The organism is Peribacillus sp. TE19612, from assembly GCF_056279465.1.
Window position 1 is genome coordinate 114,403 of record NZ_JBWCCL010000013.1, and the last position, 53,990, is coordinate 168,392.

Consider the following 53,990-nt stretch of genomic DNA (forward strand, 5'->3'; position numbering starts at 1 on the left):
CAATATGGGATTCCCGACAGGCTTGCCTTCTATTAGGCCTACATCAGGAGTGGCATGGTGGTTCAGTAAATTTACGGTTCTATTCATCCAAGCGACGCTTTCTGCATTAGTGTTGGATGCGATCATGATTTGGGGAATGGATTTACAGGTCGAGAATATGGGGCAATTCATTGGGGTTTCCATCCTGACTTCCCTTACGTTCATGTTCATCGTTACCTTCTTGACCGTAGGATTTGGAAATCCAGGTCGTTTATTGGCGATGATATTCCTTGTATTACAGCTAGGTGCAAGCGGAGGAATGTTCCCTGTGGAACTGACCAATAACTTCTTCAGTCATGTTCACCCGTTCATTCCGATGACATACTCTGTCATGGGCTTCCGCCAGGCGATGAGTACGAGCCTTGGAGCGGATGCATTGACAGCAAGTATAGTGTTCCTTACTGGATGCATCATTGTCTTTAATCTGCTGCTATTGCTAACGATGGTCATCAAGAAGCGAAAAGCACATAATATTGAGATGAATGCATAAACAAAAACCCCCGGTGCAATGTGCCGGGGGTTTTCTCATTATGATGGTTCATTCGTGTCCTTTTCTTTTTCGATGACTTTCAATCCATTTTCCCCTGAATTTTCAATCACATGTTTAAGGATGGATAATTTGTTATCCCAGAATTGATCGTAAAAAGAGAGCCACTGTTTCAATTCCGCTAAAGGTTCCGGCTGAAGCCGAAAGCGTTTCTCTCTTCCTACCTTCCGGCCACTGACCAATTCAGCTTCAGAAAGGATATGAAGATGCTTGGCAATCGCCGTGCGGCTCATGGAAAAGTGAGAAGTGATTTCTGAAATGGGTAAATCCCCTTCAGCAAGCAATTGCAGGACCTTTCGGCGGGTTGGGTCGGCGATAGCCTGGAATACATCATGTTTTTCTGATGCAGACACTTAGCCCTCAACAGCCTTTTTAAGACCTTGATTAACGATTTGTTCCCAGCCATGATTCATTCTATCGCGAATCACTGAGCTTTTTTCGTTCGGTTTCGTAAGAATCGTATCAGGCTCTTTCCAGCCGCCATGAATAAGGGTGAACTCCGTTTTGCCATCCACTTCTTTTAAAAGGAAGGAAATGAACCAACCGTCCGTATCCCAACTGAATGAAAGGCGATGAGGAGCATCTAACTCCGTTACCTTACAAGGAGATGGGCCGAAGGGTGATTGCACATGGAACTCATGTCCCACTTTCGGTTGAAAATCATTTGGCATGAACCATGAAGCTATGCCCTCTGCAGTGGAAACTGTATCCCAAACTTTTTGGATAGGTGCATCAAGAATAACCGTCTTCTTGATATCCTGTAATGTATTTTCCATACTGATTCTCCTTTGTAATTGAGAATATGGAACCAATTGGTTTTGCTTTGCTGATTATATAAAACCTTTTGGTTTCATGTCAATAATTTGTTTCAAGCGATTCCTTTTTATTCATTGCAGGAGGATTAATTTCCCAACTCTTCGATTTGTTTTGCCAATCCCGTTATATTATCGATTGATTTCATTATCTCTGAATCTTCCAATGCCTTAGGATCAATTTCGCCCTTTTCAATATTATTCAGATATAATTCAATTCCATCTGAAAGCTGTTGATTTGAGCTGACGATCTTCTCATGGATGCCTTCAGCGATTTGGGGTGGTTCAGTTGCATTGAATTCTTCAATCTCCGTTTTCATCAATTCCAGTTCTTTTTCAAGATTTGCTCTTGTTTCGGCATTCGTGATGGCGTCCTGTGACATGGCGGGAACCTCATTGGCAAAATCCTGAACGGTATTTACATACTCCGTCGCATCATCTGCATACTCCAATGATGAATTGACTTCTTCTAAAGCTGAGCATCCGCTTAATGTAAGGATGGACAGCAGAGCAATGGTCATTATTTTTTTCATATGTGCCTCCAATGTGATTTTTTTATAGTAAGGATCAGATGGGCAGAAATCTTTTTTTATAAATTGCTGCAATGGAATTCAGTATGAAGCTGGGAATCTTCTTCGGAAAAAACGACTTCGAATAGAAAAGGTGAAAAGCACTTTTCAAGTCGTGCCACTGATTGCAGGATTTTACTTGCTTAAACCTTGCAACGTCAATGATCTTCACCTTTTTTTCAGAAGTGATGAAGATGTTTCGCAAGTGGATATCCGAAGGATTCAATCCCTCTTTCCTTGCCAATTGCAGCGCATGGTCTATCTCCGCAATGTTTTCTTCCGTAATCGGGATCCCCAATGTTAAACATTCAAAAAGAGTGTTGCCTTCAATGTGATCTATAACCAGGTAATTTACCCCCGCATCATAAAGGGTTGGATAGTATTCGATGGATTGGACGGTTTTGTATATTTCAGCTTCAACTTTAGCTGTGTGAGTATGATCCGGGAAAAACACTTTTAGTGCCTTATTGGTGGAATGTATTCGGAAAACATATGCGCTTCGGCCTTTTCCGATCAGTGATAAAGATGGGTCGGCATCGAGCAATACATGCTTTTTATCATCGGAAATCTTAACGCTTTGAGCTAATTTATTATAGTTCTGCATACTTTTCACCTCTATTGTGCAATTTTTCGAATCAAAAAAGACGGTATAACCGATTATTGGTCATACCGTCTTAAATTAAAAGACCTCACCAAATAATCGGCAAGGTCTTGCAAACAACTAAAATCAGTTGCCAATAAAGCCGAGGATTCAATCCTGTACTGACGACTTTATTGTATAGCTACTCCCCTTAACAGAAGGATTGTTATAAGTTATATACAGTAATTATATAGGTTATTGCCTCGATCCGTCAAATATAAGGATCGTGTGCCTACCCTTTATATATATTCGATTTAGGCAGAAAGATGCTCGTCTCATTAGCAATAATTTGAGTGGTAAGTAATTATATCAATATACTTAATAGTCATCATTTGCTTGTCGCATAAGCTTCATTGCAAATGTTTCTATAAAATTACTTAAATGTCTATTATTTTACTATTGTGTTACAATCGCTTTTATCTCCCTATAGATCTAAAGGAATATGTTATATTTTAGACGAATGAGCATATTTGCCTATATTACCATACTAATTTTAACCGATATTTAAATAAATGTTAAAAATATAATTCTTTAGTAGGGAGAATGAGATGAAGAAATTAATTATACCAACTTTCTGTTTTGCAGTGTTGTCTACAGTTGCTTTCGAAGAAAAAATATCTGCAGCTCCACTACATGCCGAACAGGCCAATATTGAAGACGTCATGTTTGTGCAGGTGAATTCCGGATCGCTCAATATGAGAAAAAACGGGGCGGAAGGTGCGAGCATAGTCGCAAAGCTCGCAAATGGCACAAAGGTGACGGTGTATTCGGAATCCAAAGGCTGGGCGAAGATCAAAGCCAATGGAAAAGAAGGATATGTCAGTACCAAGTATTTATCGGCAACGAAGCCAGGGACTTTAACGAAAACTGCAGTGACCATTAAAACGACAACTAAATATGTGAATGTGAGCACAAGTTTACTTAATATGCGAAAAAGCGGGAGTGATAGTGCCAGCATAGTCGCAAAGCTGACAAGGGGCACACAGGTGACGGTGTATTCGGAATCCAAAGGCTGGGCTAAGGTCAAGGTCAATGGAAAAGAAGGATATGTCAGTACCAAGTATCTATCGGCAACGAAGCCTGGAGTGGTAAAAAAGGCTGCGGCGACCGTTAAAACGACAACTAAATATGTGAATGTGAACACAGGTTCACTTAATATGCGAAAAAGCGGGAGTGATAGTGCCAGCTTAGTCGCAAAGCTGACAAGAGGCACACAGGTAACGGTCTATTCGGAATACAAAGGCTGGGCGAAAATCAAAGCCAATGGAAAGGATGGATATGTCAGCACGAAGTATCTATCGGCAACGAAGCCTGGAACAGTGACCAAAGCTGCGGCAACGGGTAAAACGACAACGAAATATGTGAATGTGAGCACGGGATCACTCAATATGCGAAAAAGTGGAAAAGCTACCGCAAGCATAGTTGCCATCCTTTTAAAAGGGACGAAAGTGACGTTGTACTCGGAATCCAATGGCTGGGCGAAAATCAAAGCCAATGGAAAGGATGGATATGTCAACACCAAATATCTGTCTGCTTCTAAGCCGGGATCGGGATCAACGGCAGCCACACCTGTAAAAACGACGACGAAATATGTAACCGTGAGTACGGGATCACTCAATATGCGAAAAAGTGGAAAAGCTACCGCAAGCATAGTCGCCATACTTTCAAAAGGAACGAAAGTGACGGTGTATTCGGAATCCAAAGGCTGGGCGAAAGTCAAAGTCAATGGAAAGGGCGGATATGTCAGCACGAAATATCTATCTGCTACAAAGCCAGGAACGGGATCAATGGCAGTCACGCCTGAAAAAACGACGACGAAATATGTAAACGTGAGCTCTGGAACGCTCAATATGAGAAAAAGCGGATCGGAAAGCGCGAGCTTAGTCGCAAAGCTGTCAAAAGGAACGAAAGTGACGGTGTATTCGGAATCCAAAGGCTGGGCGAAGATCATAGCCAATGGAAAAGACGGCCATGTCAGTACCAAATATCTATCGACAACAAAACCAGGAACGGGATCAGTCACGCCTGAAAAAACGACGACGAAATATGTAAACGTAAGCTCTGGAACGCTCAATATGAGAAAAAGCGGGTCGGAAAGCGCGAGCATAGTCGCAAAGCTGTCAAAAGGAACGGAAGTGACGGTCTATTCGGAATCCAAAGGCTGGGCGAAAATCAAGGCAAATGGGAAGGATGGGTATGTCAGTACTGACTATCTATCGACGATAAAGCCTGGAACGGACTCCAAACCATCCATACCTGAAAAAACGACAACCAAATATGTAAATGTCAGCTCGGGTTCACTGAATATGCGGAATAAGCCGTCGGATAGTGCTTCCGTCATTGTGAAACTGGCAAGGGGTGTAGAGGTAGAAGTCATCTCGGAATCAAATGGCTGGTCAAAAATTAAAGCGTATGGCGGAGAAGGTTATGTCAGTACGAAATATCTATCAGCAACGAAGCCAGGTTCTGTACCGGGACTGAATCCAGATGGAGAAGCAAACACATTAGTTAAGTATGTAAACGTAAGTGATGGCTCGAGTCTAAATATGCGGTCTGCAGCATCGGCTTCCGCTTCAATTATAGCCAAGCTTGTAAATAATACGGCCGTAACGGTGTATTCAGAGTCTAATGGCTGGTCAAGAGTCACGGCCAATGGAAAAACCGGATATGTCAGTACGCAATATTTAACGGCCAAAGCACCGGAAGGTCCGGGAAGCTCGAATGGATCGATAATCAGGATCGATAAAGAGTATAATCTTACGATGGAAAAGATGGTTGAAATTCAAATGGCCGTAAACGGTCAGACGGATAAGAAGTATAAAACCTACATACGTGAAGATGGATTAACTTTAATCAATTCAACAAAAGGTACCGTTAAAGGAACCGGATGGCGTGTCAGGGGCGGAGCTGGATTGAATTATTGGGCAGTCGGTCCTGTAAGCAATAATCAATCATTGACTATTAAATCAAAAGTAAGGGGCTCTGACGGATACTATTGGTATGAGGTGGACTATAACAAGACATGGGTAAATGCCAGTCCGGAAGATATAGAATATAATCTTAACCCAAATAATTTCGTGAATGATCCAGTCCGTTCATTCCAATTCGTCAAGCTCTCCCAAGTCACTAATATGAACGTTTCTGAAGTGAATAATAGAATCCTTTCAGGCAAAGGGATACTGCAAGGCAAAGCGGCAACCTTCACTGCGGCAGGGGAAAAATACGGGGTCAATGAAATCTACCTGATTTCACATGCTTTGCTGGAGACCGGGAATGGCACTTCACCATTAGCGACTGGCGTAAAGGTGAACGGGAAAACGGTCTATAATATGTATGGAGTCGGGGCGTTTGACGGAACGGCGCTAAGCAGCGGCGCTCAATACGCCTATAATGCAGGCTGGTTCACCCCGGAAGCGGCCATCATAGGCGGTGCTGAATTCATCGCCAAAGGATATATCTCTGCTGGACAGGACACGCTTTATAAAATGAGGTGGAACCCTACAGCTGCAGAGAAATATGGATATGCATCACACCAGTATGCGACTGATATTGGCTGGGCAACAAAACAAGTGAAACAGATTTATAATTTATATAGTTTATTAGATTCGTATAAATTGACGATTGAGGTTCCTAAGTATAAATAAAGGAACAAGAAAAAACACATGAGTCCGGCTCATGTGTTTTTTTTTGCTACTCAGTTTTATCCTTTTCCAGAATCCCCTTGACGACATCCTCGATCGTCACCACTCCCAACGCCTTTTCCAAGGCAAGTTCAGCAACGGAAAAGATGGGTTCTATTGTATCTTGTATATTTCTTCCAACAGTGCATGCTGGATTAGGATTTTCATGAATTCCAAATAATTCTTTATCGGAGACAATGTTGACAGCGTGATAAACATCGAGCAAAGTGATATCCGACAATTCCTTGGCCAATGTCGCTCCGGCGATACCCGGCCGAACATTCACTAAACCTGCATTCTTCAGCATGCCAGTGATTTTTCTGATTAAGGCTGGGTTGGTGTTTACACTTTTTGCAATAAAATCGGAAGTGTTAACGCCTTCTTTGTTTATTTCTAAAAGAGATAATATATGGATTCCTACGGAAAAGCGGGTACTGATGGACATCTCTTTTTTCTCTCCTTTAAAATCTCTATTCCTATATAGTATAAATTATTTAACATGTAATTCAAGTGGTTACAAGTTATAATGACCTGCAAGAATAATATTTATCCATTAACCGTTTCCTTGTCAAGTCACGCCGTTGCTGCAAAGGCAAAAATAAAAGGTATGTGTAATTGACAAACAAGCATGGTGAAACTTATATTATAACGTGTAAATGAATCAGTTACAGGTGAAAGGTGCAGGAAAGGGGGAACTGAAATCGGCCGCCATGGCTGGATAAGAAATATCGACACAACTACAAGTGATGGAGGTATATGATGGCTAATAAAAAAAAGGGTAATCAAAAACAATCTTCAGCATTCACGTTTTGGATCATCGGGTTAATCGCTGTAATCATTATTGGCTTTATATTTTTAGCAAATGGGAAAAAAGACGAAGATACAGCCGTTAATGAAATCGATTATAAATCACAACCTTATTTGGGAGAAAAATCGGCTCCTGTCCAAATAGTGGAATTTGGGGATTATAAATGTCCAGTCTGTAAGACATTCGAGGAGCAATTCTTCCCTTCTATACAAAGTGAATTGATTGATACAGGAAAAGCGCAATTTTATTTCATGAATTATTCGTTCATTAACGTCGATTCAACCAGATCCGCTAAATTCGCGGAAAGTGTTTATCAGGAATTAGGCAATGAGACCTTTTGGGAATTTCATGAGCTTTTGTTCGATAAGCAGCCAGCTGACCTGAAATATGAAAAGCAAGATGTCTTTACGGACAAATTCTTAGAAGAAACTTTGAAAGAAATCGCAAATGACAAAGATGTGAAAAAGGTCGTTACCTCGTTTAAATCCAAAAAGTCCGAGGACCAATGGAACAAGGATATGGAGTTGGCCGACGAATTGGGCGTTACTGGAACACCTTCCTTATTTGTCAATGGCAAGAAGTTTGAAGGAAATACAATCGATGATTTAGTGAAAATGGTTGATGATGCAGCGAAGGAGAAATAGTGATGAACAAGCCACTATTACTTTCTTGGATCCTGTCCATCATCGCCACTGCCGGAAGTCTCTACTTTAGTGAGATTCTCCATTATGTACCCTGCACCTTTTGTTGGTACCAAAGGATCCTGATGTACCCGCTCGTCATCTTATTGGGCCGGGCCTTTTATGAACAGGACCTGAAAATCTATCGATACATCCTCCCATTATCGATTTTGGGGATGGCGGTGTCAGGGTATCACTATAGTCTGCAAAAAATTCCAGCACTACAGCATTTCGAAATGTGCCAAAGTGGGGTTCCCTGCTCAGGTGAGTATATAAATTGGCTAGGATTCATCACGATCCCGTTTTTGTCCTTCATCGCCTTTACGCTCATCACAATCTGCATGGCACTGCTAATGAAAAAGAAAATCAGCATGTAATCAAGCGCACCATTCTAAAAGGAATGGTGCGTTTTTATATATATCGGATGAAAAATCAGGATATATCAGCGAAACTGCAGATATATCATCAAAAATCGGACTATATCGTCGAAAAACAGGATATATCATCGAAAATCCGGTATATCGACGGAAAACAGCAATATATCGACGAAAATCAGGATATATCATCGAAAATTGCAATATATCGACGAAAGGCCGGATATATCTCCGAAACACCTCTAAATAATAAAGTTGACAAAATGTTAACTTGTAACTTATATTATTACATGTAAGCAATTTAGTTACAATTAATGTTTCAAAAACAATATATAGGAGGAATGTAAAATGAAAATCGGTATTATTGGTGCGAGCGGAAAAGCTGGAAGTCTGATTTTAAAGGAAGCATTGACTAGGGGACATGAAGTTACGGCCATTGTCAGGGATGAAGCTAAAGTCCAAATTCAAGGAGCTTCCGTACTGGAAAAAGACGTATTCGATCTGAAAGCAGAAGATATTAAAGAATTCGAAGTTGTAGTGAATGCGTTTGGCGCTGCTCCGGGGAAAGAACATCTGCATGTGGATGCAGGAAAAATCTTGATTGAAGCAATGAAAGGGGCTCCACAAACGAAACTGATCGTTGTTGGCGGAGCTGGAAGTCTTTTTGTTGACGAAGCAAAAACGATCCGTGTCCTGGATACGCCGGAGTTTCCTAAAGAATACTTTGCAACAGCGTATAATCAATCCAAGAACCTTGGAGATCTGCAAAACGCCACTGACATCCAATGGACGTTCATCAGTCCTTCCGCCTTCTTTGATCCGGAAGGAAATAGAACAGGTGGGTATAAACTGGGTAAAGACAACCTTCTTGTAAACTCAAAGGGCGAAAGCTATGTAAGTTATGCCGATTTTGCCCTTGCAGTACTTGATGAAATTGAAAATTCGCAGCACATCAACCAGCGCTTTACCGTTGTTGCCGAAGCTGAATAATTTAGTGACGTCTCTCCTCTGGGGTGACGTTTTTTTTACGATAGAAACTTCTGAATCGGCGCAGGCTCGCCAAGGAAGACCGTTGATGTATATTTCATCGCTGATGAGGATCAAAGAGCCGACGGTGGGCACCGATAGAGAAGAAGCCGAGTAATAGAAATTGAAGCAGGTGAGATGATCAATAATTGATAAGTCTTTAGATCTATGAGCTGTAAGTAAGAAAATAAGGCCTTTTCCTTAAGAATCGGGGAAAGGCCTTAAATATTTTGGTTGCGTTTACAAATGAAGGAATTTTTTCTGTTAATATATTTACAAAAAACGAGTCTATGTTACTATAAAAAGGATGATTCAGAAAAATTTGGGGAGTTTTGTTGATTTATCCTAATATGAAGGAGTTACAAAGAATGAAAAAAGTTAAAAAGGCCATTATACCTGCAGCGGGATTGGGAACCAGATTCTTGCCCGCAACGAAGGCTATGCCTAAAGAAATGCTGCCAATAGTCGATAAACCAACTATACAATATATTATAGAAGAAGCCGTGAAAGCGGGAATTGAAGATATAATCATTGTCACAGGAAAGAATAAACGAGCGATAGAGGATCATTTTGATAATGCGTACGAACTAGAGAATAACTTAAGTGAAAAAGGGAAATTCGATTTATTGGAGAAGGTGCGATACCCATCCAATTTGGCTAATATCCATTACATTAGGCAAAAAGAACCGAGAGGCCTCGGACATGCTGTTTGGTGTGCACGTAACTTTATTGGTGATGAGCCATTTGCCGTCCTTTTAGGCGATGATATCGTGGAAAGCGATGTGCCCTCCCTGCGTCAATTGATCAACGAATATGATGCGACAGGTTCATCCATCATTGGTGTGCAGCCGGTGAATGAGAGCGAAACACATAGATATGGCATCATCGACCCGCTTACGCAAGAGGGCAGGAGATACGAAGTGAACCGTTTCGTCGAAAAACCAAAACAAGGAACGGCTCCATCCAACTTAGCCATCATGGGAAGATACATACTGACTCCGGAAATATTCGACTTCCTGGCCAAGCAGGAAACAGGAGCTGGCGGTGAAATCCAGTTAACGGATGCCATCCAAAAACTGAATGAAATCCAAAGTGTCTTCGCTTATGATTTTGAAGGAAAACGCTATGATGTCGGAGTTGTCGATGGCTTTGTGAAAACGACAATTGAATTTGCCCTGCAACGTCCCGATTTAAGAGACGACATTTTAAAAGTAATGGAAAATATCCTCGAAATGCACAAGGCAGTGGATAAGTGATCTTTTAATTTAATAGAGTAATTATTTTAGAAAAAATCTCCAACTATTGATCATTCATAGTTGTTATTTTTGGTTACTGAAATGCAAACATAATTTTGAATGGGGAATATAAATCCATAAAAGGGGATGCCTATTTAGTGAATAAGAAGGTAATAAAAAGAAAAGTCGATTTCCTTAAACAGCCTATCGTTAATTTCCTATTAAAGGAAAATCATCAGCGTGTAAATAGATATGCAAAGTATTATGAGAAATTAAGCATTCAAAAAAACACCATTCTATATGAGAGCCGTGATGGAAACAGTATGACCGACAGTCCATACGCCATGTTTAAATATATGCTGGGAAATCCTGACTACCAAGATTTTATGCACATTTGGTCCATCCAGGATTTCAGTGTCCTCTCAGGTGTAATGGCGAAGTATAAGGATATGCCGAATGTTCAATTTGTTCAACGTAATTCAAAGGAATATTTAAAGTGGTTGGCAACAAGTGAGTATTTAATCAATAATTCCACATTCCAGTCTTTCTTCATCCCTAAAAGCGATCAGATTTACATCAATACCTGGCATGGAACGCCCCTTAAGAATATGGGCTTTGATATACCCGGTAACCCTTCGGCCTCTCAAAACGTTGTCAGGAACTTCTTGAGTGCAGATTTCATTTTGAGCCCTAATGCCCATACTACCAACATATTTACACATAGCTATAAGTTAAATGGATTGTATAAAGGTGAAATAATAGAAGAAGGATATCCGAGGATCGATTTGACGCTGAATACGAATCCGGGGGAGTATAAGGATTATTTAAGGACCCTGGGGTTGAAAATCAGTGATGCTAAGGAAAATATTTTATATGCCCCGACTTGGAAGGGGACGAATCTGGCCAAGGTGGATAATGATCTTCTTCAAATCATTGCAGATATTCATTATTTACAAAGTCAAATCGGTGAACAATATAACCTATTAATTAAGGTACATCCATTTCTATATAAAGAAGCGGCCAAGCATTCGGAAATCAAGGATCGGCTAATACCAGACCATGTGGATACAAATGAATTGCTTGCTGCAGTCGATTTGCTTATCACGGATTATTCCAGCATTTTCTTTGATTACCTTGTTACGGATAAGCCCATTCTATTTTACACTTGGGATACGGACGTTTATGCAGAGCAAAGGGGACAATATCTCCAAAATGACGAACTTCCGGGACCCATGCTTTTTAACTCAAAAGAATTGGCGCTAGCCATTAAAGATATTAAAGATGTGGAATTGAGATATTCCGATAAATATAAAAAAATGCAGGAAAAGTTCACGAACCATGAGGATGGAAAAGTAACGGAGAGAATAGTGAAAAATATATTCAATAAGTCTACGAAACAACTAAACACAATTACCGGGCTGGATACGGCAAAGGAAAAAATATTAATTTATCCGGGCGGTTTGAGGGATAACGGGATTACATCTTCTTTCCTTAACTTAATGAATAATATTGATTATGATAAATATGATGTCAGCTGTTTCACGGCCACTCCTCACTCATACGAGGTTTTGAAAAATATGGGCAAGGTTAATAAGAATGTGCGTTTTCTATTCAAACCTGGCTTGCCTGTTTATAACATATTGGAAGTCTATAAAGATAAATTCATCCATAACAGAGGGGAAAGAGGTTTCTTAGGGAAGAAGCTTTACCCGGAAAATGCCTATATTAGAGAGCATGCACGTTTATTCGGCAAAACAAAGTTTGATTTTGTTATCGATTTTAGCGGTTATAGCCATTATTGGGCTAAATATCTGCTGGCGGCGGATGCAAAAAAGAAAGTTTGTTATATGCATAATGATTTGCTTTCTGATAGTGAACGCATCATTAACGGAAAGAGACCTCACCGGATTAATCTAAGAGGGATTTTTTCGGTATACAATCGATTTGATAAACTGGTAAGCGTGTCTGAGGGAACGATGGAATTAAACCGAAAGAATCTATTGGAGTATGCAGACTTCGATAAATTTGATTATGTAATGAATTCCATCAACCCAGATAAAATCCTTCAAATCGAGTCAAATGAGCCTGAAGGTAGTGAAAATGATGAAAAGGCGATGATCACAGAAAACTTCAAAGCGAGGGCGATTTTAAGGGATGTCAAGGATAATCCTGTTTGGAATACCCTTCCGGGAATTTCGAATGCCGCTCAATTTCCATTGGAAGAACGATTTGAAGGTGCTGAAATCGTGATTTCGAGGAAAACCTATGCTGATCAAAAGACTTTTTATAAATTCAGTCATGACAATCAAATAATAGGCTGGATTAGTGACGAAGCTGTGGAGCTTCTGCCAGACAGCATTATTTATGAAAAAGAAGTGGATAAAATTGCAAGGTTAGTAAGACCTCGATCGAACTATATTTGGTCCTTGCCGTATAAAGTTGAAGGAACGTACAAAGTTTCCGGCAGTCATGATTTTAAAGGGATCATTGTAAAAGTCGATAGGGAAGCAAAAACCCAGCATTCGATTTATAGCAGAATATCAGTAAAAGACAAGATCATAGGCTGGATAGATAATTCTGCTTTATCCGTGCTTGAACATTGTACAATCAATGAAGACATGAGCTATAATGACAAGCTGCAAATCATGATGAAAAGAAAATATATAATATCGAGAAACTATAAAAACAATAAAAAGTTCATCGATAAGATCGAGAATAGAACGCTGAAGGAAATAAACACCGGTAATCAGAAGTACGGTAAAATAACCAACCCGGAAGATCATACAATCTGGACGAAGGCATATCCGAACTACAAGGCTAAAAGAGTGAGCAAGGCAATCGATTTTGAAGGGCAAATCGTCAGAATCATCAAGTATAATAGAACCAACAAAGGCGGCTATTACCTTTTCGAAATCGATAATAAGAAAATAGGCTGGTTAAATACGGGGGCATTCGAAATCATAGAAGAGCCAATCCTGTTAAAAGAACGGGAAGTGCGCGGCACTGCCGAAATTAACTTAGGCGATTATCATATATGGGATAAGCCTTATGGGCTGCAAGATGCCATGGTCTTGGAAAATGGGCCAACCTTTAATGGCCGGATCGTTGAATTCGATAAAGAAGCGGTTACTCAACTTGGTACGTATGCCCATATATCATTGGATGGGGTATCTATAGGTTGGATCGATAAACAGGCGTTAATCGTACAAGAGGTCCATGGGTTGGAAGTGAATGATCAATTCGTTCCATATCCTGATAAAAATGATTTTAACTTTGTCAATATGGGAAGGTTATCCCCTGAAAAAGGGCAAGATAATTTGATTCGTGCATTCGCAGGCTTTCATGGGAAACACAAAAATAGTAAACTGTATATTTTAGGACAAGGACCTTTAAAGGAAGATTTGCAGGCAATCATTGATGAGCTGGACTTAAATCATTCCATTCATCTTTTGGGTCAGCTTGAAAATCCATTTTCGTTCATGGAAAAATGTGACTGCTTCGTTCTTTCCTCACATTATGAAGGCCAGCCTATGGTATTATTGGAGGCAATGACCTTAGGAATGAAAATCATGGCTACTGATATAGTGGCTAACCGGACCGTTTTGGAAAACGGTAAATATGGTTTGCTTGTCGAAAATAGCATAGATGGACTGGAAAAGGGCTTAGCTACCATGGTTAGTGATGATAATCCTAAACTAGCGAAGTTTGATTATACCCAATATAATGGATTGGCCATGGAAACCTTCAATAAATGCTTATAAAACGAGGGAGGTCCTTATAATCAGACCTCCCACTAATGACATATGCGAGATTTAAAGATTCATTCAAGCTTAAAGTAAAAGGGGTAATACTATATGATTTTGGTCGTTGGCGGTGCAGGATATATTGGAAGTCATCTTGTAAAAGAGTTAGTGAAAACTGAAGAGGTTGTCATTCTGGATAATCTCTCAACTGGATTTCGTTCGCTGGTTGATTCGAAGGCCACCTTGGTGGAAGGGAATTTAGGGGACGAAGCGGTCTTGGATGAAATTTTCATTAAGTATCCGATTAAAGCGGTCATGCACTTTGCCGCTAATAGCTTGGTCGGGGAGTCTGTTCAAGATCCTTATAAATACTATGATAATAATGTAGGTGCAACTCTTACATTATTGAATACCATGCTCAAGCATGATGTTAAGAATTTCATTTTTTCATCAACGGCAGCTACGTACGGGATACCAAATGTGGATATGATTGATGAAGATCAGCCAACGAATCCGATTAACCCATATGGCCGCTCGAAATTGATGGTGGAACAGATCTTAGGGGACTTTGCAAAGGCATATGGACTTCATTATGTCGTCTTGCGTTACTTCAATGCGGCCGGAGCACATGCGTCAGCAGAAATCGGTGAAAGCCATGATCCGGAAACACACCTGATTCCAATCATTTTACAGCATTTATTAGGTCAACGTGAGAAGATTTCCGTGTTTGGTACGGACTATGACACAGAAGATGGCACATGCATTCGCGATTATATCCATGTAACGGATTTAGCCCAAGCTCATATAATCGCCCTTCAAGCCCTATTATCCGGGAAAAAGGATACGGCCACCTACAATCTTGGGAATGGAAAAGGATTTTCGGTTAAGGATGTAATCGACACTTGTGAAAAAGTCACAGGAGTGAAACCGACCATAGAGTATGCAGACCGTCGTCCTGGAGATCCAGCCCGTCTGGTTGCTTCGGCCAATAAGATATATGAAGAGCTTGGATGGAAAGCATCGATAGATTTGGAAGAAATCATTGAAAGTGCGTGGAAATGGCATAAATCTCAAATGAACTAATGGTCACTTGGGACTCGATAGTCGTTTCAGACTGTAGACAAACTCGAAGAAATATGAGTTTGCCTGCAGTTTTTTTATTTAAAGAACGTTGCAGGTGATTTCAGAAATCTGCTCCCTTTTTGATTCTATATTTGTTTAATTAATTAGCGATATTAAACAGACAAGTTTAGCATAAGTATTAATATCTATATAACTTTGTAAGCTCACAAATGTTTTTTAGGGGGGATAGCTTGTCTTTTTTGAGTGATTGGATATCGCAACTTATAATAATAATATTGCTAATTACAATTATTTACATGATGTTACCGAATAATGGTTATCGTAAATCTATAAGATTAGTATTCTCTATGGTCATTATAGTTGTTTTAATAAGCCCAATTTTAAATTTATTTAAGATTGACCCTCAAGATATTTTTAACCCAATTAAAGCGTAAGGACTCATTATTAAATTCAATTAAGGAAAAAGAAGAGGTAATTAATAAGGGGAAAGTAGAATCTATTCCTGAAATTCTCTCTGCTGAAATGAAAAATCTTGTTGAAACACGCATGGAAAAAAACATCCGTTTTTTCTCGATTTAGAGCAGGCATCGAGCCTGCTTGACGGTTGCTTGATACAACCTCTAAAACTTACAGTAGCGCCTTCGGGTAGAAGGTTCCTGAGCATAGGGGATAAGACTGCCTTCCAGCCGTTTCAATGCTTCACTTCAGCAAGTCAAAAACCCTAAAACCAGTCAAGCATAATTAGCTAAACGGAGGTTAGGCATTACCACTACATAATCTTATATATCTTTGGCTCATTAAGTTTAACTATAGCATTGAACGCGACTTTAAATAGCATGTATCAAATGTTTCCCCACTTTTAACCCCAGAAATATGATCTAGGAACAGCACATAGAATAGTATAGAAATACTGCAGCTAATACTGGACATGGAGGGGATGTATTTATATGAGTACCAGAATAATCCGGCAGCTGATAAGGTCAAGGCAACAGGAATTAGTCGAACTTGCTGCTTCATTTATTCGAATTCCAACTGAAAATCCATCGCCCGAGTTTATGAAGCAGTCAGCAGAAATGGGACGCCATATTAGCCGATACCTAGCAGCAAAAGGGTTCTTGATTACCGAGCATCGCCGTAGCGAAAATGCGCTGGTTACCGTGGTCTGTGATGCTCCCTTAACCAGGGTACCTGGTACACGGCTCCTATTTTGTGGACATACAGATGTCGTACCTGCAGGCGATTGTTCACATTGGACCTTCGATCCTTTCTCAGGAGAAGTCAGAGCAGGTATGCTTTTGGGTAGGGGAGCCTCCGATATGAAAGGAGGCTTGGCATCACTGATTTTTGTGGCTGGACTACTTCAGGAGTTCGCCCCCACTCTTAATTTGAAAGGTAGCCTAGGAGTTATTGCCTCTCCGGATGAAGAGACTGGCGGCATTGAGGTGGCCTCGCTCCTGGATCAAGGATTGATTAAGGGTGATGCTTGTCTGATTGGTGAACCAACGGACCCCCACCATCCGAATGCCGGTGAAAAGGGCAAGGCATGGATGCAGGTGATCATACCAGGTCAGGCAGATCATGGCAGCCTACAACCGCTTTATGGAATCTCCGCCGTACGAAGAGGGGCAGCCGCGGTCGAAGCACTAACCAAGCTATGTGAGCTCAAGGCAACGCCTCCGGCAGAGCCTTGTCAACTTTTGTACAATACTGAGTGGCTCCTATCTCAGCGTCTAGGAAATCCCTTACTGTCACAGTTACTTTATCGTCCCTCTTACAATCCAGGTGTAATTCAGGGCGGAACAAATGTGAACGTCGTCGCAGACAAGTGTATCATTAAAGTGGATACCCGGGTTCCATTCGGTATGAAGCCCGAGTTTGTACTTGATGTCGCTAGGAATCTTGTTAGTGCTGTAGCGCCAGGTGCGGTTGTAGAGCCAATGGTACCCTGTACTAACCCGAACTGGACCTTAGAGAATCGTCCAATTGTGAGGGCCATAGAACTGGGAATCCAGAGTGTCCTTGGAATGGAGGAACCCGTCTTCAGCGTACTTTTGCTTGGTTCAAGTGATGCCAGTCACTTCCGGCGCCATGGTATTGATACCGTCCTTTACGGTCCTGGGCTGGAACACACTATCCATGGGTACGATGAGCGGGTTTCAGTGGAGAACTTAGTAGAATCTGCCGAGATATATGCTGAGACGGCAGTCAAATATCTTAGGTCATTTTAAATCTATTTTCATTAAACTTTATGCAGGTTAATGATGCAGGGTATACTGCACGTGCTACTGTTAAGGTTCTCTTTCAAGGTGTATATGGTGGTGGTTATTGGTGGGAATATTTATATACTCGTTGGTATTAATTCTTTAGTTCAATGCTAAATCTAAATATATTTATAGCGTGTTTTGATCAAACTTTGTTTCAAATTTACATGAAGACCAAAAGCTAAAAAAAGAGCCTGGAGCAGAAAAACCGCTTCAGGCTTTTTTCTTTTTGGGAAAAGTGGGAATTCCTTTTTTCTCGATTTTCCTCTAGACGATATTACAAAGTTTGATATACTAACCGAATTCCTAAAAGGAGATAGTTAAATGAAAATTGAATTAAAGTATTTAGTATTAATTATATGGTTAATCATATTCATTCGCTATTTTACTGAGTATATGCCACATAATGTTTATATATATTTGTTAATCATACCGGTTTATATAATAAGTCACACAATAGTTAATAAAATATTCGCAAACAGTAAACGGCCAAAAATATAAATTAAAAAGGAGTCGTTTTTCTAAATGACGGCTAAAAAGAAGGGATCGCAAACCTCACCAGCGATTCATAAAATCGGAGCTTGCAAGTGAGATTCTTATTTGTCCATAAATAAAGTGGTGAAAGTTTAATCCCAAAACTTCCACCACTTTTTATTTTCTTCTTTGTCTTCTGCTATTTCCATATTTTTTCTGCTAACTTTTTTCCGCCGTTGACGCAGTTATTCGACCTACCTTGCACTTTATACTAAGCCTGAAGTGCTTTCATTAAGGATTTTTTCATGGCTTTTACAAAATTTTGGCGTGTTTCTTCGGGTAATTCCAACAGGGAAAGGTACGGATTTAAATCTTCCAGTTCTACTAATAAAAGTTCACCTTGCTCATTCCGACAGGCATCTACTCGTTGGATGCCCCAATCAAGATTGTTCCATTCAATAAATCGTTTAGCAAAAGCCAGGTCTGCTTCAGTAGGGGCATATTCTTTTAATTCCCATCTTTTCTCTATATCAGGCGCATAAAGGGCGTACTGAAATTCTTTATCGATAAAATAAAAAGAGACTTCATACTCAAAGTTGATAAATGGCTGTACCAATGTGTTCTTTGATTCTGCATCCATTTTATCTCCCAATTCTTCTTTCGCGGCAAATTCCAAACCGATGGAATCCGCGCCATCTTTCGGCTTCACTATATACGTTTCCACATTGGGAAGTTTATTTAAAGATTCAAGTGTATCGATGGTCGGAATGACATGGAATTGGGCATTCGTCAGTTCAATTAAGTATTCCTTATCGTTCATATCAGCCTTTCCAACAAATGAGTTGTATGTTTTCAAATAACCAGCAGCCACTCTATTACGGAATGCTAGATACTTGTCTTTAAAATTGGATACTGGACCGGCATTTCGAAAGACGATCAAGTCAAAATCCTTTTCAAACGTTTCAATGTCTTCAGGATGGCAAAGTACTAACTGAAAATCCTCTCTAAGCTTCGAGGTAAGAAACAAATCCTCCTCATAATAATTTCTTCCTTTTGCCTCATAGTATAAATCCGTTACGAATAATAGTGTCTGCATGACTCCTGCACCCGCTTTCCCGATATTTTCATTGATTGGTTTACATACAAAAAATCCCGTCTCATTAAGAGACGAGATTTGAACTCGCGGTACCACTCTTGTTTAATGACAAACGCACATGAATGCGTTTTCCCATTTAACGGGGGGAAACCGGTAAAGCTTACTGAAGCTTCGGCTTTACTTCTCGGGGATGATCTTCGGTCAGATTCTGGACACTGGCTTTCAGCAAAGCACCAGCTCTCTTTGGAACAGAAAGATAACGTACTCCTTCCCTTCATGGAATTTTACATTTGATGAATTTGAGTAATTGTATAATAGTCAGAAAATAAAATCAATGGTTGTTTCACTTACTATAGGACGAAAAAGGGATATGGATAGAGATATAGAATTACTATTAAATAGAAGCACCATTCAATTAATAGGAGATGTTAGATTTGAAAACGGTAAGGGTCTTTCATTACGATGCGTTCAGCAGTAAACCGAATAAAGGAAATCCGGCAGGTGTGGTTTTAGATGCGGATGGACTGACCGAAATGGAAATGCAGGATATAGCGATGAAGGTGGGGTTCAATGAAACCTCTTTTCCGATGGAATCAGATATTGCCGATCTTAGAATCCGTTATTTTACACCGGGACACGAAATGAATCTTTGCGGACACGCGACAATGGCTACCATCCATGCACTGAAGACCAGGGGAATATTGGATAAAGATGAGCTGATGATTGAAACAGGAGCGGGAATATTGCCAATCAAGATCCATGCGACGCCGAATCAAGATATATATATTACGATGAAGCAGGCCGCGCCGCAGTTTGAAGCGTTTAACGGAGATAAAGGTGGCTTAGCCAATTCCCTCGGCCTTGATATAGAAGAGCTTGAAAGTGAATTACCTATTGTTTATGGAAGTACAGGTTTATGGACTTTACTGGTTCCGGTAAAAGAAAGAAGTTCATTTAAAAGGATGAAGGCCAACAATAGCCTGTTTCCGCAATTATTAAAGGAAATGCCAAGAGCTTCCGTTCATCCCTTTTGCCTGGAAACGTACGATAGTGATGCCCATATGCATGCCCGGCATTTTTCCTCGCCCTATTCAGGTACGCTTGAAGACCCGGTTACAGGAACGGCTTCAGGTGTAATGGGCGCTTATTATGCAAAATACATAAAGGATGATCTTGAAGATGAGGTGCATCTGTTAATCGAACAGGGGCATGAAATCGGAAAGGATGGCAGAGTTAGCGTTACAGCTACCAAGAACGATGGCACATACGATATTGAAATCACCGGCAATGCTGTCTACGTTAAAGAATTTGAAGTGGAAGTTTAAAGACATAATGAGATACAAGCCTGAAAAAGTATATGGAAAAAACCCTGTGCTAAGACGTTACGTGTCTTAGCACAGGGTTCTTGTAAATCGGAAACGCAGGGTGGAAGCGACAATCGCTGTCCTTTAGATGAGGGTCACGCCGCTAAGATCAACCTTTGCTCCATGTAAAAAGTTGTAAGTGAGTTTATCCATCGAAGCTCCAGTAAAGTCGATTTTCTTTAAATCGGACATCCGAAATTGAACATTGATGAGGGTGGCATCGCGAAATGATGCCTTTCTCAATGAAGAGCCTTCGAAAATGGTTTGTTTGAAAGTTTCCCCATCGAATATAAGACCAGATAGATTACAGCTTTTAAAATGGGTTTTATTATAAATGCTGTTCTTGAAAGTTACGCCTTTTAAATTTGCACTTTTAAATAAGGTGCCAGTTAAATTGGCGTTTTCAAAGATGCAATGATCTAAGTTACTGTTTTTAAATGTGCTGTTCGTCAGGTCGGAATGGCTGAAGTCAGAACGGCTTAAATCGCAGGAATTGAACTTCCCATCATGGACCGAAACCGAGCGGAAGTCGGAATCCAATAAGCGATGCCTGGAGTAGTCCATGCTTATCGCCTGCTCAAGCACATTGTATTGTAGGTTGAGGGATTCCATGAGCTCTGATACCTCCCCAATCGAATCAACAGTCAGCTTGAACGCTTCCTGTTCACTGGCACCATTCCTTCTATGGTCATCGTATTTTTCCAGTAAGTTTTGCAGCAGTTCTTCTTCCAATTCCGTTGCTGTTTTTGCACGGGGCAAAAATGCCATGAACATGTGCATTCAGTTTTTCAATCAAATTTCATCTTCCCTTCTTAGAGAAGGCGCTCAAGTATTCGCTTGGCCTGCTCCCAGTCATTTTTATTTTGGATATATGTGTTTTCCCCGATTATGGTGATTTTGTAATATTTCCTTCTTCCGCCTTGTGTGGCATCTCCCCAATAAGAGATGATGCATCCATCCTTTTCCAGCCGTTTCAGGCTGGAATACATCGTCGCTTCCTTAATTTCATATTGCTCATTGGAATTCGTATATATCAGTTTGCTGATTTCATAACCATATTTATCGCCACTTTGCAGGAGTTTTAGAATCATCGTATCTACATGTCCGCGAAGCAAGTCAGAGGATAGTTGTCGTTGAACCAAATCCTCACCTCCTTTGGTATATCTTATAGTATATTACTATGACAGTCAATGTAGTTTGGTTACTATGGATCATACAGATTTGGAGGGTTTATGAAAAGAAACATGCCGATTTTAGTGAATCACTGCATCGCATATACTTTTTAATTGTACTAATTTTCCAGAGATAATATCCGTTTGGAAGGGATTTATGATGTTTCATGGAAGATGTATGTAAGGGGGTGGGGATGTTGAATAATTCGTGGAATAAAGTGATTTATAAATTTTGGTCGCCGGTTTATGACAAAGTCTTCAACTCTTATCTCTTTTTAGATGCCAGGAAAAAAATGTTTGAAGAGCTGGATTTTCATGATCATGCAAAGGTCCTGTTTGTGGGAGTAGGTACGGGGGCCGATTTGGAGTTGATCAAAAACCTTGACCTTGAGATAACGGCAATAGACCTGTCGGCGGATATGCTAAAAAAAGCGATGGGGAAATTTGATGATGCATCGATCAGTTTCCTCGAGATGGATGCACAGCATATGGAATTCGCTAATGAATCGTTTGACTATGTAGTGGGAAGTTTGGTTCTTTCCGTCGTACCTGATGCCAATGAATGTCTTCGGGAAATGATTAGGGTTGTAAAAGGCGAGGGGAAAATAATACTATTCGATAAGTTTATTTCTAAAGATGAACGGCTTTCAGTGCCCAAAAAGCTTCTGAGGCCGATCATTCGATTTTTAGGAACGGATATTGGCTTGAGGTTTGAAGACTTGTTCAGTGGACATGAGAAGAATATGGAAATTGAAGAAGATCGGCCGATCATGCTGAATGGAATGTATAGAAAGATAATCATCAGTAAACGGTTGTGAGGACATCAGGATACCACATAGAGCTGAGTTTTGTTTTTTTGAAGCTAAACCGGATACGCTGTAAAGAACATGTAATATTTGACATGCATGTATAAAACCCATGTCTTCCCTAACATGGTTAATGAGCTGATCATCCGGTTATTGAGTAAGAAATGATCATATCATCAGAAGGCAGTTTGCATGCATCATTGATACCTTTAAATTCCAGTGAGCATTATATAACAACAAGGTCCACTGGTGTCTGAACGTCATATGTAACGCATTTTTGATGCGGCTGTTACAGAGCCACTGGGCGAAATGAGTATAATTAAATGGTGGGATAAAATGGAAGAGGTGATGGTTTTGTCGGAGGCGATTACAACCTATGAAGATCTGTTGAACATGCTGGACTCATTATTGCGTGAACCAACTGGATTCTGGAATGGTTTTTATGAAGATCGCACAAAAGGGGTTCCCTTTTTCGAAAATTTCCCTGATGAGAATTTGGTTTCATATTTTGATGGTGGGTTAATTGGGCCAGGGAAGGTTCTTGAGCTTGGATGCGGACCTGGCAGAAATGCCATTTACCTTGCTCAAAAGGGCTGTTCCGTTGATGCGGTGGACCTTTCGAAGGAAGCCCTTGAATGGGGAAAAGAACGGGCAGGAGATAAAAAAGTCCAAGTGAACTTCATTCAAGGGAATATATTTGATTTGGATATTGCAAAAGGACAATATGACTTCGTATATGATTCAGGTTGTTTTCACCATATTGCTCCACATCGAAGGATGAATTATTTGGAGATGGTGAAAAAGGCGTTAAGGCCTAAGGGGTTGTATTCGATCACTTGTTTTGTCGAAGGCGGCATATTGGGTGGTTCCGATATTTCAGATTGGGAAGTATATAGGCAAAGAAGCCTTAAAGGCGGTTTAGGTTTTACCGAAGAAAAACTCAGAATGATCTTCAAGGAATTCGAAGTGGTGGAAATACGGAAAATGAGGAAAATGGAACAATCGGATGAAACCTTTGGGGTGCAAGGTTTATGGACGGCTTTATTTAGGAAATGAGAAGGCGAAATGGTTTTAAACGGAGGATCTGGGATCAGGTCCTTTTTTGTGTGGGAATTGTTAACAAAAAATAAAAATGGTAAACTATTAAAACACTATGAAGTTTTGGGAACGCAGATTTACCAGAATGATAGATGAAGGCTTTTGCTGATCTTTTTTTAAAAAACATGGTTTCAAAAACAGCTGGGAAGGTATATGGAAAGAGGGGGCCATCAGGTATCAGAGAGCATAAGGTTTTAAGTATGGAAGAAGTTGTCTTCAATGCTTGCTTTGTTGATAAATTAGATTTATCGATTGCTTTTTATAAAAACTAAATAGGAGGAGTTTATGCACGTAAATAAAGAATTATATTCCTTTTTATTGGGTGTGGCTGCACAATTGACTGAGGAATGGTACGCATCATTGAATAAATGTGATAGTGCGGGTGTTTATAGCTCATCCGATCCCAAAGTGATTAAAAAACTTAAGCAGCAAAATAATGAATTCCATTTACGTTTCTTTCAGGTTTTTGATACAGAGGAGAGGGAATTCTTTAAGAGGCTTGGTGATTGGATTGAAGAAATCGGTCAGGATGAGCAGCATTTAAACACACCCATCTATTTTATATTGAGGGAGTTTTTCCGTACACAAGAGCAATATCTGGATTATATTGACCGGTTTGTGAAATTGCATGGAGATCAATATACACAGGAGGAAATAAACTCCTGGTATCGGATAGTGGTGAAGGTGTTCAGTGAAGTGATGGAGCGGTTTACGGAAGCGAATCACAGGTATGCCAATAAAATCATGAAAGCCCAACAGGCAACGATCGATGAATTGAGCACACCCATCATTTCCCTTAAAGATAACACGGCATTGCTTCCCCTGATAGGCGATATTGACACGACGAGAGGCATGTCCTTGCTTGAAAACACCTTACAAAAGTGCGCTGAAAAAAATGTCTCCAGACTTTTCATTGACCTATCTGGCGTTCATGCAATTGATAGCGGATCCGCACACCAGCTGTCTCAATTGATTGAATCCTTGCATTTGATCGGAATTCAAACAACCCTTTCAGGACTTCGGCCGGAAATAGCCATGACTGCCGTTAAGCTTCAACTTCCTTTTGATAAAGTGACGATAAAGTCCACTCTTGCCCAAGCGATCAGTACGATAAAATAATACATACATATCCAGGGCACGGGCATGTTCGTTATAAATTTCATCGAGAAGACCTCCATATGGCGGTCTTCTCGTATGTATTAGCCTTCAAAATAGGAGCAAGAGCCGGAACGATTATTCAATATTGGCAAAGACGGCCAGATCTTCTTTATTGCCAACCACTAAAAGCATATCTTTTTCATGGATATCCTGATCCGGTGACGGTGCTATGATAATTTCTCCATTACTCACGATGGCAATGACACTGATATTATATTTTGCCCGTAAATCAAGCTCCCTGAGGCTTTTTCCCTTCATGCTCATGGGGAGGATGATTTCCTCGATATTGTATTCTTTAGAAAGCTCTATATAGTTCAGCATATTAGGGGAAAGGAGCTGATTCGCGACCCGTTCCCCCATATCCCTCTCAGGATAGATGACCCAGTCGGCACCGACTTTTGTGAGCACCTGACCGTGATTTTTATTAAGTGCTTTGGCAATGACCTTTTTGATTCCAAGCTCTTTTAAAAGCAAGGTAGTTAAAATGCTCGATTGCATGTCATTTCCGATGGCTACGATGACACAATCGAAATTACGGATTCCGATTGCTTTCAATGTCTCTTCTTCGGTCGTATCCGCCATGACTGCATGGGTAACGTTCAGTTCCGCATTCTCGACTCTTTCCTCGTTCACATCAATACCTAAGACCTCTTGGCCTGCCGTATATAATCTATGGGCCACACTGGTTCCAAATCTGCCTAAACCTATCACGGCGTATTGTCGTTTTCCCATCTTTTACACTCCTTCATTCATTATTAACCAATCATGATTTTCCCTTTTGGACGTCGGAACGGATCTGGCTTGCGCCTCATGGCGATAGCAAAGGCAAAAGTCAAAGGACCAACACGGCCTGCAAACATCGTGAAAATGATGAGCAGCCGGCCAACCGGTGATAATTCTGGGGTCAAACCCATTGAAAGTCCCACGGTGGCAAATGCTGAAGTGGCTTCAAACAAAATCATCAAGAAATCAGTTCCGCTTTCAGTGATGGTCAGCAGAATGGAGATGATGGAAACCACGAATACACCAATGAACGTAACGGATAATGCTTTAAAGATCGTTTCACTCACGATGCGGTGGCGGAACAAAACCACATCACCCTTTCCCTTGATCTGTGACCAAACCGTTCCGACAAGCGTGGCCAATGTAGTCGTTTTAATCCCGCCGCCAGTCGATCCGGGTGAAGCCCCAACGAACATCAAGAAGATGATGAGCAGTAATGCAGGCTGAGTTAAATCAGGGATATTCAGCGTGTTGGAGCCTGCCGTCCGTGGTGATACCGATTGAAATAAAGACGACAGCATTTTACCCATGAAAGATAAAGGCTGCAATGTCTTGGCGTTACCGAACTCGAATAAAAAGATTAAAATTGCACCTGTGATTGTAAGGATCAAGCTAGTCATCAGAACCACCTTCGTATGTACGGATAAACGATGGGTGTCACGATATTCGTATAGTTCATTCATCACGATAAAGCCTATCCCGCCAAACGTGATGAGGAAGATGACGGTAAGGGTTACGAAGGGATCGGATACATATGGGGTCAAACTCCTGAATTCACCCATTAAATCAAAGCCGGCATTATTGAAATTCGAGATGGAATGAAAAACCCCGTAATAGATCGCTTTGCCGGTTGGCATGTCAAAAGAAAAGCGAATCGATAAGATAAGGGCACCCACACCTTCAATGATGGCCGTGAAAATTAAAAGCCGTTTCACTAATCTGACTACACCCGCCATGGATAGATTATTTAAGGACTCCTGCAAGAGTAACCTGCCTTTTAAGGAAATCTTTTTGCCTAGAAGGAAAAAGAAAAACGTCGCAAATGACATGAACCCTAATCCGCCTATCTGAATCAGTGTTAAGATGACCAGCTCACCAAAAGTGGTGAAAGTCGATCCCGTATCCACTACGACAAGCCCTGTTACACAAGTAGCGGATGTTGCGGTGAATAAAGCATCCAGAAAAGAAAGACCATTCCCACTTTCAGTGGAAATCGGCAGGGTCAATAAATAGGACCCGATAAGTATCAGGATGGCGAAGCCGAGTACAAGTATTTTTGGCGGATCTAACAAATTTTTTGCTTTTATCAAATTGATCATCCCTACCTATAAAAATGAAATGTGAAAAACTGTATGAATATCTTAACCATCAATCCTCATTCCGAATCTTTTTAAAAGGCATAATAAAAAGACCTGCGAAAACATCGAATAGCTGTATTGCCACAAAAAGCGTGCAAAAAAAGCTCCCGAAATAGGCGGTCTTATGACCTCCTTCGCTTTAGCCGACGAAGTTAGCTGACGGGTAGGATGGCGAAAGAGCTGATCTCATCCCTTCTGCAAGGCAGAATTAACCCCAAATGATTGGGTCCTCCGTACTCATTTACCATGAGTTTTGGCCGAAATGTATTAAATTGATAAACGTATTCTACTCCCATCATTTAGCAGTTGTAAACCCCTAAATCGCAAAAAAATATTTCTTTAATAAAACTGAAAATTTACGTTTTATTTACATTAAAAAAACGTATTGACAAATATTAGTTAGCACATTATGATAGGTTCGATTAATCCAATTATGATAACCGGCATCGATGTACTTTATTCAATAATTTCAAGCAGAACATGCTATTGCCAATCGAAATTTGTAATAGATATATTATGTTTCTTTTGTAAAAGATAAAGGAAAAAGCAGTACATTATTATTTAAATTCAATACATTTTATTAAAAAGGCGGGCAATTATGGAGAAGACGTTCAATAGATATGTTATTAATGCTACAGGCAAGGGTGGCCAAACATATTTAACACAATGCCAGGATAAAGATGCACTAAGGAAATGGATAGCCGATCATGAGGATCAAATCATCATGAATGAATTAAGGATAACGGATAAGAAAAAGAATCCGTTTTTAAAATTGTTTTCCCCAAGGTAAATCAACTGATTCCAACATTCATTTGCGGTATTCAATTATTGTAATTCCCTGTGTTCTATCCAGGAACGCTGAGCGAAAAATCCATATCTTGTTTTGCTTTTAAACTCATTTATTTTGAATGAGTTTTTTTGCGTTATATACAATTTTGGACCAATAATGTTAAAATTTAGTAATAATTAATGTGGACGTAAAGAAAAGTAAAATGAAATGACCACTTTCCGAGAACAGCCGAGGATTGTTGGGGATGTATGGTGACACATGAAGGTGGCATCGCAAATTGATCCGTCCCGAGACGGATTGCTTGGGTACGGGGTTGTATATTGTACGTTCAAAGGGGGAGAAGCGATGACATTAAGAAATGCATTGGTATCCTGGAAATACCCTTCCATTCTTTTGTGCGGAATAGGTATCTCCAACTTTGGTTCTTGGGTTTATTTCATTGCCCTTAATTTAATCGTTCTGGATATGACTGATTCAGCCTTGGCGGTAGCTGGACTTTATATCGTTAAACCGATGGCTGCCATATTTACGAATGTGTGGGCAGGGAGCGTGATTGACCGGATAAATAAGCGGAATCTAATGGCGGCACTTGACCTATTTCGCACGGTATTCATAGCCTTGCTGCCTTTGACTTCTTCTATTTGGGTCATGTATTCCCTTGTCTTCGTGATCAATATGGCAGGGGCCATGTTCGGCACAACATCTAGGTCGTATATAACAAAATTAATACCCGTTGAACAGAGGAAACGATTTAATTCATTACGAAGCTTAATGGATTCTGGAGCTTTTTTGATTGGACCGGCGCTAGCGGGTATCCTTTTCTTGATCGGTACGCCCGTTTTAGCGATTTATATTAACGCGGCTGCCTTATTATTATCCGGAATCATCACTCTATTCATGCCTAATCTTGAAAAGGATCATCGCCTTGAACAATCCAATCATTACCTGTCTTGGACCATCATGAAAAAGGATTGGGGCATCGTCCTGGACTTCAGCCGGAAATCTTCTTATATCATGCTCATTTATTTCTTATTCAGCTGCATGGTGGTGATGGAAACGGCCATCGATTCCCAAGAAGCTGCGTTTGCCAAGGCCGTGCTCCTTTTGTCGGACAGCGATTACGGATTCCTTGTAAGCGTCGCCGGGGCAGGCATCATTGCTGGTGCCATAGTCAATGCCGTATTCATCAGTAAAGTGAAAATCTCGCACATGATTGGACTTGGATCTTTATTTGTCTCGATAGGTTATATGATCTTTGCCTTTTCGAATTCCTTTTCACTGGCCGCCATCGGATTTTTCATCATTGCCTTTTCATTGGCTTTTGCCAACACTGGCTTTCAAACCTTTTATCAAAATAATATTCCTGTGGAAATCATGGGCAGGGTCGGAAGTGTTTTTGGCTTGTTAGAAGCTTTATTGATCATCATTACTACCGCAATCGTTGGTGTTTCAGCCCATTTCATTTCGATTCGGTTCGTGGTGATTTCAGGTTCCATGATCATGTTCGCTTTATCCATATGGTTGTCGATGCTTAGTATGAAGACCTCCAAGAGCAGGTATTATGCCGTTGGTGATGTAGAGATAGAAGCGAAGGAAAAGATGTAATCCGATTTAAAGGCATGTTGATGGCACATGCCTTTAATGAATCGTTCATTGGATGAATGTGCGCAATTGGCTGATGAAGTTCAAGATTTGAAAATGGATTTTCGCCATTTCTTCCGCCGTTTGTTCTTCACAGTTCTCCAGCCACTCAGTAATCACCCCTAAAATCGCCGATGTCAGGAAGGCGTGCATATACATGCGGAATGCTTCATCTTTAGCTGCTGGATGAAGGCTGATCAAACGCTCCAACAGTACTTCCCCGAAAACCCGTTTTATTTTTTTCGCAAAAGAAGGGTCGCCCTGATCACCAAGAATGGCCCTTAATGCGTGAGCATGTTCACTGATGAATTGAAAAATCGCTATGAAAGGCGGATAAAGTTGCTGTTGATTAAGAGCCAAAAAAGCCTCTTTAGGCAAAATGGCAGTAATGCGAGTTTGAAGTTCATGTAACAATTCCTGCTGTAAGTGATCCATCAATTCATATTTATCTGTGTAATGCAAATAGAATGTGCCCCGATTAATATTGGCACGCTCTGCAATTTTCTTCACGGATACATGTGAGAACCCCTCTGCTTCAATAAGTGCAATAAAATGATGTTGTATCTGCTTTTTCGTCTTTTGTACCATATCCTCATGAATCGATGCCATGGAATGTCTCCTTCACTAAACATTTTTCCAAATGTGTTGATTGTATTAGACCGAATGCTACCTTAGAATGATGATACACTCAACACCGTGTTAATTAAAGAGGGAGGATGTGTGTGCAATGAAAAATGCGATTTCCATTGATGGAATTGCTAAGGGTTTTCAGCAGAAGAAGGTCATTCAGCCATTGAGCCTGAATATTGAAAAAAGCGGAATTTTTGGCTTGTTAGGTCCATCCGGATGCGGAAAGACGACCTTGATTAAAATGATTGTCGGATTGATTAAGCCCGATGCGGGTAAAGTCACGGTTCTGAATCATGAAGTGCCAAATGAAGCCCTGTTAATGGATGTCGGCTATATGGCACAGTCCGATGCTTTATATACAGAACTGACGGGAGCTGAAAACCTCGAATTTTTTGCGAAGCTATACCGTTTTTCGAAAAAGGAACGAAGGGAACGCATTCAATATGCAGCTGAAATCGTACAGCTGACGAATGATTTAAACGTTCGGGTTGCCCATTATTCAGGGGGAATGAAACGCCGTCTTTCACTTGCGGTTGCACTCATCCAAAATCCGGAGATTCTCATTTTGGATGAACCGACAGTAGGAATAGACCCTTTGCTGAAACAATCGATTTGGGAGGAACTTGAGCGTTTAAGGAATGAAGATGATAAGACGATCATCATCACGACGCATGTGATGGATGAAGCGGAGCGATGCGATAAACTGGCGATGCTGCGTGAAGGTGAAATCATCGCGGCAGGAACCCCTGCAGCTTTAAAAACTCAATTTGCCGCGGAAACGCTTGATGATGTTTTTTTAAGGATTGGAGGCAGCCTAAAATGAGAATTGCCTCTCTTGTTACTCGTATTACCCAGCAGATGCGCCGGGATCGAAGGACGCTCGCTTTATTTTTCCTGGCTCCATTGCTCATTTTAACGCTCATGTATTTTATTTTCGATACAGAGGCAAGTGATATGAAAATCGTTGTTACAGGCAGTGATGAAACGATCGTTAAAGCATTGAAAAAAGCGGATTTTCAAGTGACGGCTGCTGAGGAATTCTCACAGGAAAAGATGATTGAAAAGGATACGGATGGCTGGCTGCATGTTGAAAATGGCAAAATGAAACTCACACTTTTGAACGACGAACCGACCCGGGCAAAGGCCGTTCAAATGCAAATGATGCAAGGCTTGCAAGGGAATGAAAAAAACACTCCTTCAATTGAGGAGAAATTTGTTTACGGAGATGCCAACACAAAGGGTTTTGATACCTTCAGTCCGATGCTCGTCAGCTTTTTCGTTTTCTTCTTTGTATTTTTAATAGCGGGGATTGCGCTTTTGAAGGAGCGTACAAGTGGTACGTTGGAACGGCTGCTTGCCACCCCGATTAAAAGACACGAAATCGTAGCGGGCTATGTGATCGGATATGGCTTATTTGCTCTCGTTCAAACCATAATTGTCGTGCTATATGCTGTCAATGTATTGGATATCGTCCTTGTTGGCTCCATTTGGCTCGTTTTACTGACGAATATACTGGTTGCGCTCGTTGCATTATCGCTTGGTACATTACTATCGAGTTTCGCGACATCTGAATTCCAAATGGTACAATTCATTCCGTTGGTCATCGTGCCGCAAGTCTTCTTTACAGGGATTTTCCCATTGGATGGCATGTCAGACTGGCTCCAAAAAATCGGCAAGGTCATGCCTCTCTATTACGCATCGGATGCCATGAACGGCATTATGTACAAAGGTTTCACGTTCAATGAGGTCTTACTGGATCTGCTCATTCTCCTGGCCTTTGCCATCGTTTTTATCACCATCAATATCATTAGCTTAAAAAAATACCGTGCGCTATGAAATCAACAACTTAACAAAAGAAGCCGGATTCCTGGAAAGTGAGGAAGCGGCTTTTTTTACTGACATACTTTTAGTTGAAAGGGATCTAGATACTTACACCTTTTTGACCATGAGCTTTTCGTTCTTATAATCTGATTCGCCATTGAATGCAAAGCCGAATTTCCTATACAAATGAAGGGCAGCCTGATTATCTTCAACTATGCTTAAATAGATTTCAGGACAATCATATTCTTCTATTATTCTTTTTATTAAAGCCTCCAACATGATACTTCCAAGCCCGAAACCCTGATGTGCAGCGTCAATGAAAAAGCGGTCTAACCACGCTCTGCCATTTTCGCCTTCCCCAGGGAAAAATCCATACATCGCAAAGCCGACCAAGATATCATCATAATAGAGCCCAACTGGCCTGTAATATTTACATTCCTTAGCGTCTTTTAAACATTGTTCAGTCGTTTCGATGTAAGCCTTTTGCTTTTCGTTTATTCGCAATTTCAAAATATCCGTTACATTTTCTTTCGAGACTTCATTTATTGTGGTCTTCATCAGTTATTTTCCTTCCTCATTTCGCACTTGGTTATCCGCTTTGTTATCATGATATATAAATACCCTAAGGTATATGGTTTCGCACGTTTTTGAGGATTAGTAAATCTGATCGTTGATTTCCACTCCAGGCACTCGCTTTCCGCGGGCGGTCCGCCCTCGGCGTCGCCTGCGGGGTCTCCCATGGCCACGCTTTTCCCGCAGGAGTCTCGTACCTTACGTTCCAATCAACTGGAACGTTTTTTAAAATAAAAACTGCAGGCTGATCTCATCCCGAATTATGTTTAAGACTAGTTTATCCTTTAAGTTTTTCACCTGTAATCCTTATTGGATGGAAGAAATATGCGACACTCCTGGCGAAAAACTGGCTAGCCGAGACCCCACAGGCGCTCGCTTTGATGCGGCTTGGCAGACAGTCGGCGGAAAGGGAGTGGATTTCTGGAATCAGCTGGAATGGTAAATAAAAAAACTGAGACAAATTTGGTTTCGTCTGCAGTCTGAAAGAAACAGAGGATTCTTTACAATCGTTATAAAATAAACTATTGTAAAGAAAACCTATCATTCAGTCTAAATTATTGTTCTTAATCATTATGTATAGAGGAAGGTATATGGAAAAATGGGTGTAAAGTATAGAATGGTCGTAGAACAAATGGAAAAAGAAATAGTAGATGGAAAATATACATTAAATACTAAGTTACCTACTGAAGAAGAGTTGATGAAGAAGTTCGATGTCAGCAGGAACACCATTAGAAAAGCAATCAACATATTGGTTGAGCAGGGGTATATCTATCAAGTTCAAGGAAGCGGCATATTTCTTAGGGAATTTACCAGACCGGGCTGCATTTCGATGAGGGATATGGGTGGCTTAACCAAAGTGTTTCCAAATGATGAAATGAAAAGTAAAGTGTTGAAGTTAGAATTAATAGAAGCCGATGAAAAATTGGCCAAACAAATGAAATGCCAGGTAAAAACCAAAATCTATAACCTCAAAAGGGTTAGATACTTAAATGGTGAACCCATTGTAATAGAAGAGTCCTTTTTCAATAAAGATATCATCCCCATCATAAATAAAGAAATCGCAAATGGTTCCATTTATGAATATATAGTCGAGGATTTGAAGTTGAATATCGGTTTTGCGGATAAAATCATTTCGTGTGAAAAACTTAACGACGATGATGCCAGGCTTTTGGACTTGCAGCCAGGTGATCCGACATTAATCGTTGAAAGTACGGTCTTTTTAAAAGCGGGAGCCGTTTTTGATTTATCAATCGAGAAATATAATTACACTTCAGCCAAATTATTAACATTGACTTAAAGAGTGCAGGAAATTCCTAAATAAGATTTTACGGTGTGAATGGGAAATATCGATTCACACCGTTTTTTCTTAAATCATTTCTCTTTTTCCCCAACGATCCCATAAAACAAAATCTTCATAATATCCTCAGTCAAAGGCAGGATGCTTTGATAAACCTCTTCCCGTTGGATATATTCATTCATTGCTTTTATATAAAATAAAATCGCTTCATTAGATAAGTTCGGATCAACATATCCTTGTTCCTTCCCCTGGTTAAACAGATCGATAAAGCGGGGCAGGGCCTTTTCTGTATATATTTTTTCCATATAATTGATTCCGGAAGTATATTCCTTCATTAAATATTGATAAAAATCTTCATGAATTTGTTTGGCTGTTTCATTCTTCGTGAACATGAGCTGCTTTATTTTTTCAGGGAAGGCCATGTTGCTGGCCAGTATTTGTTCAAATTCATCCAATGCCTTATCTGTATAATAAACAAAAACCTCATGAATTAGATTATGTTTGCTTTCGAAGTAATTATATATCGTTACTTGAGATACATTTGCTTTTTTTGCTATTTCCCCAATCGAAATCTTTTGGACACCATACTCCATGAATAAAGCCAAGGCAGCCTCTAATATATTCAATTTTTTTTGTTCCCTGCGGCGTTGAAATCCGTCCATTTGTTTCACCTCAACTTTAGTTTAATTAAAAATATGTAATAGAACAATTAAATTAGTTCATAAACTATTGTCAGGAATTCTTCTTTTGTATATTATGAACTAAATCAGTTAAGATATTTCATATTTTTTCAATGAGGAAGAGGTGGATGAGGAATGTCAGTATTGAAAACAACGGATTTAACGAAAAAGTTTGGAAAGTTCACTGCTTTAAATGGTGTGAACATTGAAGTGAATAAAGGGGAGGTATTTGGGTTCATCGGTCCCAATGGTGCTGGAAAATCAACAACGATCCGTGTGATGCTCGGGATTTTAAAAGCGACGGATGGGGAAGCGAAGATTTTTGGCAAGGATGCATGGAAAGATGCGGTTGAAATTCACAAGCGAATCGCGTATGTACCGGGAGATGTGAACCTATGGCCCAACTTAACAGGCGGGGAAGTTATTGATCTATTTGTTGAATTACGCGGGGCGAACAATAAAAGCAGACGCGAAGAACTAATAAAAAAATTCGATTTGGATCCTTCCAAGAAATGTGGAACCTATTCAAAGGGAAACAGGCAAAAGGTTGCTTTGATTGCTGCTTTCTCATCTGATGCCGACCTTTATATATTGGATGAACCAACATCAGGTCTAGATCCATTGATGGAAAGGGTTTTCCAGGAATGTGTGATGAACGCGAAAAATGAAGGAAAAAGCATATTGCTTTCCAGTCACATTCTTTCTGAAGTGGAAAGGTTATGCGATAAAGTGGGAATCATTCGGCAAGGGCAAATAATTGAAACGGGAACATTGGATGAGTTACGACATTTAACGAGAACGAGCTTGCTTGTCGAAACGAAGCAGCCTATTCCTGCTTTAGGGAATGTAAACGGTGTTCGGGATATCGTGATGAAAGACCAGGCACTTTCATTCCAAGTGGATACAGATGAGTTGGATAATGTCATGAAGTATATAAGCCAGTTTGGAATTGTGAAATTGGAAAGCGCGCCGCCTACATTGGAAGATTTATTCATGAGCCATTATGAAGGTGTAAGGAAGACTTCAGCTTCTGGGGCGGGAGGTGCGTTATAATGGCGAACCAGTCCTATCATAATACAGGAAGACTTTCCCGATTCATCGTAAGGCAAGATCGGGTCCGGATCCTTGTTTGGATAATTTCCTTATCCGTCCTTTCCTTTATGGTTGCGATGGCATTCACCGATCTGTACCCGACTGGGCTAGAAAGGCAAACCATTGCAGAAACGATGAAGAACCCTGCAATGACAGCGATGGTGGGGAAAGGTTACGGCCTGGATGACTATACAAACGGAGCGATGATGGCGCATCAAATGTTACTGTTAACCGCTATGGCCGTGGGGATAATGAGTATTTTACTTGTTACACGCCATACACGCGCAGATGAAGAGGACGGACGTATCGAAATGATCCGTTCTTTGCCGGCTGGACGATTGGCTAATTTATATGCAACCATTTCGGTATCGTTTGGAACAAATGCGTTGATCGCGATAATAATGGGTTTCGGGTTGTATGCTCTGGGAATAGAAAGCATGGATTTGGAAGGTTCCCTTATGTATGGAGCTGCTTTAGGGGCAACCGGTATTTTCTTCTCGGCAATAACGGCATTATTTGCCCAGCTTACCGAGAGTGCTCGAGGTACGATTGGTTACTCCATCACTGTATTGCTTCTCTCCTATCTTATTAGGGCGATAGGGGATGTCAGCAATGAAACACTTTCCTGGTTTTCACCATTGGGTTGGGTTTTAAGTTCAGAAGTATATGTGAATAATTATTGGTGGCCAATCATCCTTACGATCGGTGCGGCAATCATTTTGGTTGCCTTATCTCTATATTTGAATGCCATCCGTGATTTGGAAGCTGGATTCATTCCGGCTAAGCCCGGCCGGAAATATGCTTCATCGTTTTTAAAAAGTCCGCTTGGTCTCGCGCTAAGGCTTCAGCGTACAGGATTGATCGCCTGGGCAGCCGGGATGTTCATTTTGGGAGCATCTTACGGTTCCGTTTTAGGTGATTTGGAATCCTTTTTTACAAAAAATGAAATGATGGCCGAACTATTGACGCCAGTTGAAGGCTATTCACTGACAGAACAATTCTTGACAATGTTGATGTCAGTCATCGCCATGATATGCACCATCCCGCCTTTAATGGCGATGTTAAAACTTAAAGGGGAAGAAAAAAAGAACCATACTGAACATTTACTGAGCCGCGCTGTATCCCGTACAAGGCTTATGGGCAGCTATCTTATCATCTCCGTTATTGGAGGTTTTCTCATGATTGCGCATGCTGACATCGGTCTTTGGGCAGTCGGGAATTCAGTGATGGATGAAGGGGTTGCTTTCGGCACTATATTTAGTGCAGCGATGGTCTACCTGCCTGCGATGTGGATCATGATTGGTATCGCCGTGCTGATTATTGGCTTTGCACCAAAATTATCCGGCTTGACTTGGCTTTACTTGACATACTCAATCTTAGTCGTTTATTTAGGGGGAATGCTTCAATTTCCGGAATGGATGGGGAAACTAACACCATTTGGCCATATTCCGAAACTTCCTGTTGAAGATATGGACTTCATGAAAGTATCCATGCTTATAATCATAGCTATCTTATTACTGGCTGCAGGCTTTATAGGATATAACAAACGGGATATCCGCGGTTGATGGTTCGACTATGATTCTATTATTGTTGTAAATTGTCTTCAGACTAAAGCCTGATTTCTTTGTTTAGAAATCAGGCTTTTATTGGTTATCAGTCATGGGGAATCAATAATAGTACACCTAGCGCAATGATGATAAAGAATAAATAACTTTCGAATTTCTTCGCGGGAATTCGCTTATTCATGAACATTCCGAGACCTGTCGCAAGTAATATAGCTGGAATGGAATAAGTGTAAAGAATAAGTGAATCGGTTGTCCAAAGTCCGCCTAGCGCATGACCTGTCACGACCAGAATTCCGGATATCAGGAAATGGGCTTGCAATGTTCCGCGGAATCGATCTGGATTCCACCTTCGCAAAGTTCCATAGACGACGACCGGTACTCCGTTAAAGTTATAGGCGCTGCCAAGGGCTCCCGACGCAAAACCGAACGGCCATACCCAGCCCTTCGAGTTAAGTAATGGTTTATCCACAGCCTGAAAAAGTCTTTGCTTTAGAAGAGAATAACCCCCATATGCAATCAAAAAAACACCCAGTGCAGAAGTAATGATCATAGAAGGTGCGTAATGGAGCAAAGCCAGGCCAGCTGGTATGCCGATCACCGTTGAAGCCGCCAGCCTGATTAATACCGAGCGTTCGATATGCCGCCATCCGCTAACGACGGTTAGTGAAGCGACGGTAAGACCGGCCAATCCAATTAAGGAAACCGAAGTATTAAGCGGAATGTGAAGTAAGGCAAGCAAAGGCATGCTGACAATCGCTTCACCGAACCCGAACATCGTCCGCATCAAGGCGCCGATAAAGACTGCCGCCACCACCAATATGATGCTGCTGATCGTCATTCTTTCACCTCCTAAAAGCACAATAACCCTTCTAATAATTATACCATACCAATCCAGTTTTAGACCGAGGTAACCGAACTTGAAAACGGGTTATTTAAGGCGTTTTACACTCTTTGTGAAGTGTTTGAAATGATATTTAATAGAGAGGTACACACCCTTTATTTTTGTTGCTTATGAGTCAAAAATAAGGCAGGGGAAGCGGGTGTATATCTTGAAGTGTTAATTCAAATGAATCCTTTCCTTCTAAATAATAGTTCTCTTCTGGATTACTTCGGCTTCAAAATCCCCTCTAAAAATCGTATTATCATGCCTGTAGTTTCTTTTAAAATACATGGACAAGCCCTCGATACATTCCCTGGAATTGATAGCTGCCATTATTATTTTTTCCCCTATATCCTTCACAGGCTTATGAACACATTCATTTAATGAGTGTTGAACGCAAAAAAACATATTAGGGCTATCCAGGGAATAAAATGAAAGGAATATTTTGAAGGAAAGCGGGGCTGTGCATGTGAAAATCCATGTGGTGAATAGGGGGGATTCTTTGTGGGGAATTTCCCAGCAATATGGTGTCAGTATCAACCGGATTGTTCGGATCAATGGACTTGAAAATCCAGATAAGCTGGTGATTGGCCTAGCTCTTTTGATTCCTGAACCTTATTTTCAGTACAGGGTTCAGCAAGGGGATACTCTAAATAATATCGCAAATCAGTTTGGAATTACGGTACAGGAAATCATGCAATCGAATCGCATCACAAATCCTTCCGCTATCTATCCAGGACAGAGACTAACCATCCCGGTTATTTATCATACCGTAAGGGAACGAGATACTCTTTATGATATAGCAAGACGTTATGGAACGACAATTCAGGCCATTATGCAGATGAATAGGATTACAGATCCGTCCAATATCCATATCGGACGGATAATAAGGATTCCCCAGAAACCAAAACCCATCATTGAAGTAAATGGTTTTACAAACGTTTACGGGCAAGCCGGTGCGGAGCAAGTACGTGAAGTAGCCTACGATCTGACCTACGTAAGTCCATTTGGTTATAGAATGAGGCAAGATGGCAGCTTAGAAGTCATTGATGACATCCCGACGATACGGGCGGCACAGTCGACTGGCGTCATACCCATGATGTGCATAACGAATTTTTCCGCGACGGAAGCGGGAACTCAGCTTGCCCATACGATACTTTCTGATTTAAATTTAGTGGAAACATTATTAACCAACGTCATAAAAACGATGAAAGATAAAGGGTACCGTGGATTGAATATCGATTTTGAAAGTGTAGCACCAGAGGACCGTGATTTCTATAATCGCTTTCTCCAAAGAGCAGTGGATCGGTTGCATCCTGAAGGCTACTTTGTGTCATCCTCCCTTGCCCCAAAAACTAGCGCCAATCAAAAGGGACCATTAGTTGAGGCACATGATTATCCAGTTCACGGACGGCTGCTCGACTTCGTGGTGCTGATGACATATGAATGGGGTTACCGAAAGGGGCCGCCGCAGGCAATCTCCCCCATTAATGAAATAAAACGTGTCCTTGACTATGCCGTAACGGTGATACCAACAAATAAAATCTTCATAGGATTTCAAATTTATGCACGGGACTGGCTTATTCCTCATGAAGAGGGGCAGGAAGCAGAGACTTTCGACATGCAGGAAGCCATCAGACGCGCCGTCCAATATAATGCAGAAATAAAATATGACGAGACAGCCCAATCACCTTATTACAGGTACAAAGATAATCAGGGACACACACATGAAGTTTGGTTTGAGGACGCACGCAGTGCTAAAGCCAAATTCGATCTGGTGAAGATTTACAGGTCAAGAGGTCTCAGTTATTGGGTACTTGGTTATCCGTTCCCCCAGAATTGGGAACTGCTTGGGGATACATTCATTGTACGGAAACTGTAGGGTGTTTTGTTACAGCAAGGTTGATCACATAATTAATATAGTGATGGGCAGCTTTTTTATAAAGCTGTCTATTTTAGTGATTTCGAAATGCACTACAAGAATTACCGGTTTTTTATGACAACGTTAAAAATCGTTTGGAATTTGAGTCGATAAAGGGACTTAATCGAGGGCAATTTTTCATTTAATGATATAAAGAGGACTCTTTAAAAACAAGGGAATGGTCATTTAAAAAAGGAAAAGGGTTTCTCTTTGTGGAATTAGGAGACTAGAATATTACTTACCGGAGGCACATTTAATGGAATTAACCATCATAAATACGTTTACAGATCAACCTTTTAAAGGAAACCCTGCTGCAGTCTGCCTTCTTACCGGGGAAAGTGACAGCGAGTGGATGCAGAGAATAGCTAAAGAGATTAATATGCCTGTTACCGCTTTTATTCAACCTCATAATGGTGAATGGAAACTGCGATGGTTCACACCCTCCATTGAAATCCCGATTTGTGGACATGGGACGCTGGCAAGCTCTTTCTTTTTATGGGATAAAGGATACGTGCCAAGGGATCAGCCGATTGCCTATCAGACGAAATTCGGGCTTCTCACTGCAAAATTCGTTGATGGGATGGTTCAGTTGGAATTTCCGTCATTAAGGGAGAAGGAGACCACTGCCCCTGATTTACTGATAAAAGCTTTAGGAGTTGTGCCTGCGTATGTTGGGCAAAACAAATGGGATCTTCTAGTCGAAGTTCAATCAGAGGAAATCGTAAGGAATTTAAAGCCGGATATAGACTCCATTGCCCAATTGCCGGTTCGGGGCGTCATTGTAACGAGTCAATCGGATAGCAGTGAATATGATTTCGTTTCACGTTTCTTCTCCCCTGCCCAAGGCCTTGACGAAGATCAAGTAACGGGCTCGGCCCATTGCTGTCTGGGACCATATTGGAAAAGAAAGCTGGACAAAAGTATTTTTATAGCCCATCAGGCATCGGAAAGAGGAGGTCAATTGAAGGTTGAAGTAACGGAAGACACAGTTAACCTTTCCGGACATGCCATCACAATATTCGAAGGGAACTTAACCATTTAATGCAGGACTTGGTTTGAGGGGGTTCAATCTAAATATTAAAACAAAGTTGATTGGAGCGGAGTTACGAGACTCCTGCGGGAAAGGCGCGTCCAAAGGGGTTCCCACAGGCGCATAGGCGCCGCGGATGCTCCTGGATCGCCCGCGGAAAGCGAGAGCCTGGAGTGGAAATGAACGTTCGAAATTTACAACTAGCAATCCTTCTTAATGAAGGTTTGTGCCCTTTACCTTTTTTTAGTGTGCAAGAATCGAAATGGCACTATACACTAATAACAAAGCCATGATTACATTAAACTGTCTTCTATACTTTGATAAAAACGTTTGAAAAACAGAACCGAACATACTCCAGCAGAACGTACTCATAAAACCAACGAAAGCAAGAAATAATGAAAAGAATAGTAAGCTGAAATTTGAAGAGTGATAAGGTAGGATGAAGGTCGATATTGCCGTGATGCCATATAAGATTCCTTTTGGATTTATGAATTGTAAAAGCATGCCTGCTATAAAACTATTGTTCTTGTCATCATTATCGTCCTTCGCTTTAGTTGAACTGGAAATGATTTTTATGGCCAGATACAGCATGTAAATTGCCCCAAGGATCGTCATGATAAATTCAATCTTTGGTATGAAATTTTCAAGCAAAACATTAAAATAACTGCACAATAGCATGATTACAAAAAAACCGGCACCTACTCCGAAACAAAATTTAATCGTCTTTTTTAACCCGTACTTGTTCGCAAATAACATGGCCATGATGTTATTTGGACCCGGAGTGAAACTTGTAACAAAAACAAATAGCAAAAAAGATAGTAATGGCATGGTTGACTCCCCTTTGTATGCTATAATGACCAAAATTGACATTATAACGATTTCCTTTTTATTGTACAATGCCGACGTTATATTGTAAATAAGGAGCATTTTTATGGAAGAAATAAATTTTATTATTGCTAACAATTTAAAAGCCATCAGGGAAAGTAAGAAATTAAGTCTTGAAAAGGTTGCAGAATTGACTGGGGTAAGCAAAACGATGATCGGACAAATAGAAAGGGGAGGATCGAGCCCTACGATTACGACAATTTGGAAAATAGCCAATGGGTTAAAGATTTCATTTTCTTCATTGATAAATAGTCCGCAGCCGGATACAAAAATTGTTTTAAAAAGTGAAATTCAATCATTATCTGAAGATAACGGCAAATATCGAGTTTATCCCCACTTTCCCTTTGAGGATGAGAAGCGCTTTGAAGTATATTCAGTCGAGATAGAAAAAGGTGGATTCCTAAGTTCCGATTCGCATAGGGAAGGGACGGAAGAGTACATAACTGTTTTTGAAGGGGAAGTGACTGTACGTGTAAATAACGAAGAATTTACAATAAGGAATGGTGATTCTATCAGGTTCAAGGCTGACAGAACGCATGCCTACCATAATTCAGGGGATACATTAACTCGATTAAGCATGATCTTATATTATCCAACTTAAAAAATGGATTAATGTAGTTCTGTTAATATATCTTAGCAAAGTGAATATCCCCTATGGATTGACTGTTGGTATGGTCTGCCTGTTGGGGATACTGCTTCAAGCCGATTTTCTGGTTTTCTTACAGAATCGGCTTTTTTTATTTAGTCTCCATTACTTGAAGTACAATATTCACAATGTCTATATACTATATTTAACCTTCCCCTACTAATTTAGAAATGTACCTACTTATCCTCTGTAAGAAACCCTTGGAGGATACGTCCATACTGCAGCAAGGCGTCTCTTGATTCTCGCAATACGTCAATTTCCTATAACCCTCATTGGATGGAATAAATTTGCGACACTCCTGCCGAATAACTGGCTAGCCGAGACCCCACAGACGCTTGAGTCGAGGAGGCTTGGCAGCCAGTCGGCGGAAAGGGAGCGGATTGCTGGAATCAGCTGGAAGTTATAAATAAAAACTGCAGTTTCTGAGAGAGAGTTAACTTTCTCTTTTGTTTGATTTAGGTATAAAGACCAAGGGTGGTTATGGAGTGGTGTAATTCTATTTTACCATTAAATCATTTTATTGATATATCATCTATCTGTTACTAGGTATTTTAGGGTGATTATAATGATAATATTCTGTTAATATTCGATGTAGTATTGTAAATTTGTTTTAAAATTGGATTATTTTGTTGTAATATAGGAGATACACGGATCTTTAGAGGAAAAAAGTAGGGTGGATTTGTGTATGGGTAAGTAAATTTGTCGGAATTCATTTTTTGGGAAAAGTGTGTCATTTATATGTATAAGTTATCAGAATGTTATGCCAGTATAGAACTAATGGGGGGATTACGATAATGGGGAAAAAGAAAATCGTAAAAATTGCATCAGCTACCATAATGGCTGCGACAACGATCGTAGCAGTAGCACCGGCACCATCGGATGCTGCGACTAGCCTTAATAGTAAAATCAAAACGGCCAAGGCCGCCATCAAAAAACCATTCGATACCTATTTCTACACTTCTAAACTCGCTTCAGTGTCCACTGTTGAAAAACAAATCAAGTCTGCAAAACAAGCAAAAAAAGACATCAACTCTACCATTAAAAAATCAATGTTAAGCAAAAAAGAAAAAGATGCCAAATACAAAGAAATTGAAGCTTATGATAAGTACATCACTCGTTCAGAAGGTTATGTAAAAGGATATAAAGCGGCTGAGAAAGCAAAAGCTGCACATGGCAAATCGATTGGCAACCTTACGAATTCAATACTTGCCAAGAAATCCATTGATATCAGGAATCAATACGAGGCATTGGATAAAGCCGTGAAAAAGGCAGATAAAGATATTAAAGATACGGTTTACGGTGCGAAAATCGAAAAGCTCCTATACGATAAATTCACTAAAGCGACCAAAACAGCTTTGAACGGTGACCTGAAAGTTCCATACTACTATGAAAAAGCTGCTTACTGGGTGAAGAAAGGTGATTTAAAGACCGCGGACAAACGGATGCAAACCGTTTCTTCGCAATTGAAGAAGGTCAGCAAAACATCCAAGCTCGGAAAAGCCATACACGCCTATGTTAAAGAAGTGAAAGGTAAGTATGATGATGCGGTATATGCAGAAAAGAAAAAAGAAGTGGCAAAGCAGGTCAATGCCTATGTAGCCCTTGCCAATGGGGAACTTAAAACGAAAGAACAGATAAAAGCGGCTAAAAAGGCCAGAGCCGACATCCATTTAAATGGGATCAAGGAGTCGGACCGAAAGGAATTCGAAACGAAAATAGCATTGGCGGATAAGAAAGTAGCAGCTGCTAAAGAAGCTTTGAAAAATCCAGCGCAGGCAATCACGCTTTCCTTGATGCATACGAATGACACGCATGCCCACTTGGACAATGTGGCCAAAAGGGTGACAGCTGTTAAGGAAGTGCGTAAGAGTAAACCGCAAGCTCTTTTGGTGGATGCAGGTGACGTATTCTCGGGTACCCTCTATTTTAATGAATTCAAAGGGCAAGCGGATCTTCGCTTCATGAACTTAATGAAATATGACGTCATGACATTCGGGAATCATGAGTTTGACTTGGGTTCAAGCGCCGAAGGGCATCAAGCTTTGGCTGACTTCGTTGAAGGGGCACAGTTCCCATTTGTCAGTTCGAATGTGGACTTCTCCAAAGATGATAAATTTAAGGGACTTTTCTCGGACTTGATTTCAAGTAAGCCAGAGCAAGGGAAAATATACAATGGCATCGTAAAACAAGTGGATGGCCAGAAGGTAGGTTTCTTCGGGCTTACGACTGAAGAAACGAAAGATATTTCAAGCCCTGGAAGTATAGTATTCGAAAACTATCTTGAAGAAGCCGAAAAAGCGGTCAAGGCGTTCAAAGGCATGGGTGTCAATAAAATCGTTGCCGTATCCCATATTGGTTACGATGATAATGCGGCCTATGACAATGATTTAACATTAGCTGCCAAGGTCAAGGGCATCGACGTGATCGTTGGCGGACATAGCCATACGCAGTTAAACGCCCCCGTTGTTATTGATAAGGATGATAAGGGGAAAACGAAAGATCCGACAGTCATCGTTCAAGGGTATCAGTATAGCGACTTTTTAGGCACGATCGATGTGGAATTCGATAAGAAAGGCAAGATTGTCGGACAAGCCGGTCAGCTGATTAAGCTTTCTGAAAAACAGGATGATGCTGAAGCGGCAAAAGTGCTTGAAACATACTCCTCGAAGATTAAGGAGCTGAAGGAAACGAAGACGGGTGCAACAGCTGTAAAGGCCTTGGAAACCCCTCGTGATTCAGGTGATGAAACGAAACCGAGCGTCCGCAAAAATGAAACGGAACTGGGTAATTTAATTACGGACGGAATGCTTAGTAAAGCAAAGGAATTCAATAAGGATACGGAAATCGCATTCCAAAATGGCGGGGGAATCCGCGCTGGCATCGATCAAGGTGAGATCACTTTAGGGGAAATCCTCACCGTTTTACCGTTTGGGAATACGTTAGCGACGATGAAGCTTACGGGTGCAGAAATCAATGAAGCATTAGAGCATAGTGTAAGCCTCGCCCCTAAGGAAAATGGCGGCTTCCTGCATGTTTCCGGAATGAAATTCACCTACGACAGTTCGAAGGAAGCAGGCAATCGTGTGACAAAGGCAGAAGTCCTTGGACAAGATGGAACCTATTCCGAATTGGATCCAGCGAAGGAATATACTGTGGCGACCAATGCTTTTACAGCCAAGGGCGGAGATGGATTCACCGTTTTCAAGAAGGCTTATGAAGAAGGAAGAGTGACGGATATAGGCCTCGCTGATTGGGAGAATTTACGTGATTATGTAAGCGGGCTGAAAACTATCGATCCAAGCATCGAAGGACGCATCAAGGATGTGGCCGGAAATGATACAGACCCGACTGTGGTATTGGCTAAAGACTTTGGCGGAACGGCTGATGCGCCAAAAACACATGAAGGCAATGTAGTTGTGGATATCACGGATATTGCTTCATTGGAACATGCAGTGGTTAAAGGGAATCTTACATTAACGGGAACTCCTCCGGATGATTTTACTTTTTCAGAGGTTACAGTAGAGGGTGATTTGGATTTATCGGGACTTAACGGTAAGACCGTAAGCCTAAGCGGTGTCACGGTGAATGGCGAAACCATTCTTTAAACGGTTTTCAATTGATTGCTGAGCCTATGGAAAAAAGTTGGAGGGGTTGAGATCTTGAAGAAGAACGGGATAAGCAAGCTTTTCTTTGCCATACTGATCGTACTGTCAACGGTTCTGCCAAATGCAGCCGCAGCAAATGCCGAAGCGACAATATCGGTCATGGAAGCGATTAATAATAATAGCGGAACGGCGACGGTGAAGGGATATATCGTCGGTACAGCTAAAAGCGGTACAAGCTATCAACAAACATCGCCTTTTACTGAAAGTACGAACATAGGCATTGCCGATAGTCCGGATGAAACGGATGTTAAGAAAATCATGCCTGTTCAGCTTCCAGCCGGAAGTATCCGAACGGCCTTGAATTTGGTCGAACATCCGGAATTACTTAAAGCGCAGGTGACGATTACGGGGAAGCTGGAAAAGTACTTTTCAGTACCCGGCCTGAAATCCGCAACGGATTTCACGATCATCACTGATGGGGGAACAACACCTGAACAGCCTGATGTGAAGGTTCTGGATTCCATTGCCGAGGCGCGCACGAATACGGAAGATGTCGTGCAGGTCGATGGGGTGGTCACGACGGGACTTGGTTATTGGGGAGGAAAAGGTTTTTATATCCAAGATGAAACGGCAGGGCTATATGTTTATGGTTCTTCGTGGCCTGTGGAAGTAAAGCAAGGGGATAAGGTTAGATTAATCGGACAAGTATCCGCTTATAATAAGGAATTACAAATCCAACCAACTTCCCTTGAAGTCGTATCTTCTGATAATGAACTTCCTGAAATCCAAACGATTGATGCTTCAGGGATCAATGAGGATACACAAGGTGAGCTGGTCACCATCGATAAGGCGACCATTACAGAATTGGCGGCATCGGGCACATACGGAACTTTCGAATTCAAAGCGGAAGATTCTGAAGGGAAATCCGTCATCGTTCGCCATGATAACCGGACCGGTTCGAGCTATGAAGATTTCGTGAAAAGCTTTAAAGCAGGGGATGTCATTTCCGTAACCGGAATCGGATCGAGGTTCAATGACACGTACCAGTTGAAGCCCCGTGGTATTGAAGATTATGAACTGGTGAACAAACCAGCCGTTTACACGGATATTTTCCCTGGTACGGTTAGTGAAAATACAAAGATATCACTTGAATCTGGTTGGGAAGAAGCGAAAATCCATTATACGCTGGATGGATCCGCACCAACGTCTTCGAGTGCTGTGTACACAGAACCCATCATTTTAACGAAAGATACGGTCATCAAGGCAATTGCTGTCAACGACAGGACATCGGAAGTTTTCACATTTGCCTATACCGTTAACAAAACCACTGAAGTGAAGATTCGTGACATTCAGGGGATGAATCATTTTTCATCTTATGAAACCCAACTCGTCTCAGGTGTGGAAGGTGTCGTCACTTATGTAAAAGATGCGAATAACTTTTACATGCAAGATCCCAACCCGGATAAGGACTTAACGACTTCCGAGGGAATACTTGTGTACAACAAAGCGCATGGCCTAAAAGCGGGTGATCATGTCAAAGTGGCAGGTAAAGTCGCCGAATGGTATATCGAAGGATACGCTGAAATGAAAACGACGGATCTGCCGACAACTGAATTGACCAATACGACGATTGAAAAGCTTGGCACTGCATCGATGCCAGAACCGATCGTCATCGGAAAAGATGTCATTCCGCCGTCTGAGAACATCGATGATGATAGATTGACAGATTTTAATCCGGGTGAAGACGGCATTGATTTCTACGAGAGTCTGGAAGGAATGCTTGTGCAAGTATATAACCCGAAAGTGGTTGCTCCTCAAGACTATGGTGAATTGGTCGTGATTCCAGGGAATATGGAAACGACGACTGCAGTTGGCGGCGTCAAAATAACGGAAACGGATTTCAACCCTGAAAGAATTACCCTGGATATAAATGATGAATCATTTGCAGCGAAATCGGGTGATTTCTTTGAAAGCTCGGTTACCGGTGTAATCAGCTATGGATACAGCAACTATAGGGTAGTGACGGATAAAGCTCAGCTGCCGGCGTTAAAGGATGGCGGTACGGCTCGGGAAGTGACATCTTTAGAGAAGGATGCTGATGAGCTATCGATCGCTTCCTATAATATAGAGAATTTCTCCACTCAAACCGCTAATTCGAAAGTTGAAACGATCGCAACATCCATCATTACCAATCTTAAACAACCCGATATCATCGGGGTAACGGAAATGCAGGATAACGATGGGGAAACAGATAGCGGGACAACGGATTCTGCTCAAAGTGCCAAGAAGTTAACCGACAAAATAAAAGAGCTGGGCGGACCGCAATATCAATACATCGATATCGCTCCAGGAAATAAACTTGATGGCGGTGCACCTGGCGGGAATATCCGTGTAGGCTTTTTATATAATGCCGACCGTGTCAAATTGACTGAAGGAACGAAAGGGACAGCAACACAGTCCGTGGCTTTCAAAGATGGAAAACTTACCTTGAACCCTGGACGAATCGAGCCTGCCGATCCCGCCTTCAATTCAAGCAGGAAGCCTTTAGCGGCTCAATTCGAATTTAAAGGCGAAAGCGTAGTGGTGGTGGCCAATCATTTCAATTCCAAGGGCGGTGACCAGCCGTTATTCGGCAAAAACCAGCCACCTGTCCTTTCAAGTGAAACGCAAAGGCTTCAAATTGCCTCCATCGTCAATCGGTTTGTCAGTGATATCAAGTCACAGGATGCCAAAGCGAATATCGTCTTGCTTGGAGACTTTAATGACTTTGAATTCTCGGCTCCGCTTAAAACATTGAAGGGCAAAGATTTAACCAATATGATTGAGAAAGTCCCTTTTGAGAAACGTTATTCTTACACCTATCAAGGCAATTCACAAGTACTGGACCATATCCTGGTATCGAATAATATGGCCGCGGCCACAAAAGTCGATATTGTCCATATTAATTCATCCTTCATGGAAGTTCACGGAAGGGCTAGCGATCATGACCCTGTATTGATTTCAACCACTTTATCTGAATCAGGCGGAGTTGAAACTCCTGCTCCAGAAAAAACATATAATCTGACAAACGTTAAAACGAAAAAACTTACGATTGCTTCACCTAGTGCTTTGATCGATCTTGATGAAGCATCCAGCATCGAAGAAGGTATCTGGTTAAAAGGCTCATATGCTGTACTCAAAGGCCTCGGGCTGAAGAATGCTGCTGTGACGATAAAACCGGATAAGGATGGTGCAATCATTGATTTTAGCGGCATGGCGGTGAAGGAAGTCATCATTGATAATGCCAATGTAAAAGAAATCAGAGGCGCTGAAAATGTTCAGAAATGGTCGGTGACAGAAGGTGTTGACACATCGAATATCAAGTTTGTCGATTCCAAGGGGGAAGCAATTGCTTCCCCTTTCGACCCTAAAGAAAACCATGCGCCCGTCGTAACGAAAAAACTGGAAAATCTTGAAGTGAAAGCCGGTTCAAAGGTCACCATCGATTTGAGTGAGCACTTCTCAGATCCTGATGGAGATAAGCTGACCTTTTTATCCACTATCGGTACAGTCACTGGCCAGACATTAACGCTTCCTGCAAATGAAGCTGGAACATACCTTGTCGCAGTCAAGGCCGAGGACCAGCAATCGGAAGCGGTTGCCCGTTTCACGTTGACCGTATCGAATGATAAGCCGCTTGAAGCTTATTACGAAACGGCGGCAGGAAAAACGGGAACGGAACTGAAATCGGTTCTGCACTCGATAATTAAGGGCCATACGATGTTATCTTATGATCAAGTGTGGAATGCCCTTAAAGAAACGGATGAAGATCCGGTGAACAAACAGAATGTCATCTTGCTTTACTCTGGAAAATCCATCTCGGAGAACGCGAATGGGGGCAATGCCGGACAATGGAACCGCGAACATGTTTGGGCAAAGTCCCACGGTGATTTTGGGACAAGCAAAGGTCCCGGGACAGACCTTCATCACCTTCGTCCCGCTGATGTGACAGTCAATGGCAAGCGGGGCCACCTTGATTTCGACGAGGGAGGTCAAACATATAGTGGATGTGAATGTAAGTTTGATTCAGATTCATGGGAGCCGCCAGACCATGTTAAAGGTGATATAGCACGGATGCTATTTTACATGGCCGTCAGATATGAAGGAAACGGCGAGTTGGATCTTGAATTATCCGATACAGTCAATACGTATCCGAAGCCGCTTCATGGAAAGCTATCGACACTTTTAAAATGGAATGAACTCGATCCAGTCGACGATTTCGAGAGCCATCGCAATGATGTCATTCAGGACTGGCAAAATAACCGCAATCCATTCATCGACCATCCGGAATGGGCATCCGAAATTTGGGGTGCCGCTGAATCCAGAGATGAAAAAAAGGCGAGTTAAATCGGAGATCGAAGGGGAAGCAGCCTGATGGCTGCTTTTTTTAGTTTGATTACACAGGTAATTAGAAAGTGCCTCACCCCGAACATGATTTTAAAAGAAAGCGGCATGTAAGTGAATGGGTTAATTATCTTAAAATACTGAAAAATCAAATATTACTTCTAAGTTAAATAATAAAAAATTTTGGTAGGTATGTTATGTAATATATGTTAATATGGGATATGCAATGAAAGGGTTTTCATTGCAAGAATGATAAAAATATTTTAATATAGTAATAATGCCGCTTTTTGATCTTCATTCACTTTAAAAGACGGTTAAAAAATTTATTGCCAGAAATGGGGCATTACACGATGAAATACAGATCTGCATTCGATATAATCGGTCCCGTCATGATTGGACCTTCAAGTTCACATACAGCAGGAGCTGCCAGAATTGGCAGAGTAGCACGGACATTATTTGGAAAGCAACCGAAGAAAGCGATTATTTCTTTATATGGTTCTTTTGCAAAAACATACAGGGGGCACGGTACGGATGTTGCTGTCGTAGGCGGGATCTTGGATTTCGATACGGATGATGAACGAATCCCTGCCTCTTTAACGATAGCGGAAGAAGCCGGTATGGACGTTTCCTTTACAATTGAGGATACTGTGATGGATCATCCTAATACAGTCAAGATCAGACTGTTCGACGAAGATAAGGAATTGGAACTGGTTGGGATCTCCATTGGCGGCGGAACGATAGAAATAACGGAGCTGAATACATTCAAGCTAAAATTGTCAGGGGAAAACCCAGCCATTTTAGTCGTGCATAACGATGTGTTTGGAATCATATCTTCCGTTTCGACCGTATTGGCGAATCACGAAATTAACATTGGTCATATGGAAGTTTCACGAAAAGAAAAAGGTCAAATGGCCCTCATGGTGATTGAAGTCGATCAGAAAATCCAGAGCGATGTCATGAAGGAAATTGAAGGATTGGAAAACGTGTCGCAAGTCATAAGGATGGTTGAATGATCATCATTAAAAGTGCTGGCATAGATATGGAGGTAAAAACATGTTCCGAAATGTAGCAGAGTTGGTTGAACTTGCTGAAAGTAAACAGGTAAAAATCGCGGAAATCATGATTTTACAAGAAATGGAGTTCTCAGGCCTGTCGAGAGAACAGATCATCGATAAGATGGACAGGAATTTGACAGTGATGGAACAAGCGGTGGAAAGAGGTCTGAAAGGTGTGCAATCCGTGACAGGCCTAACGGGCGGAGATGCCGTTCTTTTGCAAAATTATATCAAGTCGGGCAAGGCACTGGCAGGTAATTTATTATTGGATGCCGTCAGTAAAGCTGTTGCGACGAACGAAGTGAACGCAGCAATGGGAATGATTTGTGCCACTCCGACTGCAGGTTCTGCGGGCGTTGTGCCCGGTACATTATTTGCCGTGAAAGAAAAATTAAACCCGACCCGGGCAGAGATGATTGAATTTCTTTTCACTTCCGCAGCCTTCGGATTCGTGGTTGCAAACAATGCTTCCATTTCTGGAGCGGCTGGCGGCTGCCAAGCAGAAGTGGGCTCGGCAAGTGGAATGGCCGCAGCTGCGATAGTGGAACTTGCCGGCGGTACACCAAGCCAAGCGGCAGAAGCGATGGCGATCACTTTGAAGAACATGCTTGGATTGGTTTGTGACCCAGTGGCTGGATTGGTTGAAGTTCCTTGCGTGAAACGTAACGCAATGGGTGCATCCAACGCAATAACGGCAGCTGACATGGCACTTGCGGGCATTACGAGCCGCATTCCATGTGACGAAGTGATCGATGCCATGTATAAAATAGGATTGACCATGCCGGTTGCACTTCGTGAAACGGCAGAAGGCGGCCTGGCTGCGACTCCTACTGGGCGAAAATTGGCAAAGGAAATTTTCGGTTCATATAAATAAACATTCAGTCCCATTAACAAGAGGTTTGTTAATGGGATTTTTAATTGGTCTTAAAAATAAATGAGGCTATTTTTGTGAATGAAAAAAGGAAATTAGAGGAAGACCGAGGGATTTGGCGTTTTTGGACACGGAGATGGAAACAGTCGTTAAAAAATCTGAATTATCAGTGAATATGGAGCCATAGCAACTTTGTGAGTTATCCCTTTCAATGATAAGATGAGTACGAAATTCACTATGGGAAGGATTGATTCTTCATTAATTTTCTCGAACTAACGTACACGTCGGCAATGGAAAAAGCGATGTTTCAGGCTCATGGAATCGGCTATGCACAATATGCTCAAAAACTGGAGCAACGCATGATGGTTGAACAAGAACGGGAACAGGATTATCTACAGGGCAGGCGTATATCAGAGGAGATGAGAGCCAATCTTTTTTTAGGGAGCTAATTTCGATCTGCGATATCGATAACATAAACGAAAAAATACAAAAGGAGCAATCGAAAAGATTGCTCTTTTTGTCCGGCCATAAAGGGTATTTTTCCATTAAAAGAAGGAAACAGCACTTTTAAATAGAATGTACGTTCATGAAGAGGAGGAGGATCTTGTTGGAGAGAAAAGCATTGCTTGTATCAGCATTACCGGGATATGAAGAGGAAATTGGGCGGTGGCTATGGTGTTTAGAAGATGTTCGCCGTACGCTTATATCGGAATTGACTGGAATCAGCCAAAATATACTCGATTCAAAAATCGATGAAAGGCAAACGATAGGCTCGATGTTATATCACATAGCGCTGATAGAGGCAGATTGGTTATTCGAAGAGGTCCTTGTTACGGAATGGGATTCGGAAGTATCCGCGTTGTTTCCAGTAGGGTGCCGTGCTGAAGATGGCTCCCTAAATCATATTGAAGGACAAACATTAGACGAACATTTCTACCGACTCAATAAGGTGCGTGAGGTATTTCTTTCAAACTTTCGCACAATGGACCTGACGGATTGGCGTAAACCGAGGGTACTTGAAAAATATGATGTCACACCTGAATGGGTCGTTTACCATTTGATTGAACATGAATCACATCATCGAGGTCAGATATTCCAATTGCTGAAGAAATTACGGAATGAATGTGAAGTTAAAGAAATGTGATGTTTTAATCCCTGCTATCAACATCAGATTATGGAGGTCTCACCCGGAACCATGATTTTAAAATAGGACTAGATTATCTTTAGTGTTTTTTACTGTTATCCACAGGAATGTTTAATAAATAAAGAACCTGAAGGCAAACTTGCTTTTCTTTCAGTCTGGAGCTGCCTTTATGGCAGCTTTTTGTATGTCGAGATACTTGGTTGTTGGGTATTTATGGTGAATTACCCATAATAAGTTGCAGTTTTTGGTATATTGGTTAATGTCAATACGTCAACATGGTCCGGTGTGCTTACGTTTTTATTTGTCTTTAAATTAAAGAATAGATCCAAGCCTTCACGAATGAAAGCAGTGAGGTTTCCGATCTTTATGAGGTTATAGCGGTCAGTGCTATAAAAGACGGTGACGCCATCGTAAATTGAAATTATGAAAACAAGACTTGGTTATGGTTTTCCGTATGGGATTTTAAACCATCAGAGACGTTTTTTAATAAAAAAAACTGTAGGCAAACTTGAACTGCCCCGTAAATGTTAGACACCAAACTAACATTTACGGGGTGTTTTTTATGGCTAATTTTTCTGCTGAACAGAAAATATTCATTGTACGACTTTACCTTGAAGGAAAGCACAGCTATATGGATCTTCAGAAAATATTTGAAGTTTCGTATCAAATGATTCA

The 53,990-nt window shown here is 41.1% G+C and carries 46 protein-coding genes, 1 riboswitch and 1 other annotated feature (1 of these 48 running past the window's edge); of the genes, 31 read left to right on the forward strand and 15 right to left on the reverse strand.

The window, feature by feature from the left end:
- Positions 1 to 529: the 3' end of a YhgE/Pip family protein gene (locus tag ACZ9AO_RS21220; RefSeq protein ID WP_476110316.1), read on the forward strand. Its footprint begins 2,321 nt before the window's first position; only the last 529 of its 2,850 coding nucleotides appear in the window; the start codon falls outside the window, past its left edge; the stop codon is at positions 527 to 529.
- 38 nt (positions 530 to 567) lie between these two features.
- Here ACZ9AO_RS21220 and ACZ9AO_RS21225 read toward each other — a convergent pair whose 3' ends face one another.
- The 4 genes from ACZ9AO_RS21225 to ACZ9AO_RS21240 all read right to left on the reverse strand — a co-directional run bounded on the left by ACZ9AO_RS21225 (position 568) and on the right by ACZ9AO_RS21240 (position 2,571).
- On the reverse strand, positions 568 to 939 hold the full coding sequence (locus ACZ9AO_RS21225) for an ArsR/SmtB family transcription factor (RefSeq protein ID WP_048686677.1): 372 nt from the start codon (positions 937 to 939) through the stop codon (positions 568 to 570).
- Entirely contained in the window at positions 940 to 1,368 is a 429-nt protein-coding gene (locus tag ACZ9AO_RS21230; RefSeq protein ID WP_476110318.1) for an SRPBCC family protein, read from the reverse strand. It lies immediately after the preceding gene.
- Between the two features lie 119 nt (positions 1,369 to 1,487).
- Complete coding sequence (locus ACZ9AO_RS21235) at positions 1,488 to 1,931, reverse strand: DUF6376 family protein (RefSeq protein WP_063595995.1); 444 nt, start codon at positions 1,929 to 1,931, stop codon at positions 1,488 to 1,490.
- A 34-nt stretch (positions 1,932 to 1,965) separates the two neighbouring features.
- Positions 1,966 to 2,571 (reverse strand): protein kinase family protein, encoded by a 606-nt coding sequence (locus ACZ9AO_RS21240; RefSeq protein WP_476110255.1) that lies wholly within the window; start codon positions 2,569 to 2,571, stop codon positions 1,966 to 1,968.
- Between the two features lie 584 nt (positions 2,572 to 3,155).
- Between ACZ9AO_RS21240 and ACZ9AO_RS21245 the strand changes: the two genes are divergently transcribed.
- Entirely contained in the window at positions 3,156 to 6,251 is a 3,096-nt protein-coding gene (locus ACZ9AO_RS21245; RefSeq protein ID WP_476110256.1) for an SH3 domain-containing protein, read from the forward strand.
- A gap of 46 nt (positions 6,252 to 6,297) precedes the next feature.
- On the opposite strand, the gene ACZ9AO_RS21250 is transcribed toward ACZ9AO_RS21245, so the two are convergent.
- Positions 6,298 to 6,732, reverse strand: a complete 435-nt coding sequence (locus tag ACZ9AO_RS21250) for an Rrf2 family transcriptional regulator (RefSeq protein WP_034310751.1) — start codon at positions 6,730 to 6,732, stop codon at positions 6,298 to 6,300.
- A gap of 314 nt (positions 6,733 to 7,046) precedes the next feature.
- Between ACZ9AO_RS21250 and ACZ9AO_RS21255 the strand changes: the two genes are divergently transcribed.
- The 8 genes from ACZ9AO_RS21255 to ACZ9AO_RS21290 all read left to right on the forward strand — a co-directional run bounded on the left by ACZ9AO_RS21255 (position 7,047) and on the right by ACZ9AO_RS21290 (position 17,464).
- Positions 7,047 to 7,739 (forward strand): DsbA family protein, encoded by a 693-nt coding sequence (locus ACZ9AO_RS21255; RefSeq protein ID WP_476110258.1) that lies wholly within the window; start codon positions 7,047 to 7,049, stop codon positions 7,737 to 7,739.
- Positions 7,740 to 7,741: 2 nt separating this feature from the next.
- The gene (locus ACZ9AO_RS21260) at positions 7,742 to 8,152 is read left to right on the forward strand and encodes a disulfide oxidoreductase (protein WP_048690108.1); all 411 of its coding nucleotides are present in this window, start codon (positions 7,742 to 7,744) and stop codon (positions 8,150 to 8,152) included.
- Between the two features lie 345 nt (positions 8,153 to 8,497).
- Positions 8,498 to 9,139 carry an NAD(P)-dependent oxidoreductase gene (locus ACZ9AO_RS21265; protein WP_476110261.1) on the forward strand — a complete coding sequence of 214 codons (642 nt, stop codon included), beginning with the start codon at positions 8,498 to 8,500 and terminating at the stop codon, positions 9,137 to 9,139.
- Between the two features lie 404 nt (positions 9,140 to 9,543).
- Positions 9,544 to 10,431 carry a UTP--glucose-1-phosphate uridylyltransferase GalU gene (gene galU, locus ACZ9AO_RS21270; RefSeq protein ID WP_063596001.1) on the forward strand — a complete coding sequence of 296 codons (888 nt, stop codon included), beginning with the start codon at positions 9,544 to 9,546 and terminating at the stop codon, positions 10,429 to 10,431.
- Between the two features lie 137 nt (positions 10,432 to 10,568).
- Positions 10,569 to 14,171 carry a CDP-glycerol glycerophosphotransferase family protein gene (locus ACZ9AO_RS21275; protein WP_476110262.1) on the forward strand — a complete coding sequence of 1,201 codons (3,603 nt, stop codon included), beginning with the start codon at positions 10,569 to 10,571 and terminating at the stop codon, positions 14,169 to 14,171.
- Between the two features lie 93 nt (positions 14,172 to 14,264).
- On the forward strand, positions 14,265 to 15,236 hold the full coding sequence (galE, locus tag ACZ9AO_RS21280) for a UDP-glucose 4-epimerase GalE (RefSeq protein ID WP_476110264.1): 972 nt from the start codon (positions 14,265 to 14,267) through the stop codon (positions 15,234 to 15,236).
- Positions 15,237 to 15,445: 209 nt separating this feature from the next.
- Positions 15,446 to 15,670 (forward strand): stage III sporulation protein AF, encoded by a 225-nt coding sequence (locus tag ACZ9AO_RS21285; RefSeq protein ID WP_476110266.1) that lies wholly within the window; start codon positions 15,446 to 15,448, stop codon positions 15,668 to 15,670.
- 513 nt (positions 15,671 to 16,183) lie between these two features.
- Positions 16,184 to 17,464: a M20 family metallopeptidase gene (locus ACZ9AO_RS21290; protein ID WP_476110268.1), complete on the forward strand. Its 1,281-nt coding sequence runs from the start codon at positions 16,184 to 16,186 to the stop codon at positions 17,462 to 17,464.
- Positions 17,465 to 18,242: 778 nt separating this feature from the next.
- Here the strand turns inward: ACZ9AO_RS21290 and ACZ9AO_RS21295 are convergent.
- The gene (locus ACZ9AO_RS21295; RefSeq protein ID WP_476110270.1) at positions 18,243 to 19,067 is read right to left on the reverse strand and encodes an ATP-grasp domain-containing protein; all 825 of its coding nucleotides are present in this window, start codon (positions 19,065 to 19,067) and stop codon (positions 18,243 to 18,245) included.
- 64 nt (positions 19,068 to 19,131) lie between these two features.
- Positions 19,132 to 19,354 (reverse strand) — a binding site (T-box leader).
- Positions 19,355 to 19,501: 147 nt separating this feature from the next.
- On the opposite strand from ACZ9AO_RS21295, the gene ACZ9AO_RS21300 reads away from it, so the two are divergent.
- A complete protein-coding gene (locus ACZ9AO_RS21300) occupies positions 19,502 to 20,392 on the forward strand; it encodes a PhzF family phenazine biosynthesis protein (protein ID WP_476110272.1) in 891 nt (296 codons plus the stop codon).
- 123 nt (positions 20,393 to 20,515) lie between these two features.
- On the opposite strand, the gene ACZ9AO_RS21305 is transcribed toward ACZ9AO_RS21300, so the two are convergent.
- Both ACZ9AO_RS21305 and ACZ9AO_RS21310 read right to left on the reverse strand, forming a co-directional pair.
- A complete protein-coding gene (locus ACZ9AO_RS21305) occupies positions 20,516 to 21,199 on the reverse strand; it encodes a pentapeptide repeat-containing protein (protein WP_251543458.1) in 684 nt (227 codons plus the stop codon).
- Between the two features lie 44 nt (positions 21,200 to 21,243).
- Entirely contained in the window at positions 21,244 to 21,522 is a 279-nt protein-coding gene (locus tag ACZ9AO_RS21310) for a PadR family transcriptional regulator (protein WP_476110319.1), read from the reverse strand.
- Positions 21,523 to 21,800: 278 nt separating this feature from the next.
- Between ACZ9AO_RS21310 and ACZ9AO_RS21315 the strand changes: the two genes are divergently transcribed.
- From ACZ9AO_RS21315 to ACZ9AO_RS21330, 4 genes are all read left to right on the forward strand, one after another.
- Positions 21,801 to 22,421 carry a class I SAM-dependent methyltransferase gene (locus tag ACZ9AO_RS21315; protein WP_251543478.1) on the forward strand — a complete coding sequence of 207 codons (621 nt, stop codon included), beginning with the start codon at positions 21,801 to 21,803 and terminating at the stop codon, positions 22,419 to 22,421.
- A gap of 324 nt (positions 22,422 to 22,745) precedes the next feature.
- A complete protein-coding gene (locus ACZ9AO_RS21320) occupies positions 22,746 to 23,465 on the forward strand; it encodes a class I SAM-dependent methyltransferase (protein WP_476110275.1) in 720 nt (239 codons plus the stop codon).
- 134 nt (positions 23,466 to 23,599) lie between these two features.
- A complete protein-coding gene (locus ACZ9AO_RS21325; protein WP_476110277.1) occupies positions 23,600 to 23,779 on the forward strand; it encodes a hypothetical protein in 180 nt (59 codons plus the stop codon).
- Positions 23,780 to 23,792: 13 nt separating this feature from the next.
- The gene (locus ACZ9AO_RS21330; protein ID WP_251543462.1) at positions 23,793 to 24,626 is read left to right on the forward strand and encodes an STAS domain-containing protein; all 834 of its coding nucleotides are present in this window, start codon (positions 23,793 to 23,795) and stop codon (positions 24,624 to 24,626) included.
- A gap of 114 nt (positions 24,627 to 24,740) precedes the next feature.
- Here ACZ9AO_RS21330 and ACZ9AO_RS21335 read toward each other — a convergent pair whose 3' ends face one another.
- Both ACZ9AO_RS21335 and ACZ9AO_RS21340 read right to left on the reverse strand, forming a co-directional pair.
- Complete coding sequence (locus tag ACZ9AO_RS21335; protein ID WP_034310793.1) at positions 24,741 to 25,397, reverse strand: potassium channel family protein; 657 nt, start codon at positions 25,395 to 25,397, stop codon at positions 24,741 to 24,743.
- A 23-nt stretch (positions 25,398 to 25,420) separates the two neighbouring features.
- Positions 25,421 to 26,758 carry a TrkH family potassium uptake protein gene (locus tag ACZ9AO_RS21340; protein ID WP_251543463.1) on the reverse strand — a complete coding sequence of 446 codons (1,338 nt, stop codon included), beginning with the start codon at positions 26,756 to 26,758 and terminating at the stop codon, positions 25,421 to 25,423.
- Positions 26,759 to 26,932: 174 nt separating this feature from the next.
- Positions 26,933 to 27,075: riboswitch (cyclic di-AMP (ydaO/yuaA leader) on the reverse strand.
- A 329-nt stretch (positions 27,076 to 27,404) separates the two neighbouring features.
- Here ACZ9AO_RS21340 and ACZ9AO_RS21345 point away from each other — a divergent pair.
- A complete protein-coding gene (locus tag ACZ9AO_RS21345) occupies positions 27,405 to 27,596 on the forward strand; it encodes a hypothetical protein (protein WP_034310797.1) in 192 nt (63 codons plus the stop codon).
- A 345-nt stretch (positions 27,597 to 27,941) separates the two neighbouring features.
- Positions 27,942 to 29,201: an MFS transporter gene (locus ACZ9AO_RS21350; protein WP_476110280.1), complete on the forward strand. Its 1,260-nt coding sequence runs from the start codon at positions 27,942 to 27,944 to the stop codon at positions 29,199 to 29,201.
- A gap of 45 nt (positions 29,202 to 29,246) precedes the next feature.
- Here ACZ9AO_RS21350 and ACZ9AO_RS21355 read toward each other — a convergent pair whose 3' ends face one another.
- Positions 29,247 to 29,846, reverse strand: coding sequence for a TetR/AcrR family transcriptional regulator (locus tag ACZ9AO_RS21355; protein ID WP_063589913.1), 600 nt, complete (start codon positions 29,844 to 29,846; stop codon positions 29,247 to 29,249).
- A 118-nt stretch (positions 29,847 to 29,964) separates the two neighbouring features.
- On the opposite strand from ACZ9AO_RS21355, the gene ACZ9AO_RS21360 reads away from it, so the two are divergent.
- Both ACZ9AO_RS21360 and ACZ9AO_RS21365 read left to right on the forward strand, forming a co-directional pair.
- Positions 29,965 to 30,690 carry an ABC transporter ATP-binding protein gene (locus ACZ9AO_RS21360; RefSeq protein WP_476110282.1) on the forward strand — a complete coding sequence of 242 codons (726 nt, stop codon included), beginning with the start codon at positions 29,965 to 29,967 and terminating at the stop codon, positions 30,688 to 30,690.
- A complete protein-coding gene (locus ACZ9AO_RS21365) occupies positions 30,687 to 31,703 on the forward strand; it encodes an ABC transporter permease (RefSeq protein WP_476110283.1) in 1,017 nt (338 codons plus the stop codon). The genes ACZ9AO_RS21360 and ACZ9AO_RS21365 overlap by 4 nt, the downstream gene beginning before the upstream one ends.
- Before the next feature lie 93 nt (positions 31,704 to 31,796).
- Here the strand turns inward: ACZ9AO_RS21365 and ACZ9AO_RS21370 are convergent, their stop codons facing one another.
- Entirely contained in the window at positions 31,797 to 32,246 is a 450-nt protein-coding gene (locus tag ACZ9AO_RS21370) for a GNAT family N-acetyltransferase (protein WP_476110285.1), read from the reverse strand.
- A gap of 613 nt (positions 32,247 to 32,859) precedes the next feature.
- On the opposite strand from ACZ9AO_RS21370, the gene ACZ9AO_RS21375 reads away from it, so the two are divergent.
- Positions 32,860 to 33,558, forward strand: a complete 699-nt coding sequence (locus ACZ9AO_RS21375; protein ID WP_476110287.1) for a GntR family transcriptional regulator — start codon at positions 32,860 to 32,862, stop codon at positions 33,556 to 33,558.
- A gap of 74 nt (positions 33,559 to 33,632) precedes the next feature.
- On the opposite strand, the gene ACZ9AO_RS21380 is transcribed toward ACZ9AO_RS21375, so the two are convergent.
- On the reverse strand, positions 33,633 to 34,220 hold the full coding sequence (locus ACZ9AO_RS21380) for a TetR/AcrR family transcriptional regulator (RefSeq protein ID WP_063596019.1): 588 nt from the start codon (positions 34,218 to 34,220) through the stop codon (positions 33,633 to 33,635).
- Positions 34,221 to 34,373: 153 nt separating this feature from the next.
- Between ACZ9AO_RS21380 and ACZ9AO_RS21385 the strand changes: the two genes are divergently transcribed.
- Positions 34,374 to 35,291: an ABC transporter ATP-binding protein gene (locus ACZ9AO_RS21385; RefSeq protein ID WP_476110289.1), complete on the forward strand. Its 918-nt coding sequence runs from the start codon at positions 34,374 to 34,376 to the stop codon at positions 35,289 to 35,291.
- Complete coding sequence (locus ACZ9AO_RS21390; RefSeq protein WP_476110291.1) at positions 35,291 to 36,895, forward strand: ABC transporter permease; 1,605 nt, start codon at positions 35,291 to 35,293, stop codon at positions 36,893 to 36,895. The genes ACZ9AO_RS21385 and ACZ9AO_RS21390 overlap by 1 nt, the downstream gene beginning before the upstream one ends.
- 88 nt (positions 36,896 to 36,983) lie before the next feature.
- Here the strand turns inward: ACZ9AO_RS21390 and ACZ9AO_RS21395 are convergent, their stop codons facing one another.
- A complete protein-coding gene (locus ACZ9AO_RS21395; protein WP_476110293.1) occupies positions 36,984 to 37,733 on the reverse strand; it encodes a sulfite exporter TauE/SafE family protein in 750 nt (249 codons plus the stop codon).
- Between the two features lie 511 nt (positions 37,734 to 38,244).
- Between ACZ9AO_RS21395 and ACZ9AO_RS21400 the strand changes: the two genes are divergently transcribed.
- Together ACZ9AO_RS21400 and ACZ9AO_RS21405 are read left to right on the forward strand one after the other, a co-directional pair.
- Positions 38,245 to 39,657, forward strand: coding sequence for a glycoside hydrolase family 18 protein (locus ACZ9AO_RS21400; RefSeq protein ID WP_476110295.1), 1,413 nt, complete (start codon positions 38,245 to 38,247; stop codon positions 39,655 to 39,657).
- A gap of 295 nt (positions 39,658 to 39,952) precedes the next feature.
- On the forward strand, positions 39,953 to 40,738 hold the full coding sequence (locus tag ACZ9AO_RS21405) for a PhzF family phenazine biosynthesis protein (RefSeq protein ID WP_476110297.1): 786 nt from the start codon (positions 39,953 to 39,955) through the stop codon (positions 40,736 to 40,738).
- A 231-nt stretch (positions 40,739 to 40,969) separates the two neighbouring features.
- Here the strand turns inward: ACZ9AO_RS21405 and ACZ9AO_RS21410 are convergent, their stop codons facing one another.
- Positions 40,970 to 41,554, reverse strand: coding sequence for a LysE family transporter (locus ACZ9AO_RS21410; protein WP_476110299.1), 585 nt, complete (start codon positions 41,552 to 41,554; stop codon positions 40,970 to 40,972).
- Positions 41,555 to 41,657: 103 nt separating this feature from the next.
- On the opposite strand from ACZ9AO_RS21410, the gene ACZ9AO_RS21415 reads away from it, so the two are divergent.
- From ACZ9AO_RS21415 to ACZ9AO_RS21445, 7 genes are all read left to right on the forward strand, one after another.
- Positions 41,658 to 42,212, forward strand: a complete 555-nt coding sequence (locus ACZ9AO_RS21415) for a helix-turn-helix domain-containing protein (protein ID WP_476110301.1) — start codon at positions 41,658 to 41,660, stop codon at positions 42,210 to 42,212.
- 839 nt (positions 42,213 to 43,051) lie between these two features.
- On the forward strand, positions 43,052 to 45,862 hold the full coding sequence (locus ACZ9AO_RS21420; protein ID WP_476110304.1) for a bifunctional metallophosphatase/5'-nucleotidase: 2,811 nt from the start codon (positions 43,052 to 43,054) through the stop codon (positions 45,860 to 45,862).
- Between the two features lie 54 nt (positions 45,863 to 45,916).
- Positions 45,917 to 50,248: an endonuclease gene (locus ACZ9AO_RS21425; protein ID WP_476110306.1), complete on the forward strand. Its 4,332-nt coding sequence runs from the start codon at positions 45,917 to 45,919 to the stop codon at positions 50,246 to 50,248.
- A gap of 347 nt (positions 50,249 to 50,595) precedes the next feature.
- The gene (sdaAB, locus tag ACZ9AO_RS21430) at positions 50,596 to 51,258 is read left to right on the forward strand and encodes an L-serine ammonia-lyase, iron-sulfur-dependent subunit beta (RefSeq protein WP_054399153.1); all 663 of its coding nucleotides are present in this window, start codon (positions 50,596 to 50,598) and stop codon (positions 51,256 to 51,258) included.
- A 40-nt stretch (positions 51,259 to 51,298) separates the two neighbouring features.
- Positions 51,299 to 52,174: an L-serine ammonia-lyase, iron-sulfur-dependent, subunit alpha gene (sdaAA, locus tag ACZ9AO_RS21435; protein WP_476110308.1), complete on the forward strand. Its 876-nt coding sequence runs from the start codon at positions 51,299 to 51,301 to the stop codon at positions 52,172 to 52,174.
- A 299-nt stretch (positions 52,175 to 52,473) separates the two neighbouring features.
- Positions 52,474 to 52,620 (forward strand): YuzK family famiily protein, encoded by a 147-nt coding sequence (locus ACZ9AO_RS21440; protein ID WP_162489976.1) that lies wholly within the window; start codon positions 52,474 to 52,476, stop codon positions 52,618 to 52,620.
- Positions 52,621 to 52,775: 155 nt separating this feature from the next.
- On the forward strand, positions 52,776 to 53,315 hold the full coding sequence (locus tag ACZ9AO_RS21445; RefSeq protein ID WP_251543867.1) for a DinB family protein: 540 nt from the start codon (positions 52,776 to 52,778) through the stop codon (positions 53,313 to 53,315).
- Positions 53,316 to 53,990: the final 675 nt, after the last annotated feature.

Bases quoted from the DNA above. Each gene is read 5' to 3' on its own strand.
- ACZ9AO_RS21235 (WP_063595995.1), bottom strand. From the start codon at position 1,931: ATGAAAAAAATAATGACCATTGCTCTGCTGTCCATCCTTACATTAAGC.
- ACZ9AO_RS21240 (WP_476110255.1), bottom strand. From the start codon at position 2,571: ATGCAGAACTATAATAAATTAGCTCAAAGCGTTAAGATTTCCGATGAT.
- ACZ9AO_RS21245 (WP_476110256.1), top strand. From the start codon at position 3,156: ATGAAGAAATTAATTATACCAACTTTCTGTTTTGCAGTGTTGTCTACA.
- ACZ9AO_RS21250 (WP_034310751.1), bottom strand. From the start codon at position 6,732: ATGTCCATCAGTACCCGCTTTTCCGTAGGAATCCATATATTATCTCTT.
- ACZ9AO_RS21255 (WP_476110258.1), top strand. From the start codon at position 7,047: ATGGCTAATAAAAAAAAGGGTAATCAAAAACAATCTTCAGCATTCACG.
- ACZ9AO_RS21260 (WP_048690108.1), top strand. From the start codon at position 7,742: ATGAACAAGCCACTATTACTTTCTTGGATCCTGTCCATCATCGCCACT.
- ACZ9AO_RS21265 (WP_476110261.1), top strand. From the start codon at position 8,498: ATGAAAATCGGTATTATTGGTGCGAGCGGAAAAGCTGGAAGTCTGATT.
- galU (WP_063596001.1), top strand. From the start codon at position 9,544: ATGAAAAAAGTTAAAAAGGCCATTATACCTGCAGCGGGATTGGGAACC.
- galE (WP_476110264.1), top strand. From the start codon at position 14,265: ATGATTTTGGTCGTTGGCGGTGCAGGATATATTGGAAGTCATCTTGTA.
- ACZ9AO_RS21285 (WP_476110266.1), top strand. From the start codon at position 15,446: ATGTTTTTTAGGGGGGATAGCTTGTCTTTTTTGAGTGATTGGATATCG.
- ACZ9AO_RS21290 (WP_476110268.1), top strand. From the start codon at position 16,184: ATGAGTACCAGAATAATCCGGCAGCTGATAAGGTCAAGGCAACAGGAA.
- ACZ9AO_RS21295 (WP_476110270.1), bottom strand. From the start codon at position 19,067: ATGCAGACACTATTATTCGTAACGGATTTATACTATGAGGCAAAAGGA.
- ACZ9AO_RS21305 (WP_251543458.1), bottom strand. From the start codon at position 21,199: ATGGCATTTTTGCCCCGTGCAAAAACAGCAACGGAATTGGAAGAAGAA.
- ACZ9AO_RS21310 (WP_476110319.1), bottom strand. From the start codon at position 21,522: ATGATTCTAAAACTCCTGCAAAGTGGCGATAAATATGGTTATGAAATC.
- ACZ9AO_RS21320 (WP_476110275.1), top strand. From the start codon at position 22,746: ATGGAAGAGGTGATGGTTTTGTCGGAGGCGATTACAACCTATGAAGAT.
- ACZ9AO_RS21325 (WP_476110277.1), top strand. From the start codon at position 23,600: ATGAAGGCTTTTGCTGATCTTTTTTTAAAAAACATGGTTTCAAAAACA.
- ACZ9AO_RS21330 (WP_251543462.1), top strand. From the start codon at position 23,793: ATGCACGTAAATAAAGAATTATATTCCTTTTTATTGGGTGTGGCTGCA.
- ACZ9AO_RS21335 (WP_034310793.1), bottom strand. From the start codon at position 25,397: ATGGGAAAACGACAATACGCCGTGATAGGTTTAGGCAGATTTGGAACC.
- ACZ9AO_RS21345 (WP_034310797.1), top strand. From the start codon at position 27,405: ATGGAGAAGACGTTCAATAGATATGTTATTAATGCTACAGGCAAGGGT.
- ACZ9AO_RS21350 (WP_476110280.1), top strand. From the start codon at position 27,942: ATGACATTAAGAAATGCATTGGTATCCTGGAAATACCCTTCCATTCTT.
- ACZ9AO_RS21355 (WP_063589913.1), bottom strand. From the start codon at position 29,846: ATGGCATCGATTCATGAGGATATGGTACAAAAGACGAAAAAGCAGATA.
- ACZ9AO_RS21360 (WP_476110282.1), top strand. From the start codon at position 29,965: ATGAAAAATGCGATTTCCATTGATGGAATTGCTAAGGGTTTTCAGCAG.
- ACZ9AO_RS21365 (WP_476110283.1), top strand. From the start codon at position 30,687: ATGAGAATTGCCTCTCTTGTTACTCGTATTACCCAGCAGATGCGCCGG.
- ACZ9AO_RS21370 (WP_476110285.1), bottom strand. From the start codon at position 32,246: ATGAAGACCACAATAAATGAAGTCTCGAAAGAAAATGTAACGGATATT.
- ACZ9AO_RS21375 (WP_476110287.1), top strand. From the start codon at position 32,860: ATGGGTGTAAAGTATAGAATGGTCGTAGAACAAATGGAAAAAGAAATA.
- ACZ9AO_RS21380 (WP_063596019.1), bottom strand. From the start codon at position 34,220: ATGGACGGATTTCAACGCCGCAGGGAACAAAAAAAATTGAATATATTA.
- ACZ9AO_RS21385 (WP_476110289.1), top strand. From the start codon at position 34,374: ATGTCAGTATTGAAAACAACGGATTTAACGAAAAAGTTTGGAAAGTTC.
- ACZ9AO_RS21390 (WP_476110291.1), top strand. From the start codon at position 35,291: ATGGCGAACCAGTCCTATCATAATACAGGAAGACTTTCCCGATTCATC.
- ACZ9AO_RS21395 (WP_476110293.1), bottom strand. From the start codon at position 37,733: ATGACGATCAGCAGCATCATATTGGTGGTGGCGGCAGTCTTTATCGGC.
- ACZ9AO_RS21405 (WP_476110297.1), top strand. From the start codon at position 39,953: ATGGAATTAACCATCATAAATACGTTTACAGATCAACCTTTTAAAGGA.
- ACZ9AO_RS21410 (WP_476110299.1), bottom strand. From the start codon at position 41,554: ATGCCATTACTATCTTTTTTGCTATTTGTTTTTGTTACAAGTTTCACT.
- ACZ9AO_RS21415 (WP_476110301.1), top strand. From the start codon at position 41,658: ATGGAAGAAATAAATTTTATTATTGCTAACAATTTAAAAGCCATCAGG.
- ACZ9AO_RS21420 (WP_476110304.1), top strand. From the start codon at position 43,052: ATGGGGAAAAAGAAAATCGTAAAAATTGCATCAGCTACCATAATGGCT.
- sdaAB (WP_054399153.1), top strand. From the start codon at position 50,596: ATGAAATACAGATCTGCATTCGATATAATCGGTCCCGTCATGATTGGA.
- sdaAA (WP_476110308.1), top strand. From the start codon at position 51,299: ATGTTCCGAAATGTAGCAGAGTTGGTTGAACTTGCTGAAAGTAAACAG.
- ACZ9AO_RS21440 (WP_162489976.1), top strand. From the start codon at position 52,474: ATGTTTCAGGCTCATGGAATCGGCTATGCACAATATGCTCAAAAACTG.